The sequence below is a fragment of the Enterobacter sp. WI-ESBL-E8 genome (assembly GCF_053364895.1).
In genome coordinates this window covers 1,085,073-1,140,901 of sequence record NZ_JBRWXJ010000001.1, presented here as the reverse complement: position 1 = coordinate 1,140,901, position 55,829 = coordinate 1,085,073, and the positions used below count along the sequence as shown (strand labels likewise).

Genomic DNA, 55,829 nt, shown 5'->3' with positions numbered 1-55,829 from the left:
CACCCTGACCTGCTGGTCGGCGTGCGTCCAAACGGCCTGGAAGATACGCCGCAGTACAAAATCGACATCGACCAGGAGAAAGCCCAGGCGCTGGGCGTGTCCATCAGTGACATCAATACCACGCTGGGCGCAGCCTGGGGCGGTAGCTACGTTAACGACTTCATCGACCGCGGTCGTGTGAAGAAAGTGTACGTGATGTCAGAGGCGCAGTACCGTATGTTGCCGAACGATATTAACAACTGGTTCGTGCGCGGCAGCAATGGTCAGATGGTTCCGTTCTCGGCGTTCTCAACGTCACGCTGGGAATACGGTTCACCGCGTCTGGAACGCTATAACGGTCTGCCGTCTATGGAGATCCTGGGCCAGGCAGCGCCGGGTCGAAGCACCGGTGAAGCCATGAACCTGATGGAAGAGCTGGCGAGCAAGCTGCCTTCGGGTATCGGCTATGACTGGACCGGTATGTCCTATCAGGAACGTCTGTCCGGTAACCAGGCCCCTGCCCTGTACGCCATTTCACTGATTGTGGTCTTCCTGTGTCTGGCGGCGCTGTACGAGAGCTGGTCGATTCCGTTCTCCGTAATGCTGGTGGTTCCACTCGGGGTTATCGGTGCGCTGCTTGCGGCAACGTTCCGTGGACTGACCAACGACGTTTACTTCCAGGTAGGCCTGCTGACAACCATTGGCCTGTCGGCGAAGAACGCGATACTTATCGTTGAATTCGCCAAAGATCTAATGGAGAAAGAAGGCAAAGGCCTGATTGAGGCGACGCTTGAGGCGGTTCGTATGCGTCTGCGCCCAATCCTGATGACGTCACTGGCGTTTATCCTCGGCGTACTGCCGCTGGTTATCAGCTCTGGTGCGGGTTCCGGTGCGCAGAACGCGGTAGGTACAGGCGTTATGGGCGGTATGATCACCGCGACCGTACTGGCTATCTTCTTCGTACCGGTGTTCTTCGTGGTGGTTCGCCGCCGCTTCAGCCGTAAGAATGAAGATGTTGAACACAGTCATTCGGTAGAACCTCACTGATACCGGTTTCACATGATAAAAAGGCCGCATTAGCGGCCTTTTTCATTTTCAGAAAAAATCATAAATTACGCTTATTGTAGTTCTATTTATTTTCTGCCATCTTAATTAGACATATCATAATTAACTGATAACTTAATCGGTGAATTCAGGATTTTTTTAATTTCATTTCCCCGCTTAAGCTATTAGGAATATTCCTAATAAGAAGTTCAGACAAAGAAAAGTCCGAATCAGAACTTTTCTCATCATTTAAGCTAAGCCAATGAAACGTAAGGAAGCGATAAAAATCCATTGTTAATTTGGATAAAAAAGTTCAGTCCTGGACGAACAATTGCCTGTACGCTCGCAGTCTGCGGTTTTATTTGTAATTTTTCGTAATAGCGCGATGAAATCTTGAAGCGAGTGGCTTATAGTTAGAGTTATCAGGAACACAGCACCCGTGCGGCTAAGTATGTTGTATCCATCCCGACATTGATGTTCGGTGAGTAAGAAATCACTCAGAAGGGGATGCGCTATGGACGAGTACTCGCCAAAAAGGCATGATATCGCGCAGTTGAAATTTCTCTGCGAATCCTTGTACCATGACTGCCTTGCCAATCTTGATGAAAGTAACCATGGCTGGGTAAACGACCCAACGTCTGCCATCAATTTACAGTTGAATGAGCTGATAGAGCATATCGCAACCTTCGCACTTAATTATAAAATTAAGTACAATGAAGATAATAAGCTCATTGAGCAAATTGATGAATACCTGGACGACACCTTTATGTTGTTCAGCAGTTACGGCATTAACGCCCAGGATTTGCAAAAATGGCGTAAATCGGGAAACCGGCTATTCCGCTGTTTCGTCAACGTGAGCAGAGCTAACCCGGTTAGTCTTTCCTGTTAAAATTATTACAATTACTAAGGTGAATTTATGTCTGATAAACCACTCACAAAGATCGATTATTTGATGCGCTTGCGACGTTGTCAGTCAATTGACACGCTCGAGCGCGTCATTGAAAAGAATAAATACGAGCTTTCTGATAATGAACTGGCGGTATTTTATTCAGCCGCTGACCATCGTCTTGCTGAGCTGACAATGAATAAGCTGTACGACAAAATCCCTACTTCTGTGTGGAAATTTGTCCGTTAATGTTTGAAGGGTGTCTGTAGAGTTCTACGCCACGTTCTAAGCTAAATATACCTATCCCGTTATGCTCCCTGTGCCCAGGCCAGGTTTCCGTGTAAAACGTGTTCTTCCGCAACAATGTTGTGACGCTAGTCACATCGGCTTTCCGGGAACGTTCCCCTTCTGGCCTGTTACGATTACCCTGCGGTAATGACATCCAGAGAGGTTTCGCATGAGCGTAGAAAAACAGAAGATGATTGCCGGTGAACATTACCGCCCCGGTGATGAAACATTACGGGCTGACCGACTTCGGGCCCGCCATCTGATTTACCGCTATAACCACACCGCACCTGATGAAAAAACAGAACGCCAGAACATTCTGGCGGAGCTTCTGGGGCAAAGCGAAGGGGCTTATATAGAACCGAGCTTCCGCTGCGACTATGGATATAACATTTATCTGGGTACAAACTTTTACGCTAACTTCGATTGCGTGATGCTGGACGTCTGTCCTGTTCATATTGGCGACAACTGCATGCTCGCGCCAGGTGTGCATATTTACACGGCCACCCATCCTCTGGATGCGGAGGAGCGTAATAGCGGCGTGGAGTTTGGAAAACCCGTCACCATTGGTAATAATGTCTGGATTGGTGGCCGGGCGGTCATTAACCCTGGCGTCACTATCGGTGATAACGTGGTGGTCGCCTCCGGTGCCGTCGTGACGAAGGACGTCCCGGCAAACGTCGTCGTTGGCGGCAATCCGGCAAAAATCATCAAAACGCTGTGAGGTTCCGGGGAGTCAACTGTTATGGTCTTTTAGCGCCAGACTGTTACTTTTTTCAGCCTGATGGCTCCCCTAAAATTGGCAGACACCCTGTATTGTCAACTCTCATGAAGGCAAATAATGACCGAGATACAGCGCCTGCTTACCGCCACCATCGACGATCTTAACCTCCGCGAAAAGCGCGATAATCGCCCGCGCTTTAGCATTAGCTTTATTCGCAAACATCCTGGGCTGTTTGTCGCAATGTATGCCGCCTGGCTGGCGACGCTTATTGTGATGCTGAAGTCCGAAACGCTGGTGGACTCCGTCTGGCTGCTCGTTGTGCTGTTTGTCGTCTTTAACGCCTTTTTCTTTTTCGACGTGAATCCGCGCTACCGTTACGAAGATATCGACGTCCTCGATTTCCGGGTCTGCTATAACGGCGAATGGTACAACACGCGCTACGTGCCTGCGGATCTTATCGAGAGCATCATGCACTCGCCGGCTGTGGAAACCGAACAAAAAGAGAAGCTGCAGAAAATGGTCTCCACCAAAGGTCAACTCTCTTTCTATGACGTCTTTACCCTTTCCCGCCCTGCTGCTGCGTAATTAACGCCTGCAGGCGTCGGATCCCCGGCACAAACTGAGAAGCAGAGGTATTTCCGTAGCCTAAAACCAGACCGGTTTGCCCCTGCTTCGACTCCAGGTAATACCCGCTCAGTGCAGCGGGTGCCAGCTGAAACGCCCTCGCCTTCTCCACCAGCCCCCGGTCGTCAATACCGTCTATCGCCAGCGTCAGATGCATCCCGCCTTCGCCCGCCAAAATGCGGTGCGGCGTATGTAGCTCCGCGCCCAGCACCTCCCGCAGCTGGCGGTAACGCTTACGATAGAGCCGACGCATGGCGGCAAGATGACGGGCATAGTGACCTTCTTCAATGAACAGCGCCAGAGTACGCTGCTCAGCACGATGCCCACCGCGCAGCAGCGAGCCGATGGCCGGGCGCGCCGCTTTGTCCAGCGCTGGCGGCAGCACCATGAACCCCATTCTTAGCGACGGAAACAGCGTTTTACTGAACGTCCCGAGATAGACAACGGGCGCGTTAGCGACCATTCCCAGCATGGCCGGCACCGGCTCACCGGTATAGCGGAACTCGCTGTCGTAGTCGTCCTCAATAATCCACGCGTTATGCTGTCTGGCCAGCTCCAGCAACGCCAGGCGCCGCCGTGCACTGAGCACGCTCCCGTAGGGGAACTGGTGTGAAGGTGAGGTAAAAATCAGCGAGGGTGAAGGCGCATCCCCCCCTTCCCAGCACATCCCCTCCTCATCAACCGGTATTCCCGTCATTTTCAGGCCGGCTTTAACAAACGCGCTCTTTGCCCCGCTATAGCCGGGGTTTTCTACCCAGGCGACATCGCCTGGCTCACTCAACAGCATCGTGCACAGGTTAACGCCCTCAAGCGCCCCTTCCGTGATCACAATCTGGCTGGCGTCGCAGTCAATGCCGCGGGACAGAGCCAGGTGCCGGGCAATCGCAGCCCGCAGCGATGGCTCACCGGCCGGGTCGCCGTACCCTAACAGGGCATATCCCTCCTCCCGCATCACGCGATCGTACAATCGCCGCCACAGCGGCAGAGGAAAATAGTTGATGGCCGGCGTTCCAGGGGTAAACGCCAGAACCGGCGTGTCCCGGATCACCTGCGCTGGCAGCAGGCCGACCCGTCTGGCGAGCGTAATGGTAGGGTCCGGCAATGTCCGGGCGACAGCGCGGTGAGCGAGCTGTGCCACCCGCGTGCCCTGGCGGTTACGCTGCAAATACCCTTCAAGCGTGAGCTGGTCCAGCGCTGCATTAACGGTATTGCGGGAAAGGGAGAGCTGCTGAGCCAGCGTTCGCGAACCGGAAAGCTGGCTGCCGGAGCGAAGCCTTCCGCACAGTATGGCCTCCCGCAGAGCGAGATAGAGCGCGCGCTGGAGCGTCTCTTCCCCACGTTTTTTCAGGGCTGCATTGAGCAAGGTATAAAATTCATCACCCGGTATATTCATCTCACCTCCTCATGGCACCATCAAAACATAGCCTGGTGGTTCTTTTTTAGGAACCAGCAATTCACTAGTCTGAAGCTCTTTTCAACGTCACGGAAATTAAGATGAAGACATTCAATCAGTTCGGACAGCCAGTGGGCGACCCCCTTCACGACTGGCAACCTCGCCAGCATCCGTCCCGAGTGGTACTTCAGGGTCGCTATTGTCGACTTGAGCCGCTGCGCGTGGAGCATGCCGACGCGCTGTTCTCCGCGTATTCCCTGGCCGAAGATACCCGCAGCTGGACGTGGCTACTGCGCGAGCCCGATGCCACCGCTGAGGAATTTGCCGGATGGGTGGCGAGCGTGGGTGAGTTATCCGATCCCATTCACTTTACCGTTATCGATAACCAGACCCAATCTCCGGTCGGGACGCTGTCCCTGATGCGGATCGATCCCAAAAACGGCGTCGTGGAAGTGGGGCACGTTCACTTTTCTCCGCTGTTAAGCCGCACGCCCATGTCGACAGAAGCGCAATATCTGCTGATGCGGTATGCGTTCGATACCCTTGGCTACCGGCGCTATGAATGGAAGTGCAATAGCCTGAACGAGCCTTCCCGCAAAGCGGCACTGCGTCTGGGCTTTCAGTTTGAGGGGCGTTTTCGCCAGGCGCTGGTCATAAAGGGTCATAACCGGGATACCGACTGGTTTTCGATTCTCGACAAAGAGTGGCCGGCGCTGGCAAGCGCCTTTGAAAGCTGGCTTGCCACCGACAATTTTACTGCCGATGGCAAACAGAAAAGATCCCTGGAAAGCTGGCGAGAAACGCGCGTTTAGCGTCTTTTTTTACGTCCCTGAACCGCCTTAAAGCGCGGGTTGGATTTGCAAATCACGTATAAGCGTCCCTTGCGTTTGACTATCTGGCAATCCGGGTGACGCTGTTTTGCACTGCGCAATGAGTTAAGTACCTGCATGGTTAGCCCCGCTTCGCATTGAGAAAGCCGCCAAAACGCTTGCGGAAGCGCGCAGTGCTGCCATCCGTGGAGAACGTTTTCTGCTTACCGGTATAAAACGGGTGCGATTTTGACGAGACGTCGATGGTGATGTACGGATACGTTTCGCCGTCGAGTTCAATTTCGCGCTCGGTCTTAATGGTTGAGCCCACTTTAAAATATTCATTGGCGCTGGTGTCGTGGAAGACCACGGTACGATAAGCGGGATGGATATTTGGTTTCATCATAAACCCCTTATGTTTTGTTATAACATAACAAAATAATATCCAGGCTCGTCTGAAAAAACAACCCCTCTCACCTGCCGATATTTTTGGGTTTGCCTGAGATAAAATGATAGCCAGGCCAACCACGTGCTATAACTATATCATTTCGCGGTAAAATCTTTCTCTTCAGGCAGGGAACTCAGTGCCCAGGAACGGGTATACGAGGAAGGAAACGACAGCATGAAAACTCGACATCTGGTCAGTCTGGTGACTGGCGTACTTATCTTTTCCGTGCTGGTCCCCATTTGCCTTAGCATCTGGCTGGCCCATCGTCAGGCGGAAGATAAATTTGTCGATGCGCTGGATAACTATGCCTCACGCGTGCTGGTACGAACAGACAGGGTCGTGGAGCAGGCAAAAGAAGCGCTCAATCACCTGGAAGCCTTTGAGGGCGTGCCGTGTAGCCCTCTGCAGTTAAGAGAGATGCGCCGCGTCGCTTTCTCGTGGCGATATGTCCAGGAAGTGATTTATATCGATAACCTTAAACCGCTCTGCTCCTCCCTGGAGCAAACCAGCCACGCGGCCCCTTTCCCGCCGCCGATGCGCATTACTGAAGATGGCTACAGCGCATGGCTGACCACGCAAAACGATCTTGGGTTTAACCGCTACATGGCCGTGCTGGGAAAAGGTCATTATCTTGTCATGGTCGATCCAGCCTCACTGGTGGATGTGATCCCTTTCGGTGAGATAGCGATTGACGCCGCACTGGTAGGAAGTACAACCCACCGCATATTCGCCAGCAGCAATAAGCTCGATCCGCATATCCGTGACACGATCGAGGGTCATGAAGTGAGAAGCGTCCAGTACAACGGCTCAATGTACGTGATGAAGCCCGTTCCTGAGCTGGGATTTACCGTCGTTGCATGGGCGACGCTCAAGCCGCTGGCTGAAACCTGGCACCGGCAACTGCTGCTATGGCTGCCCTTTGGCATCCTGATGAGCCTGCTTGCCGCGCTCTTTGTCCTGCGGATCCTGCGCCGTATACAGTCGCCGCGCAATCGCCTGCTTGACGCCATTAACAGCCGCGATTTTGTGGTTCACTATCAGCCCATCGTGGCGCTGTGTAGCGGAAAAATTGTGGGCGCAGAGGCGCTGACGCGCTGGCCCCAGCCAGACGGAAGCAGCCTTTCACCTGACATCTTTGTTCCTCTTGCTGAGCAAACGGGGCTCATCTCGCAGCTAACGCAGTTAGTCATCGAAAAAGTATTTGAAGATATGGGCGGCTGGCTGCACCTTCACGACGATCAGCACATCTCCATCAACCTCGCGCCCGCCGATTTAACCTCCGGCACGCTGCCGGCTCTGCTGAGCCAGTTGCTGAATAAGTGGAAGGTCCATCCCAAACAGATCGCCCTTGAGTTAACCGAACGCGGCTTTGCCGATCCCCAGATTAGCGCACCGGCTATCGCCGCATTCCGTCGCGCGGGCCACCCTGTCTATATTGATGATTTTGGCACGGGCTATTCCAGCCTGAGCTATCTGCAAGATCTGGATGTCGACACGCTCAAAATTGATAAATCGTTCGTGGACGCGCTGGAGTATAAAAACGTGACGCCGCACATTATTGAAATGGCGAAGTCGCTGAAGCTGGCGATGGTAGCGGAGGGTGTCGAGACCGCAGGGCAGCTTGCCTGGCTGCACCGGCACGGCGTGCAGTATGGGCAGGGTTGGTACTACAGCAAAGCGCTGCCCAAAACGGAATTTATTCTTTGGGCCGAAAATAACCTCGAAACGCACTCTACTTAAGATAGGATTTGATCACCTGCAGCACTACGCCAAGATCGGCTTCACGCTGCGCTTCTTCAGGCTCTTTCACCACGTGATCGGTCAAATGCCCTTCGATCACCTGCATCATCATGCCGTTGACCGCCCCGCGGATCGCCGCCAGCTGCTGTAACACCTCGGCACATTCGTGATCGCTATTCAGCATTTTCTCCAGAGCGTTACTCTGCCCCTGAATTTTCTTCAGGCGAGTCAATAACATTTTCTTGTCGCGAACGGTATGTGACATCTCTGCATCCCCTCTCTTTTTGGCTTTGAAAGCATATCACGCTCTACTCCCCCTGAGTATTTTTCTACTGGGGGGTAGTATTAACCTACTGGGGGGGAGTAGTATCGGGGCACGCTTTCCACTCCGGAATTTCCCATGAACGATTTTGCTTCACTCCTGCAGCAGGGCAATGCCTGGCTGTTTGTCCCCAGCGCTATTCTGCTCGGTGCATTACATGGCCTGGAGCCGGGCCACTCAAAAACAATGATGGCCGCCTTTATTGTGGCTATCCGCGGCACGCTGAAACAGGCGGTACTGCTCGGTCTGGCGGCAACGCTTTCCCATACGGCGGTGGTGTGGATTATTGCCATGGCAGGATTGTGGTTTGGTCGGGGCTGGGATGCGCATACCTCAGAACCGTGGTTCCAGCTGATCTCTGGAGTGTTGATCGTCCTGATCGCCCTGTGGATGGCGTGGCGCACCTGGAAAGAGAGCCAGCCGCACAATCATCATCACGATCATGACCATGACCATGACCACCATCACGATCGTCATCACGACCACGACCACCATCACGACCACCTGCTGGATGAAGAGGAGTGGCAGGACGCCCACCAGCGCGCGCACGCGCAGGATATTAACCGGCGTTTCAACGGTCAAAACGTCACCACCGGACAGATCGCGATGTTTGGCCTGACCGGCGGGCTTATTCCCTGCCCGGCGTCCATCACCGTGCTGCTCATCTGCCTGCAGCTTAAGCATTTTGCCCTTGGCGCGACGCTGGTGTTCAGCTTCAGTATTGGTCTGGCGATTACCCTGGTCGCTTCCGGCGCGATTGCTGCCTTAAGCCTCAAACATGCGACAAAACGCTGGCCCGGATTTAGCGAATTTTCCCGCAAAGCGCCGTGGATCTCAGCGGCACTGATTATCATGGTAGGAATTTACATGAGCCTGCATGGCCTGAGCGGAATTCTGGCGTAAGCATGCGGCCACGCCGTGTGGCCGCATCTCAATGGTCAGTTAAGGCGCTGCTGCCAGCTGAAGGTATAACGAAGCTGGCGTTGCTGGAGGATAAATTCTGGCGAGACGCTGGGGCTCCAGGAGTCGTCGCCGCCCACGCCCATATGGAACGCATCGAGGCAGAGCCAACTTCCCGGCTCTTTCTTCAACAGATGATGATGGCTTGTCTCACGCAGCTGCTGCTGGCCGTAGCGGCTCACCGAGAAATGGAACGCGCCATTCAGCTGATGCGCACCCAGCACGAGTTCCCGAGTATCGCAGCGCAAACCATTTTCCGTCGGGAAGATATACGGCGTATGCATGGCCTCCAGAGGTAATGTCCAGCGCCCCTGCTCTGCCGCCAGCTTTCTGTCAGGATAGTTTTCATGCGGCCCCAGCCCCAGCCAGTGAACGTCTTCCGGCGTTTCGGCAAGATGAACGCTCAGGCCTACGCGCGCGGGTTCCGGAATATCAGACGCAACATCAACCTGAATATCACCGTGCAGCCTCCCCTGGTCGTCCACCCGCCAGGTTTTGCGGCTCAGGAACAGCGCTTTACCGTGATACTCCCCGACGTGCAGGGTAGTCACCACCACCTCGCCCGCATGCTGCTCTGCCTCACAGTGCAGAACGCGCGAGGTGTAATCGTACATGCCCGCCGCTTTCCAGCGCTCAACCCACGCGTTCGGATCGATCTTCGTCGCTTCACTCACGCCAATGTCGTTGTCCAGCGGTGCGCGGCTCACGTTATCCGTCACCGGTGCGAGCAGCGTTTCCCCCCCCTCGCGCCACCATTGCGTAAGGTTGCCCGTGGTGAGATCGAACTGCCAGCGCTGTTGACGATGCGCGATCTCCAGCATGCGCTCGTTTTGCGTCAAAACCGGCGGCTCGCCCGCAGGCGCTGGCGGCGCAATAAAGAGCGGAGCCGGAAGCGGCCACTGCTCCCACGCGCAGCGATGGTTAGCCGGTGACCACGGCGTTGCCCGCAGCTGGCGGACTTCAACGTTCAGCCAGACTTCTCCCGGTTCGGCCGTCATCTCTGGCAGGGCAATCTCCAGGCGCTGAGTGCCTTCCGGCGCCATCGCGAGCGTCACCTCGCCTGAGGCCAGCGTTTCCCCGTCGCGGGCAACCGTCCATCTCAGCACTTCGTTATCGGTGCGGCGGAACAGGTAGCCGCTTTGTACCTCTATCACCAGCGGAGACGTGCTCACCCGGGTAAAGGTAAAAAACTGCTGCGCGCGTTGCGCTTCGTACAGCGCCGGGTGCGGCGTGCGATCGGGAAAGACCAGGCCATTGAGGCAGAACTGCCGATCGTTCGGTTTGTCGCCAAAGTCCCCGCCGTAGGCCCAGAACGCGTTGCCGTTTTCGTCTTTCTTCGTCAACGCCTGATCGACCCAGTCCCAGACAAACCCTCCCTGCAGACGAGGATGGCTGCGAAACGCCTGCCAGTATTTCGCGAACCCACCGAAGCTGTTACCCATCGCGTGGGCGTATTCGCAGAGGATCAGCGGACGCGTTTCGTCCGGCATGCCGATCCACTTTTTGATTGACCATTTCGGCACCGCCGGGAAGGGCTGATCCCGATCGACCCGGGCGTACATCGGGCAGACGATGTCGGTCGCCGCCGTATTTGCCCCTCCGCCTTCGTATTGCACCGGGCGCGTCGGATCGGTGGACTTCACCCAGCGGTACAATGCATCGTGGTTAGCGCCGTGGCCAGACTCATTGCCCAGCGACCAGATGATAATTGAGGGATGATTACGATCGCGCTGCACCATGCGGGTCACGCGCTCGCTCATGGCGGGCAGCCAGCGCGGATCGTCAGCAAGGCGGCTCATCGGCACCATGCCGTGGGTTTCGATATTGGCCTCGTCAACGACGTACAGCCCGTAGCGATCGCAAAGCCGGTACCACAGCGGATGGTTCGGGTAGTGCGAGCAGCGCACGGCGTTGAAGTTGTGCTGCTTCATGATTTCGATATCGCGACGCATTGTCGCTTCGTCCATCACCTGGCCGTTTTCCGGATGATGCTCGTGCCGGTTAACCCCGCGGATCAGCAGCGGTTTACCGTTAAGCTTCAGCAGGCCGTTGCTGATTTCAACCCGGCGGAAGCCCACGTCGCACGCCTCAATCTCCAGCACTTCCCCCTGCGGGTTAACCAGCGCAATCGTCAGGCGATACAGCTCCGGCGTTTCCGCACTCCAGAGCGCAGGGGCCTCAACGGGGATCGTTACCGTTAAGCGCTCGGCCCAGCTGCCGCGTTCGTCAACAATGGCCGACCCCGGACGCCGGGATACGCTGGCGCATTTCTCCCCTTTGCGCCACAGGGTAAAGGCCACTTCACACGCTGAAAATTGCGCTCCCTGCAGGGAGACGTCAACCTTCAGCGCCGCGCGGTCCAGCTCCGTATTCAGGTCTGTCACGACGTGATAATCGGCAATCTGCGTCTCGGGTTTATGCAGCAGCGTCACATCGCGGAAAATGCCGCTCATGCGCCACATGTCCTGATCTTCCAGATAACTGCCGTCGCTCCAGCGCAATACCATGACCGCCAGGCGGTTCTGCCCGGGGCGCAATGCCGACGAGAGGTCAAATTCGGCGGGCAGCCGACTGTCCTGGGAATAGCCTATCCACTCTCCATTGCACCACAGGTGAAACGCCGAGTTCACGCCGTCAAAGATAATGCGGGTTTGCCCGCCCTGTAACCAGGCGTCCTCCACCTCAAATGTGAGCGAGTAACAGCCGGTAGGGTTTTCTTGCGGCACAAAAGGCGGGTTAACGGGTATGGGATAGGTCACATTGGTGTAGATGGGCGTATCGAACCCCTGCATCTGCCAGTTAGACGGCACGGGCATTGCAACGGCATCGGCGCAATCTTCGGCTACCCATGCCTGAGGAACCTGCTCGGGTGCCGCAAAAAAACTGAATCGCCACACCCCGTTAAGACTATGCCTGCTGGCGGATCCGGCGTCGTCCCGGGCGGATTGTTCATTACGCCAGCTGTGTAACGGCGCGTGTGCGGCCAGGCGGTTCCATTGGGTAACTCCCGGATTTTCCCAGTCTCGTCGGGCCAGAATGGCGCTGAGGGTCAGCGATCGGGTGTTGGACATATTAACCTCTTTGCGAAGCGCTCACAATTTTGGTTAACATGCCCTGGCGATCGGCGACGGTAAAGCGTTCGATCGCGGGGGAGCGAGTCAGATCACAAAAGTCCTATTTGCGGGCAAGCTGCTCGGCCATCAGCGCCAGGCTTCTGAGCTGCTGCGCCAGCTCCTCTTGTTCGGCCTGCCGGGGTGAATGGCGCGCGCTGGAATGACGGGTAACCAGCGTAACCGGCAGCTGATCCTGCCTGCACGCTTCGCCCCCGGTGGGCGCCAGCAGCCACTCCACGCTGCGTTCGCCCGCGTAGCGAAAGGCCTGACGAATGGTCGTCAGCGGCGGGGAGAACCAGGCGCTGTCAGCCGTATCGTCGAACCCGACCACGGAAATCTGGCCCGGAACCGCTATCCCTTTTTCCGCACAGGCGCGCATCACCCCAAGCGCCATTTGATCGTTCGCCACCAGAATCGCATCCGGTAATACAGCCCCAGACAGCAGCAGATGCCCCTTCTCATATCCGCAGGCTGCGCTCCAGTCACCGAAGGCAACCGCAGCGGCGTCAAGACCTGCGCGTGCCAGGGCGGCTTTCCAACCCGCCAGACGCGCCCGCGCAGAAACCGAGCTTTCCGGCCCGCTCAGCAGGGCAATGCGCTGATGCCCCAGCGAAAGCAGATGCTCAACGCCCAGACGCGCGCCCTGTTCTGCGTTAAACACCAGGCTGTTTACCTGCGCTAAAGGCGATACATCAAGGAACAGCACCGGAACAGGCGACGCCAGCGCCCTGAGCTGTTCGGCATGTTCATCGTCAAGCGGAACATTCACCAGCAGGGCCTCCACGCGCTGCGCCAGCAGCGCCTGAAGCGCGGCCTGACACTGCTGCGGCTGCTCCACCATGGAAATGAGGACGCTCGCCCCCTTTTCGGCGGCACGGGATTTTACCGCTGAGACAATTTGCGAAGGCGCGTGCAGAGCCAGATCGGTGGTGATGAGCCCCAGCGTTCTGGTGCGTTTGCCCGCCAGCTGCTGCGCGCGAAGGTTAGGAACGTAGTGCAGCTCCGCCATCGCCTGCTGCACCTTTTCCCGCGTGCGGGCAGACACATGTTCCGCGTCGTTAATGACGCGGGAGACGGTCTGATAAGAAACCCCCGCAAGGAGGGCGACATCATAGAGAGTGATAGCTTTCATGCATTCTGGCATCGCGTGTTTGGGAGTTCCTATTCTGGCACAGCGACGCCGTTAAAGCATGTGAGCGCTTCGCAAAATTAAACAACCCGCTCTGGCTGAGGAATTTCCGCAATGCGCGGCTTCTGGCGGAACCAGGGCAGACAGAGCTGGATAAGCGGGCCAATGGTCAGGGCATACAATACGGTTCCCACCCCAAACGTGCCGCCAAGTACGCACCCAATCAGCAAGACGGACACCTCAATTGAGGTACGCACGCTGCGAATGGACCATCCCAGTCGGGCATGAATGCCGGTCATCAGGCCGTCGCGCGGACCAGGCCCGAAACCGGCACCGATGTACATGCTGGTTGCAATCGCGTTCATCACGATGCCCCCGACCAACAGCGTGATGCGAAGGGGCAAGGAACTCAGTTCAGGGATAAAGGCCATGCTGGCGTCCGCCGCCAGACCGATACAAATCACATTGCTGATCGTGCCCAGCCCCGGCATCTGACGCAGTGGGATCCACAGCAGCAGTACCGCAGCGCCGACTAAAATGATCACCGTCCCGATGCTCATCCCCAGCTGCATCCCTACCCCAAGATGAAACACATCCCACGGATCGACGCCCAAATCGGAACGAATAAACATCGCGGTGGAAAGGCCATACAGCCCTAAACCGACATAAAGTTGTAGCAGACGACGCACCATTTTTATCTTCTCCTGTGAACCAGGCTTTCATCCTGACCTAAAATGGCACTATGATTAATGTCCAGTTTTCAAATAGTGGACTGCATATGTCATCACGCCGCTTCGGAAGCCAGTCTCTGATACGCCTTTTAGGCCACTGGCAGCAAACCTCGTCCCGCACTCCGCTCTGGCGTCAGCTGGCCGATGCATTGCGTCTGTTAATCCTTGATGGTCGGCTGGCGCTCAATACGCGGCTGCCGGGCGAGCGTGAGCTGGCCTCTGCGCTGGACGTAAGCCGAACCACCGTCAGCAGCGCCCTCGCCCATCTGCGTGAGGAGGGTTACCTGGAAAGCCGTCACGGCAGCGGGTCGCGCGTGATCCTCCCGGACACGCGCGCCGTGCCCACCCTTTCAGCGGCGAGTGCCGCACTGGACCTCTCCACAGCCGCACTGAATGCCGGGCCGGAGATCCACCAGGCGTATACCCATGCGCTCACGGCCATTACGCAGCACCTTTCGCTGACGGGCTACGATCAGCTTGGGCTGCCGGCGCTGCGGGAGGCCATCGCTGCGCGCTATACCGCGCGCGGTCTACCCACCCGCGCGGAGGAAGTGATGGTGGTTAATGGCGCCGTCAGCGGCTTTGCGCTGGTGCTGCGGATGATGACCGGGCCGGGGGATCGCGTCGTGGTTGACCATCCCACCTACCCGCTGGCGATTGCCGCCATTCAGGGGGCGCAGTGTCGGCCCGTGGGTGTGTCGCTGCCGGAGACCGGCTGGGATACGGACGGCTTCGCGGCAATGCTTGCCCAGACCGCGCCGCGGCTGGCGTATCTGATGCCAGATTTTCATAACCCAACCGGGCGATGCATGGATATCGCGACCCGTCAGGCCATCACCGATATTGCTGCGCAAACCCGTACGGCGCTGGTGGTGGATGAGACGATGGTGGATCTCTGGTTTGACTCGCCTCCCCCGCCGCCGCTGGCCTCCTTTAACCCGCAGGCCACCGTCATTACGTTAGGATCTGCGGGAAAAAGTTTCTGGGGTGGGCTGCGTCTCGGCTGGATCCGCGCCTCCTCGCGTACTATCGCCACGCTCGCCCAGACGCGAGACACCCTGGATTTAGGGTCTCCGCTGCTGGAACAGCTGGCGATGCTGTGGCTTATGAACAACAGCGAGACGTTTCTGCCCGCACGCCGGAAGATGCTGGCGGAACGACGCGATCGATGCGGTGAACTGTTGCGCGAACATTTTCCGGAGTGGACGTTCCATGAAGCGGAGGGCGGGCTCTCTTACTGGATAGAACTCCCGGGCATGCTGGCGACTCAGCTTGCCGCGCGGGCTGAAATTCTGGGGATTAATCTGGGGACCGGGACGCGCTTTGGTTTATCTGGCGCGTTTGACCGCTATTTACGGATGCCCTTCTCGCTCGAACCGACAGAGCTTGAGCAGGCGCTGCTGAGGATCAAACCGCTATGGCTTGCTTTGAATAAAAACGTGCCATCGGTAAAACGCAGCGTGATTTAATATTGAAAAGTTTGAAGCCGATCATAAAAAATAAAAACTGCTGACTGTCACGGAGGCAGTCAGCAGTTTTCACCGTTCAGAAGTTAATGCTGAGCAGGAATAGGAAAACCTTTTAGTGAAATAACAAAGTTTTCACCATCTTTCTTTATTTTTGCGCCGGTATCACACCAGTCAGACGCAATACGAAAGAACTCATCACTTCCGACATTCCAGCCAAGACGTACATGCTTCACGTAGCCAGAACGCAACAGATCGCAGGCTTCTTTGTAGTCGCTGGCAGTTGACAGTTGTTGTTTCATTTTCTCTTCTTCAGAAGTTTACGTAGAGCTTTGATTTCTTTAGGAGTAAAAGGAGAAACGCTCTCTTCTTCCGTATGCTGATTATCAATATCCTCTTCCGATACTCCCGCCTCTTCTACTGCTTCAAACGCCAGCAGCAGCAGTTTCTCTGTCGTCACGCTTAAATTCTCGTTATTGTCTTCCGCATAGTGGCGAAGTCTTTCTTTTAGCGCGTCATCGATCTTAACGTTTAATACCGCTGTAGCCATGTTTGTCACTTCCCTTCGGAATAAGTACTTTATTTAATACACGAAGTTAACAATGTTATCCAGATATATATTTTTTTGAATTATGGTAGAAAATAGACATCCGAATATAAAATGCCAGTCTATTATTACAGGTTTATGACAGTAATATTTCAAAGCAATGAAATATATATTACACGATATAAGCTTAATCTTATTGTGGAATAACGCTAAAGGAAGGGTCAAAAACAGGGAAGAAGGTATGAGTCCAGAAATGGGTGGGGGCCCTGCCAGCTACATCCCGGCACACACGTCGTCTGCCCTGGCTGCTTCCTTCCGGACCTGACCTGGTGAACAGAGTAGCGTTGCGGGAGAACCAACAGAGCCCCCATTGAGAGCGTTGATAACCAACGCGCTGGCGCATTATCCCTATGCTAACGCCCAATTGCAAGCTGCCAGGAACCGGATGCTGGTTTCTTGCGCAAACAGGCGCAGCAATCATCACGATCTTCGTTTACCATGGCTCTCCAGAACATCCCCACAGGTGAAGGTATGGACGAGCACGACTCCTTTCCACAGCGCGTATGGCAAATCGTGGCTTCAATCCCTGAAGGCTATGTCACCACCTATGGTGAAGTCGCACGCCTGGCCGGTTCTCCGCGCGCGGCGCGACAGGTCGGCGGCGTTTTGAAACGGCTACCGGAAGGAAGCACGTTACCCTGGCATCGGGTGGTGAATCGACATGGCGCCATCTCGCTCACCGGACCGGATCTCCAGCGTCAGCGACAGGCGTTACTTTCAGAAGGGGTGCAGGTGTCGGGGTCGGGTCAGATCGATTTGCAGAAGTACCGCTGGGTGTATTGATCCCCCTCTCCCGGAGGAGAGGGGAAACACAATCATTACATCTGAGTCGGTGGGGTTGGCAGGGACGGCTGATTGGTCTGCGGCGCGACCGGCACTTCGGTCTGCTGCACAGGCACAAGGTTCAGGTCGACTTTTGTTCCACCGTTGTTGATCGCTTCCTGGACCGTATCGGTGATAAACACCAGCTTACCGTTGATCGTTACCGCTGCACTCAGCAGGATACGGGCATTAGGCTGCACGTCCGATGGGTTATACGGTAATACGAAGCTAAACGGCGCCTGCTTACCTTCAGTACGGACGGCGCGCTGGGCCACAACCTTCGATGGCGCGTCGGCCAGGGAAGCATCAGACAGCGTCACCGTTAATACCGCATCCGGCGGTAACGCGACTTTCTGTTTAATCCAGATGGTACCGGAAACGTTAGGCTGCTGAATGGATTGCTGTGAAAGGGTATTAATCCCGTTCGGATCGGCTGCTGGTACAGGCACCTGGGCGCTCTTACCGGCACAGGCGGACAACGCCACCGCAATAGCTACACCACTTAGCATGGGCACGAGTTTCATTGAAGTCTCCTTATCATCAATGCACCAGCGGGATCGATCCCATCCGATGTCGTTTCAATCACATAACGTATACAAGTGTGGCACAAATCACTGATTAATGCCTGAAATCGTCCCGATATTCAGATTATTCTACCCATCGGACCACTTTCATTTCTGCGTTATACTCTGCCTATCTTTCGCTACGGCGTTTATTGAGGACAACTATGAGTCAGGCACTGAACAATCTGCTGACATTATTGAATCTGGAAAAAATTGAGGAAGGACTCTTTCGCGGACAGAGCGAAGATTTAGGCTTACGCCAGGTCTTCGGCGGGCAAGTCGTTGGACAAGCGCTGTACGCAGCAAAGGAGACTGTCCCGGCAGACCGTCTGGTGCACTCATTCCACAGCTACTTCTTACGCCCCGGCGACAGCGCAAAACCGATAGTCTATGACGTTGAAGTCCTGAGAGATGGCAACAGCTTCAGCGCGCGCCGCGTCGCGGCTATCCAGAACGGTAAGCCGATCTTTTACATGACGGCCTCTTTCCAGGCTCCAGAACCCGGCTACGAGCACCAGAAAGTGATGCCCCCGGCGCCGTCGCCAGACGAGCTCAAATCAGAGACCGATATCGCCCGTGCGCTGGCGCATCTGCTTCCGCCACAGGTCAAAGAGAAGTTTCTCTGCGATAAGCCGCTTGAGATCCGCCCCGTCGAGTTCCACAACCCGATGAAAGGCCACACCGCGGAACCGAAGCGCCAGGTCTGGATCCGGGCTAACGGTACGGTGTCTGAGGACTTCCACGTGCATCAGTATCTGCTGGGCTATGCGTCAGATTTCAACTTCCTGCCGGTGGCGCTGCAGCCGCACGGCGTCGGGTTTCTCGAAAAAGGGATGCAGGTCGCGACGATCGACCACTCCATGTGGTTCCACCGTCCGTTCAACATGAACGAGTGGCTACTCTACAGCGTGGAGAGTACGTCGGCATCAAGCGCTCGCGGCTTTGTGCGTGGAGAGTTTTATACGCAGGATGGCGTGCTGGTCGCCTCGACGGTGCAGGAAGGGGTGATGCGTAATAGAGGTTGATGTTGCCCTCACCCTGGCCCTCTCCCACGGGGAGAGGGTATACACACTAAAAACGGCAACCGAAGTTGCCGTTTTGCTTTTACCTTGTGCGGCCTGATGCCCTCACCCTGACCCTCTCCCACGGGGAGAGGGAACAAACACTAAAAACGGCAACCGAAGTTGCCGTTTTGCTTTTACCTTAGGCGTTATACGCATTCTCGCCGTGGCTGTTGACGTCCAGACCTTCGCGTTCCTGCTCTTCCGGTACGCGCAGCCCAACCGTCATGTCCGCCAGTTTGTAGCCAATGAAAGCGACAACGGCAGACCACACCACGGTGACAGCAATACTTTCCAGCTGCACCAGCACCTGATGGGCCATGGTGACGCCTTCTGCGTAGCCCACGCCACCCAGCGATTTCGCTGCGAAGATACCGGTCATGATACAGCCGACAATGCCGCACACGCCGTGCACGCCAAACACATCGCAAGGGTCATCAACGCGCAGAATACGCTTCAGCGCCGTCACGCCCCACAGCCCCGCCAGACCCGACACCAGGCCGACCAGCAGCGCGCCACCCACACCAACATAACCACACGCTGGAGTGATACCGACCAGACCGGCAATCGCCCCCGAACAGGCACCCAGCAGAGAAGGTTTACCGCGCACCGCCCACTCGCCAAAGACCCAGGAGAGGATTGCACCCGCCGTGGCCACAACGGTGTTCACGAAGGCCAGCGCGGCGATTTCGTTCGCGGCACTTGCTGAGCCGGCGTTGAAGCCAAACCAGCCAAAGTAGAGGATCGCGGTACCGGTAAAGACCATCGGCAGGTTGTGCGGTTTGAATGCTTCTTTACCGAAGCCCACGCGTTTGCCAATCAGGTATGCGCCAACCAGGCCCGCTACCGCGGCGTTGATGTGCACAACGGTACCGCCCGCGAAGTCCAGCGCGCCGTGCGTTGCCAGCAGACCGCCACCCCAGACCATATGCGCAATCGGCACATAGGAGAGCGTCAGCCAGACCACCACGAAAATCAGGACCGCTGAGAAACGAATACGTTCGGCGAGCGCGCCCACAATCAGCCCGACGGTAATACAGGCGAACGAGCCCTGGAAAGCAACGTGAATATACTGGTAGAAACTGCCCATTAGCGCGGTCAGCTCAATATTTTTCAGCATCACCCAGTCGAAGTTACCAAAGAACGCGTTGCCGGTACCGAAAGCCAGCGAGTAACCGTAAACCACCCACAGCACGCAGACCAGCGCGAACGTTACGGCAACCTGCGTCAGCATGGAGAGAACGTTTTTGCCACGGATCAGACCGCCGTAGAACAGCGCAATGCCCGGAATGGACATGAACAGCACCAGCGCGGTGCTGATCATCATAAAGGCGTTATCGGCTTTGTCTGCCACCGCAGGTGCAGCAGCCAGCGCCAGGCCCGGCAGCAGCGCCAGCGAACCCAGACCCGTTTTAAGTGTTGCTATCTTCATTTTCTCGATCCCTATCACTGTGTGCCAGGCGTTAATTACAGTGCCGCTTCGTCAGATTCGCCGGTACGGATGCGAATGACGCGCTGCAGTTCGGCAACGAAAATTTTGCCGTCGCCAATTTTGCCGGTGTAGGCCGCTTTGCTAATGACATCAATGACTTCATCAAGCTGATCGTCAGCAATCGCGACATCAATTTTTACTTTTGGCAGAAAGTTAACGCTGTATTCCGCCCCGCGATAAAGCTCGGCATGACCCTTCTGACGACCAAAGCCTTTCACTTCGGTGACAGTCAGTCCCTGAATACCCATTGAAGAGAGCGCTTCACGCACGTCTTCGAGTTTGAATGGTTTGATTACAACCGTAACCAGCTTCATAGATCCCCTCCAGTCAGAATTCGGTAATGGCCGCAGCTAACGTAGAAGGTATTGCAAGGGGTGTGCCAGAAATGAAAACCAGAGGGAATAGCGGTGCGATGAGCGTTACGCGCGCCTGCTAAACGCACCGGTGAAAAAAAACGCACCATGCCGGTGCAGGGTGCGTTTCAGTTTTGCACCAACAGGAATGACTGTTAGCGCGTCGCCTCATTTTAGTGCATCAGGCGCTAAGCGACTCTTCATCGCGCACGCTGGCCGCCAGCTCTTCGCCCGCCAGCTGCAGCTGATACATCTGCCAGTAGCGCCCTTTTGCTTCCAGCAGTTCGCGGTGCGTACCGCGCTCAACGGCCTGTCCGCGATGCAGCACCAGAATGGTGTCCGCGTCAACGATGGTCGAAAGTCGGTGAGCAATCACCACCAGCGTCGTATGGTCGCGGACGGCGGCCAGCGCCTGCTGGATGGCCTGCTCGGTGCCGGAGTCAATGCTGGCCGTGGCTTCATCCAGAATCAGTATCTGCGGCGTTTCAATGAGCACCCGCGCCAGCGCCAGGAGCTGCTTTTGTCCTACGGAGAGATTGTTCCCCTGCTCGCCGAGTTTCGTATTGATCCCGTCGCTAAACCCGCGCGCCAGGGCTGCCAGCTGCACTTTCTCCAGCACCTCCCAGACCTGCTCCTGAGAGTAGTCTCGCCCCAGGGTCACGTTGGCGTAGAAGGTATCGGCCAGCACGACCGGATCCTGCTGCACCATCGCAACGCCTTTGCGTAACACACCGTGGCTGAGAGCCGCGAGCGGGCGTCCGTCGAGACGGATTTCCCCCCGGCTGACCGGGTAATACCCCATTAACAGGCTGGCGAGCGTGCTCTTACCGCTGCCGGTATGCCCCACCAGCGCCACGAACCCGCGTGAAGGAACATCAAGCGTGATGTCCTGCAGCACCAGCTGGTCGTCGCGATAGGCAAAGGAGACGTTATCAAAGGCAATGGCCCCGCTTTGCAGAGGACGCTCGTCGTCGCCGTAGGTCTGACGCGGCCTGTCCATCAGCTCGAAAACGCGCTCCCCTGCCACCACGGCCTGCTGAAGCATCGACTGCTGTGTCGTCAGCTCAATCAGGGGTTCGTTAAGGCGGCCAAGGTAGCTGATGAAGGCGTATAAAACGCCAACCTCAATGGTTCCTCGTGTGGTCAGGCCAAAGAGCATCAGCAGCCCGCAAAGCACCAGCGCGGAGAAGAGGCTCAGCAGCGGGCGTAACAGGAACCCATCAAGCCGCAGGGTCTGCATGCGCGCCATATAGTGCGAACGGCTGGCTTCGCCCATCCGCTCGCCAAAACGCGCCTGCTGGCGGAACTGCTGGATGACGCTCATGCCGTTGATCACTTCGTTGAAGCCATCATTGATGTCGGCCAGGTAGGTGCGCACACGACGGACAATCGGCGTGCTGTAGCGTTGATAGATAACCATCACGATCAGCACCGCCGGGAAGATAGTGATTGCCACCAGCGCCATGCGCCAGTCGAGGCTGAACATTGCCACCAGCATCGCGCCAATCAGCGCTGCGCTGCGCAACACGGTTGCCACCACGGTGACGTACAGATCGCGGATCACCTCCGTATCGTTGGTCACCCGCGAAATCACCTGCCCGACCGGCTGAGTATCAAACTCGCTGAGCGGCTGGCGAAGCGCGGCGTCCATCACGTCCGTACGCAGCTGCTGTACAACGCCCACGGCTGCACGGTTGAACAGCAGAGACTGGGCATAGTGCAGCCCTGCCGCAGTCAGCTGTAACCCAACGTAGGCCACGCCTAAGCCCGCCACCAGCCCCAGCGGCAGGTAGCTTTTAGCGACCATATTGTCGATGAAGTAGCTGATGAGCAGCGGGCCGCTCACCTCGGCAATCGCCGCAATCCAGAGTAAAAGCACGGCCACGGAGAGCGGTTTACGCCACGGCGAGCCGTAGGCCAGCAGACGCTTAAGCGTCGGCCACATCGTTCCGAGCTTACGCATGGGTGGCCTCCTCTGCGTGTTCCGGCGCATCGTCCAGCGCCGCTTCAAGCTGCTGATAGCGATACATATCGCGATACCAACCCGGCTGCTCCGCAAGCGTTTCATGCTGCCCGCGCTGGGCAACGTGCCCGTGCTGCAATACCAGTATTTCGCTGGCTTCGGTAAGCGCTGACAAACGATGGGCGCTGATAATCACCGTGCGTCCGTCGCCCCACTGGCGCAGGTTATGCAGGATCTGGTGCTCGGTACGGCCATCCACGGCGGAAAGCGCATCGTCCAGGATCAGGATTTCCGCATTGAGCAATAGCGCGCGGGCAATGGAGATACGCTGTTTTTGCCCGCCGGACAGCATGACGCCCCGCTCCCCGACTTCCGTATCGTAGCCCTGCGGCAGACGCAAAATATCATCATGTACGCTGGCTAACCGCGCCACATGCTCTATCTCTTCCTGCGTTGCCGACGGACGTCCGAGGGCAATGTTGTTCGCCACGGTGTCCGAAAAGAGAAACGGCGTCTGGCTCACCACCGCCAGACGGCCTCGCCACTCATCCAGCACCAGCCGGGTCAGGGGAATATCATGGAAGCGAATATCACCCTGCGTGACGTCAAAGTGGCGCTGGAGCAAAGAGAGCACGGTACTTTTGCCGGCGCCCGTCGGGCCGCAGATGCCGAGCATCTGGCCTGGCTGAAGCGTAAAGCTAACGTTCTCCAGTACCGGATGTTCCGTTTGCGGATAGACAAACTGACGGACGTCGACTTTCATGACGCCGCGCCCTTCCGGTACCGCTTCGCTCCCGTCATTGACCACTGGCGCTTCGGCCAGCATGGCGCGAATGCGGCTATAGGCGGCGCTGCCGCGCTCCACGATGTTAAACATCCAGGCCAGCGCCAGCATCGGCCAGATCATGAGCCCCAGATACATCGCAAAGCTGGTCAGTTGCCCTAGGGTCAACGCGCCCTGCACCACCATCCAGCTTCCGCCGCCAATCGCCAGCAGGTTTGCCATGCCAATCGCGATATAAATCGTCGGGTCAAAACGGGCGTCAATACGCGCGACGCGCATGTTCTTCGCTCCCGTGTCCGCGGCATCGGCCGCAAACAGAGCGGATTGTCGGTCTTCCAGGCCAAACGCTTTAATCATACGGATGCTGGTCATGCTCTCCTGCGTGCGGTCGTTCAGGGAAGAAAACGCCGCCTGGGCAAGCTTAAAGCGTTCGTGCAGCTGTTCGCCGTAGCGATTGATCGCCAGCGCCATCAGCGGCATCGGCAGCAGGGCAAGCAGGGTCAACTGCCAGCTGATCTGCGTGGACATGACGATCAGCACCGCGCAGCCCATCACCAGCGAGTCCACCAGCGTCAGCACCCCTTCCCCGGCGGCAAAGACCACGCGATCGACGTCGTTAGTGGCGCGCGCGATAAGATCACCGGTGCGATGGCGCAGATAAAATTCGGGATGCTGCCGGCTCAGCTGGCGGTAAAAATCCTCACGCAGCTCAACGGCCAACTGATAGGACGCGCCAAACAGCAGCACGCGCCAAACGTAGCGCAGCAGATAAACAATGACGGCCGTCAGCACCAGCGTGCCAACCCACATCAACACCCGTGCGGTGGTGTAATGCTGTTCGGTGACGCCATCCACGACGTATCCCACCACTTTCGGCGGGATCAGCTGCAAAATGGCAATGATAATAAGCAGGAATACGGCGCCGAGATAGCGTTGCCACTCCCGACGAAAGTACCAGCTTAATTGGGCAAATAATCGCACGCGGTTTGTTCCTGAAGGTATTTTACGAAGTTATTCAATAGGTAACGCTGTGGTGTATTTAATCTGTTCCATGGCGAAGCTTGAAGTTACGTCCGATAACCCCGGTACGCTGTTCACCAGTCGCTTGTAGAAATCATCATAGCGCTTCATGTCTGCGACCTGAACGCGCATCAGGTAATCGTACTCGCCGGCCATACGCCAGAAGCCGAGCACCTCTGGCATTTCGGACACCTGCGTGACAAAGCGGCTATACCACTCGCTGCTGTGATGCTGAGTTTTTATCAGGACAAACGCCGTTAATCCAAGCCCCAGTTTTTCGGGATCCAATAACGCGACGCGTCCCAGCAGAATACCGTCATCCTCAAGCTTCTTGAGGCGCTTCCAGCACGGCGTGGTGGTCAGATTAACGGCATCTGCCAGCGCCTGCAAAGAGAGGGTACAGTCACTTTGCAATAATGAAAGGAGCTTGCGGTCAATTTTATCTAGCATACCCACCTCACAGAGAAAATTTTTCTCCCTTCATTCTATTTTAAAGGCCAGATAGCAACAATTTTTTCTGTGCTTTTCGCTATCCTAGGCACAAAATGACAAACGGATAACTACGATGAATAGCACTTGGGTTAAACATGCGATCAGCGAAATCAATGCCGACTATCAGCGCTCGGCAGATACGCACCTGATTCGCCTTTCCCTGCCGGGATTTGACGGTATTCAGCTCTATCTGAAAGATGAAAGCACCCATCCTACCGGCAGCCTGAAGCATCGTCTGGCGCGCTCACTGTTTTTATACGGTTTATGTAACGGCTGGATTAAAGAAGGCACCACTATCATTGAATCCTCATCCGGTTCAACGGCGGTGTCCGAAGCCTATTTTGCTCGCCTGCTGGGCCTGCCGTTTATCGCGGTGATGCCTTCCTGCACTGCCAGACGCAAAATCGAACAGATCGAATTTTATGGCGGTCGCTGCCACTTTGTGGAAAGCGCCTGCGAAATCTACGCCGCTTCCGAAATGCTGGCCCGCGAGCTCAACGGCCACTATATGGACCAGTTTACCTTCGCCGAGCGCGCGACGGACTGGCGCGGCAATAACAACATTGCCGACAGTATCTTCCGCCAGATGACCCACGAGCCGCACCCGGTTCCGTCGTACATTGTGATGAGCGCCGGGACGGGCGGCACGTCAGCCACTATTGGACGTTACATTCGCTGCCAGGGCTATGATACCCAGCTGATGGTGGTTGATCCGCAGAACTCCGTGTTCCTCGACTACTGGCAAAACCGCGATGCCGGCCTGCGCAGCCCGGTGGGCAGCAAAATTGAAGGGATTGGCCGCCCGCGCGTGGAACCGTCGTTCATCCCGGACGTAGTGGATGAGATGATGCGCGTGCCGGATGCCGCAAGCGTGGCAACGGCGCACTGGCTGGAAACGCAGCTGGGCCGCAAAGTCGGCGCGTCGACGGGCACAAATATGTGGGGCGCACTGCAGCTTGCCGCACGCATGCGCGAAGAGGGCCGCACCGGCTCTATCGTCACCCTGCTGTGCGACAGCGGCGAGCGCTACCTGGAAACCTACTATAATGCGGAGTGGGTGCAGGCCAACATCGGCGATATCGCCCCGTGGAAAGCCCGGATTGCAGAGCTGCTGAAATAAAAAAAGCCAGACCGAGGTCTGGCTTGCTGGAAGGGTCTCACTATTCGGGGGAATATGGGAGGTTGTTGTTGTCCAGCCAATGCGTCAAAAAATGAGACACCGCTTCGTTACCGCAGTGCCCAATAACCGGCAGATGGGGAAGTTCTGCTTTTAGCTGCGCCATCGCATTCCCCATAATCAGACCGCGGCCGACGCTGCCCAGCATCTCCCGGTCGTTCATGGCATCGCCAAACGCCATACAGTCCTGCAGCGTTAAGCCCAGGTGGTCGCTCAGTACCGCCAGGGCGGAACCTTTGTTACAGCCCACAGGTAACACCTCCAGACAATCCACCGCCGAGAAGGTCAGGTGCGCCCGATTACCCAGCGCCTCATTCAGCTGAATGCGTAAGCGGCAGAGATCGTCATGATCGCCGCAGAAGCAGATCTTGGTCACCGCATGGGCGGGGATCCGACGCAGGTCGATAATCTGGTATTTAAAACCGCTGTAGACATGCGCATGCAGCAGTTCCGGAATTTCACGCCCGGTGAACCAGCCCCGATCGTTAAAGACGTGGATGCTGGCCTGCGTGTCCCAGGTGCTGTGCAGCACGATATCCGCCACTTCCGGGTTGAGATCCTGACGGTGCAGCACATCGCCTTCTACAGAATGAATTCGCGTCCCGTTGCCCGTGATCAGAAAGGCGTCGAGGGAAAACGCGCCCAGCAGATGACGCATTTCCAGCACATGACGCCCGGTAGCAAACGTCAGGGTGACATCACGCTCGCGCAGACGCTTCAGCGTGTTCAGGGTTTTCTCCCCCAAACGGTGATCCGGCATTAACAGCGTACCGTCCATATCAAATGCAGCGAGCCGAGCCATGATTACTCCCGAAATGTGATGCGATTAACTTGTGCATCAGTATCGTGTGAGATATACGGAAGTAATAGTGAATAGATGATAATTATTGTTCCGGGTTTCTCATGCGCCAGCTTAATCGACTTAATCAGTATCACCGCCTCTGGCAGCCGTCCGAGGGTGCGACCCAGCAGGTCACCATCAGCGAGCTGGCCGCCCGCTGTTTCTGTAGCGAGCGGCATGTTCGAACGCTGCTGCGTCAGGCTCAGGAAGCGGGCTGGCTAAGCTGGCGAGCGCAGTCTGGTCGCGGAAAACGAGGTGAACTGACGTTCCATGTCACCCCAGAGTCGCTGCGCAATGCGATGATGGAAGAGGCGTTAAAGCGTGGACAGCAGCACAACGCGCTTGAGCTGGCCCAGCTTGCACCAGACGCGCTGCGGTCATTGCTGCATCCGTTTTTAGGCGGGCAGTGGCAAAACGACACGCCGACGCTGCGCATCCCCTATTACCGCTCTCTGGACCCGCTTCATCCGGGTTTTCTGCCCGGTCGGGCGGAACAGCATCTGGCCGGACAGATTTTTTCCGGGCTGACGCGCTTTCACGGCAGCTCCAGTGAACCCACGGGCGATCTCGCCCATCACTGGGAGGTCTCGGAGGACGGCCTGCGCTGGCATTTTTATATTCGATCCACCCTGCACTGGCATAACGGCGATAAGGTCGAGACCGGACAACTTCAGCAGAGCCTGACCGCGCTTTTTGCCCTGCCCGCCCTGCGCAAGCTGTTCCAGAGCGTCTTACGCGTTGATGTCACTCACCCTCAGTGTCTGACATTTACCTTGCACCACCCGGATTACTGGCTGGCACACCGCCTGGCCACCTACTGCAGCCGGCTTGCCCATCCCGAACAGCCCATGACGGGCAGCGGGCCCTTCAGACTCAGCGTGTATGAACCCGACCTGGTTCGTCTGGAAAGCCATGAACAGTACCATCTCAGCCATCCGCTGCTTAAGGCTATCGAATACTGGATCACGCCGACGCTGTTTGACTCTGGGCTGGGTACCAGCTGTCGTCATCCGGTGCAGATTGCCATTGGCGAGCCGGATGAACTTGAGAGCCTGCGCCTGGTCACCAACAGCACCAGTCTGGGCTTTTGTTATCTCACCCTGAAGCAAAGCCCGCGCCTGAGTGAAATGCAGGCGCGGCGGCTCATCAATATCATTCATCTCTCATCGCTTCTGCATACGCTTGGGCTAAACGAAGGGCTGATTAACCCAACGGAGGAGCTACTGCCCGGCTGGGCGATCCCCCAGTGGCCGGATTTAACGCATGTCCCTCTGCCGAAGAAATTAACCCTGATTTACCATTTGCCGGTTGAGTTACACACGATGGCCCGACAGCTCAAACAGTACCTTGCACAATTGGGCTGCGCGCTTACGGTTATCTTTTACGATGCGAAAACCTGGGATGGATGCCAGCAACTGGCGGACGCGGACATGATGATGGGCGACAGGCTGATTGGCGAAGCCCCGGAATACACGCTTGAGCAGTGGCTGCGCTGTGATCCTCTCTGGCCACACCTGCTGAGCGCGCCTCAATACGCTCATCTGCAGGCCACCCTGGATGCGGTACAGACTCAGGCCGATGAACAGGATCGACATGCTGGCCTGAAAGCCATTTTTAGCCAGCTTATGGAAAACGCGGTCATTACGCCGCTGTTTAACTACCAGTATCAAATCAGCGCCCCGCCGGGGGTCAACGGCATTCGTCTTAATACCCGCGGCTGGTTTGATTTTACCGAAGCCTGGCTGCCTGCCCCCAAATCGTGAAGAAGCTGGTCGCCGTCGTGGTCAGGCGGTAACATAACGTTTTTACGTAACTGTCGAGATGATTTATGAAACGTGCCGTCGTCGTGTTCAGCGGAGGACAAGACTCTACTACCTGCCTGGTCCAGGCCCTTCATCAGTATGATGAAGTTCACTGTGTCACTTTCGATTATGGTCAGCGTCATCGCGCTGAAATCGACGTCGCCCGTGAACTGGCCCTGAAACTGGGCGCACGCGCGCACAAGGTACTGGATGTTACGCTGTTAAATGAGCTGGCCGTGAGCAGCCTCACCCGCGACAGCATTCCCGTCCCGGACTACGAACCCGATGCCAGCGGCATTCCGAATACCTTCGTGCCAGGCCGTAATATTCTCTTCCTGACCCTGACGGCGATTTACGCCTACCAGGTAAAAGCCGAAGCGGTGATAACCGGCGTATGTGAGACAGACTTCTCCGGTTACCCGGACTGTCGCGACGAGTTTGTGAAAGCGTTAAACCACGCCGTCAATCTGGGGATGGCGAAAGAGACGCGCTTTGAAACCCCTCTGATGTGGCTGGATAAAGCAGAAACCTGGGCGCTGGCGGACTACTGGGGCAAGCTGGATTTGGTTCGCAGCGAAACCCTCACCTGCTATAACGGCATCAAAGGCGACGGCTGCGGCCAGTGCGCCGCCTGTAACCTGCGCGCTAACGGGCTGAATCATTATCTTGCCGATAAAGTCGGCGTGATGGCAGCGATGCAGAAAAAAACTGGGCTTAAATAGGGCTATTTAACCGTGCTGTCGAACAGTTTTACGCCGGCAGCACGCGTGACTTTCATCAGCGTGGTCAGCGTTGGGTTGCCGTTGTCAGACAAGGTTCGGTATAGCTGCTGACGGGAAAGACCTGCTTTGGTAGAAATTTCTCCGATACCGCCTCGCGCTTCGATGACCTGACGGAGTGCAATGAGATAGGCAGGGATCCCCTGGTCTTCATAGATCTCTTCCAGGGCTGTTTGCAGATAACGCTGAGCGTAGGAAGGATTCTCTCGCAGCATTTTCACAACAGCATCATGGTGGCTAACAGAGCTCGAATATTTTCGTTCAGCGGCGCTCATTGGAATGTCCTTTTGTTTGATGATCTTTCCAGTAATCTATTGCCAGTTTGATATCTGCTTTTTGGCTCTTTTTGTCACCACCGATCAGTAACAATAAAACCTGCCGATTCTCTACTGAAAAATAGATTCTGTAGCCGGGGCCACTATCGACTCGCATCTCCCAAACACCTTCCCTGAGATACCTGTAATCGCCAAAATTACGTTTTATCGCACGGTTAATCCGCATAAGGATCCGGAAAACCATATCCGGATCCTTTCGATTCATTCTGGCTACCCACTCCTCAAACGGCACTTTTCCGTCACGGGTTCGGTAACGTTCAACAACGTAGTCCCTGTCCATTATTCTATCCCTGAAATGTCTTTTTGTCTTTTATAAAAGACAGAATTCCTAAGCGATCATCAGTTCCAGCTTTTCCCGCAACTCCCCTTCAAGCGGCAGCGCCTTCTGGGTTTTCAGATCGATACAGACAAAGGTGATCAGCGCATCAGCCACCACCTGCCCTTCTGGATCGAGCGTCACCACCTGGCTTAACACCCCACTTTTGCCACTTAGCTGCTGTACCTGACTGGTCACGGTGAGCACATCACCCAGTACGGCCGGACGGCGGTAGTTGATGTTGATATTGACGACCACGAACGCGATGTTGTGCGCGGTCAGCCACTGAAAGCTTTCGCTATTTTCGAGCCCGTCCCAGCGCGCTTCTTCAAGAAACTCAAGATAGCGGGCATTGTTCACATGCTGGTAAACGTCGAGGTGAAAACCGCGTACTTTGATTTTTGTCTGCATAGCGCAATAGCCTTTACTGTTATTGTAGAATTAGAGGTCATAACTGGTATGACCTCTTTATCCTGGCAAATTATCGCTGCAGTGCAAGTAAATGTGAGATTACAACGTCAGGTGTGAGAGGTTGCGCTCAACCAGCGCACTGCCCATACCCGGAACCTGTTTGAGATCGTCGACAGTTTTGAAAGGACCGTACTCTTCGCGGTAGCTGACGATAGCCTGCGCTTTTTTCAGGCCAACGCCATTCATCGCGCGGGCCAGGTCTTCTGCAGAGGCCGAATTGATACTCACCCGCGTACCATCATCATCCACGTTTTTACCGGCGTCAGTCGCTTTGGTTTGTCCCTGCACCGGCGCGGCTGCGTCGGTCTTACTCTGTACCGTCTGTGGTTTAGCGGCAGGTGTTGCCGCCAGCGCGCCAGCGCTCATCCCGGTGGTGGCAATAGCCAGCGTAATTAACAGTGCTTTGATTCCACGTTTCATGCTGTTATCTCCTTGTGTGTTGACAGCCACGTCACGATAGCCGCCGGAGAAAACAGGCACAAACAGCAGATTGCAGAAATGGAAAAGGCCGCGAAAGCGGCCTTTAGTTTTTGCAGAGCGTTACGAAATTCTGCGAGCAGATACGTAATTATTGCTGCTGAGTTATCACATCACCCAGCTTAATTTTGGCTTCTTTACGCAGGTTGCTCATCATGGCTTCGAAAGCAATCTGGGCATTGTTCTGGGTAATCCCCTGAACCATCGCTTTCTTCTGTGCTTCTGGCAGCGTGCCCGCTTTCACTTCATCCAGCGCCAGCAGAATGACGTTACCCTGCATATCGGTGGTGGTGCCGAAGCTTGGTTTATCTTTTGCCGGCAGGTTCAGACCAAACGCCGCCTGACTGACAGGATCCTGACCGGTACGGCTCAGCGTTTTCGCCTCACCGAAGCTCAGGCCCGCCGCTTTCAGCGCGTCCTCTTTGCCTGCTTTTAGATCAACCAGAATCTTCTCAGCATCCAGTTTCGCCTGCTGTTCCGCTTTGTTGTGCTTAACCTGAGCGACGACCAGATCCTTCACTTCCGCCAGCGATTTGACCGCTTCAGGCTTGTGCTCGCTGACGCGCAGAACGAACGCACGATCGCCGTCGACGGTTATGATGTCAGAGTTGCTGCCTGGCGTGCCGTTTTCGCCGACCAGACCACCGTTAAAGATGGCATCAGAAACCGGTTTGAAATTCAGCTCTTCCGGCAGGTTGTCACGACCAAACCAGCCCGTCTCAACCGCTTTCACTCCAGCCGCCTGCTCTGCACCCGCCAGAGATTCGTTGTCGTTGCTGGCGGCATCGCTCACTTTCTGCTGCAGCGCGTAGTAGGCATCCAGCGCTTTTTCCTGCTTCACTTTCGCTGCGATATCATCATGAACCTCAGCCAGCGGCTTGGTTTTTGCAGCGATGATGTCGTCCAGACGGACAACCAGGAAACCCACGGAGGATTTGATGACGCCTGACAGCTGGCCTTTGTCTTTCAGACCGGCATTTTTCAGCTCATCCGGCGTGGTTGCCTCTTCCAGCCAGCCCATATCACCGCCGTTTTTCGCGGAGATAATATCGGTGGATTTTGCTTTCGCGACGGTCGCGAAATCAGCGCCTTTGTTCAGCTCGTCCAGTACCGCTTTGGCATCAGCCTCGGTTTTGGTCTGAATCACGCTGTAGCGGTTACGCTGCGGCTGAGTGAACTGATCCTGATGCTGATCGTAGTAAGACTGGATTTCCGCGTCAGACGCGCTTTCCTGCAGCGCAGCCGCATCCAGCTTGATATAGCTCACGCGGAACTGTTCCGGAGAAACAAAAGTATTCTTGTTCTGCTCATACCAGGCATTAACGTCAGCGTCGCTTACCTGCTGTTTTGCCGCCAGGGCATTCACATCAATCGTCGCTTCACGTACAACGCGTTGCTGTGCCACCAGTGCGGCCAGTTCATCCGTTTCACCTTTGAGCATGAAATCAGTGCCCACAACGGCATTGATGAGCTGCTGGGTGGTCAGTTGATTACGCAGCGCCTGAGCGTATTGATCGGCAGTCATGCCCATCTGATTGACGATGCTGTTGTAGCGCGCGTTGTCGAATTTACCGTTAGACTGGAAGGCTTGCGTGGAGAAGATGGCTTTTTTCACCTGCTCATCGCTGATGCCAAGGCCCAGTGTTTTGGCATACTGATCCAGCAGCGCTTCGTCGATAAGACGGTTCAGTGTCTGTTGGCGCAGGGTCTTCATGTACCCTTCGTTCGCTGCCAGTTCAGAGAATTGGTCGCCCAGCTGTTGCTGCATACGGTTACGTTCACCGGCAAAAGCATTCTCGAACTGACCACGGCTGATTTCCTGGCCATTCACTTTTGCGGCATAGTTCGCCCCACCGCCAATAAGGTAACTGCTCACGCCGGTCAATATGAACGACACGATAATGATACCGAAAATAATCTTGAGCACGAGACTGTTAGCAGCCGTGCGTAAGCTGTCCATCATGGTGTAACAACACTCCGCTGTAGGTGACTGGTTACCTGACGCTGACGGAAAATCCTGCCCGTCGCGCGTAAGGTCGTATTGTGACAAGAAAACGGGGCGATTGTCAGCCCACAACTCGCATAAACTCGCACAAATCAGGTCTGGACAAACAAAAAAGGCACATCAGAAGATGCGCCCTTGTACTATACGGCTTCCCTGAAACGGGAAAGCAATCAGTTTACTGCGTCTTTCAGCGCTTTACCTGCACGGAAACCCGGCACTTTAGCGGCAGCAATGGTGATCTCTTTACCGGTCTGAGGGTTGCGGCCAGTACGGGCAGCACGCTCTTTAACAGCAAAAGTACCGAAGCCTACCAGTGCAACGTCGTCCCCAGCCTGCAGAGATTCAGTAACAGAAGCAATTAATGCATCTAACGCACGTCCAGCTGCAGCTTTAGAAATATCAGCACCAGCAGCAATTTTGTCAATCAGTTGAGATTTATTCACTGTTCTCTTCCTCTCTTTATAATTTATATCGCGCCTGAATCCTTCACAACGCGACCGCGCAGCAGTTATATCAGGCCTGCCATGACCTTACAACACCCGTTGTTGATGGCTGACCTAATCAGCAATCTAAATTAGCTATACAAAAAAAGGCTGGCAAGTGCGAAATGACTTACCAGCCTTGTTTTTATTGACGCTCTTTGCGCGAGGTCACTATTTTGCGGTTACAACCTGCATTCCGGACGGTTCATTCTGCAGTGCGAGACTAAGAACTTCCTCAATTCGCTTTACAGGATGGATCTGCAGATCGGCAATCACATTGTCCGGAATCTCTTCCAGATCGCGTTTGTTTTCGTAAGGGATCAATACGGTTTTGATCCCACCGCGATGTGCCGCCAGCAGTTTTTCTTTTAAGCCGCCAATCGGCAGAACCTGACCACGCAGCGTAATTTCGCCGGTCATCGCCACATCGGCGCGTACCGGGTTACCGGTCAGACAAGAAACCAGAGCGGTACACATGGCAATACCCGCGCTTGGGCCATCTTTCGGCGTCGCCCCTTCAGGTACGTGCACGTGGATGTCGCGTTTTTCGTAGAAATCAGGGTTAATCCCCAGCTTTTCCGCACGCGCGCGCACCACGGTCAGTGCAGCCTGAATGGATTCCTGCATCACTTCACCCAGAGAACCGGTGTAGGTCAGCTTGCCTTTACCCGGTACACAGGCGGTTTCGATGGTCAGCAGATCGCCGCCCACTTCCGTCCATGCCAGGCCGGTCACCTGACCAACGCGGTTTTCGTTGTCCGCACGACCGTAGTCGAAGCGCTGAACGCCGAGGTAGGCATGCAGATTGTCGCCGTTGATCACAATGTGCTTCAGGCTCTTATCCAGCAGCAGCTGTTTCACCGCTTTACGACACAGCTTAGAGATTTCACGCTCAAGGCTACGCACGCCCGCTTCACGGGTGTAGTAGCGGATGATGCCAATAATCGCGCTATCCTCTACGGTCAGCTCGTTGGCTTTCAGCGCGTTACGCTCAATCTGTTTTGGCAGCAGGTGCTGCTTAGCAATGTTCAGCTTCTCATCTTCGGTATAACCGGAGAGACGGATCACTTCCATACGGTCCAGCAGCGGGGCCGGAATGTTCATGGAGTTCGACGTCGCCACAAACATGACGTCACTCAGGTCGTAATCCACTTCCAGGTAGTGATCGCTGAACGCCACGTTCTGTTCTGGATCAAGCACTTCCAGCAGAGCCGAGGCCGGATCGCCACGCATGTCCGAGGACATTTTGTCGATCTCATCGAGCAGGAACAGCGGGTTTTTAACGCCCACTTTCGCCATCTTCTGGATCAGTTTACCCGGCATAGAACCGATGTAGGTACGGCGGTGACCGCGGATTTCCGCCTCATCGCGTACGCCACCCAGCGCCATACGGATATACTTACGTCCGGTCGCTTTGGCGATGGACTGACCCAGAGAGGTTTTACCCACCCCCGGCGGCCCCACCAGGCACAGAATTGGGCCTTTAATTTTGTTCACACGGCTTTGTACCGCGAGGTACTCAAGAATGCGGTCTTTCACGCGTTCCAGGCCGTAGTGGTCGGTATCGAGGATTTCCTGCGCCTGACGCAGGTCTTTTTTGACCTTGCTGCGGGCGTTCCACGGAACCTGCACCATCCATTCAATGTAGCCGCGGACAACGGTCGCTTCAGCCGACATCGGAGACATCATTTTTAGCTTCTGCAGTTCAGCTTCCGCTTTCTCTTTCGCCTCTTTCGGCATCTTCGCCGCGTCGATCTTGCGCTTCAGCGCTTCGTTTTCGTCCGGCGCGTCGTCCATCTCACCGAGTTCTTTCTGAATGGCTTTCATTTGCTCATTCAGATAGTACTCACGCTGAGATTTCTCCATCTGCTTTTTCACGCGGTTGCGAATACGCTTCTCAACCTGCAGCAGATCGATTTCAGACTCCATCATCGCCATCAGGTATTCCAGACGTTCGTTAACGTCGGACATTTCCAGCACGGACTGTTTGTCAGCCAGTTTCAGCGGCATATGGGCAGCGATGGTGTCCGCCAGACGCGCAGGATCGTCGATGCTGTTCAGTGACGTCAGCACTTCTGGTGGGATTTTCTTGTTCAGCTTGATATAGCCTTCAAACTGGCTAATCGCGGTGCGAACCAGCACTTCCTGTTCGCGCTCATCAAGCTCAGGCGAATCAAGGTACTCTGCCTTCGCAGAGAAGTGTTCGCCGTCGTCTGACAAAGTGGTAATACGCGCACGCTGCAGGCCTTCTACCAGCACCTTAACGGTGCCGTCAGGCAGCTTCAGCATCTGCAAAATAGAGGCCACGGTCCCGACGGTGAAAAGATCATTTACACCCGGCTCATCCGTTGATGCTTCTTTCTGCGCCACCAGCATGATTTTTTTATCATGATCCATAGCGGCTTCGAGGCAACGGATAGATTTTTCCCGCCCTACAAATAAGGGTATGACCATGTGCGGATAAACCACCACATCGCGCAACGGCAATACGGGGATTTCAATGCGTTCAGAACGCTCAGGATTCATAGAGCTCTCTCTTAGTTAGTGTCCGCCAGGTAAGCTGGTCATGTCACTGTGCTTCACATAACCATTAACATGTATCCAGTATATGGGGATGTTTCCCACACATTCAACGCTATGAATAAGGAAAAAGTAAAGGGGAGATAAAATCCCCCCTTTTTGATTAACTGCTTGTATGATTTGGTGAATTATTCGCCAGATGCCTGCTGCGCTTCCGGTTTACCGTAAATCAGCAGCGGCTTGGTTTGACCGCTAATGACGGACTCGTCAATCACCACTTTCTCAACGTCTTCCATCGACGGCAGATCGTACATGGTGTCGAGCAGCGCCGCTTCAACGATAGAACGCAGGCCGCGCGCGCCGGTTTTGCGAATCATTGCTTTTTTGGCAATGGCATCCAGCGCTTCGTCACGGAATTCCAGGTCAACGCCTTCCAGATTGAACAGCGCCTGATACTGCTTGGTCAGCGCATTTTTCGGCTCTTTCAGGATCTGGATCAGCGCGTCTTCACTCAGTTCATTCAGCGTTGCCACAACCGGCAGACGGCCGATGAATTCAGGGATCAGGCCAAATTTGATTAAATCTTCTGGTTCAACCTGCGACAGGAGCTCGCCTTCGTTCGGTTTTTCGGACGTTGATTTCACCGTTGCGCCAAAACCAATGCCGGAGCCGGTTTCAACACGGTGGGAGATGACTTTATCCAGACCGGCAAACGCACCACCACAGATGAACAGGATCTTGGAGGTATCAACCTGCAGGAACTCCTGCTGCGGATGCTTACGGCCACCCTGCGGCGGAACGGCAGCAACCGTACCTTCGATCAGCTTCAGCAGTGCCTGCTGTACGCCTTCACCCGATACGTCGCGGGTGATGGACGGGTTGTCTGATTTACGCGAGATCTTGTCGATCTCATCGATGTAAACAATCCCACGCTGGGCTTTCTGCACGTCGTAATCGCATTTCTGCAGCAGTTTCTGGATGATGTTTTCGACGTCCTCACCCACATAACCGGCTTCGGTCAGGGTGGTGGCATCCGCCATGGTGAACGGAACATCCAGCAGGCGTGCCAGGGTTTCAGCCAGCAGCGTTTTACCGGAACCGGTTGGGCCGATAAGCAGAATGTTACTTTTACCCAGTTCTACGCCATTGCTGGTATCGCCGTTACGCAGACGTTTGTAGTGGTTATATACCGCTACTGCCAGCACTTTCTTGGCCTGTTCCTGACCGATGACATAGTCGTCAAGGTGATGACGAATCTCATGCGGCGTTGGCAGCGCACTACGTTCGCGGTGTGGCGCGACTTCTTTAATCTCTTCGCGAATGATGTCGTTACATAAATCGACACATTCGTCGCAGATATACACGGACGGCCCGGCAATCAGTTTACGCACTTCATGCTGGCTTTTGCCGCAAAAAGAGCAGTACAGCAGTTTGCCCGAACCATCTTTGCGTTTATCTGTCATGAGTCCAAACCTCTTTTTAAGTTCTTTGTGCCGCACATGACGACGCAAATGCCATTCTAAGACGCAAGCTGCTCTCAGGCAGAGTGCCGCCCTACCTTAGTATAGCGGCACACTCGCGTCGCGGGCATCAATTACGATGGGTCAACACGGAGTCGACTAAGCCGTACTCAACTGCCTCTGGAGCAGAGAGGAAGCGATCGCGCTCGGTATCGCGCTCGATCTGCTCGAGTGGTTGACCCGTATGCTGCGCCATAAGTTCATTCATGCGCGCTTTTACTTTCAGAATTTCGCGGGCGTGGATTTCAATATCCGTCGCCTGCCCCTGGTAACCGCCCAGCGGCTGGTGAATCATCACGCGGGAATTAGGCAAGCAGAAACGCTTACCTTTAGCCCCTGCTGTTAACAGGAACGCGCCCATAGATGCAGCCTGACCCATACAGATAGTGCTTACATCTGGCTTGATGAATTGCATGGTGTCATAAATGGACATACCTGCTGTAATCACGCCACCCGGGGAGTTAATGTACAGGTAAATGTCTTTTTCCGGGTTTTCCGCTTCCAGAAACAGCATCTGCGCCACGATCAGGTTAGCCATGTGGTCTTCCACCTGGCCTGTCAGAAAGATAACGCGTTCCTTGAGCAGACGGGAATAGATATCAAAAGACCGCTCACCACGTGAGGTCTGTTCAATAACCATTGGCACCAGAGCCATATGGGGTGCAAAGTTATCTCGTTCGCCACTGTATGACATTTCCGTCTCCTGGATCAAAATTGAAAACACCTGCTGTACTGATTGTAACCTTACGGACGGATTATCAGCCAGTCTCATTCATCGTGATTACGTACTTATGGGGTTCACAGTGCCCTATTTCAAGCATAACAACCTTTTGTTGTTACGCTAACACCGAAAGGGCGTTTTAGCACTCTTCCTGGGCTAAAGCTGCGATAAAAAAAACCCGCTGCCGCAAGGCAACGGGTTTTCTGTTCAAACTTTAAACCGTTGGGGCGAAATTACGCCTGCTGGTTCATCAGTTCGTTGAAAGAGGTCGCTTTTTCGGTCACTTTCGCTTTCGCCAGTACCGCTTCAACAGCCTGCTCTTCCAGAGCAACATTGCGCATGTTGTCCATCAGCTCTTTGTTCTTACCGTAGAACTCGATCACTTCTGATGGATCTTCGTATGCAGAAGCCATCTCTTCGATCAGGCCTTTCACACGTTCTTCGTCAGCTTTCAGCTCGTGGGTACGAATGACTTCGCCCAGCAGCAGGCCAACAACAACGCGGCGTTTAGCTTGCTCTTCGAACAGCTCGCGCGGCAGTTCCATCGCTTGCTGCTGGTTGCCACCGAAACGCTGTGCAGCCTGACGGCGCAGCACGTCGATTTCGCTGTCGATCAGGGCAGCTGGAACGTCGATTTCGTTGGCTTTTACCAGACCGTCGATCGCCTGAGATTTAACACGGTTACGCACAGCGCCGTTCAGCTCGCGCTCCATGTTTTTACGCACTTCGGTACGCAGGCCCGCAACAGAACCATCTTCCACGCCGAAACGCTTGATGAATTCTTCAGTCAGTTCTGGCAGTTCGCGCTCTTCAACTTTCTTCAGGTTGATGACGAACTTGGCTGCTTTCCCTTTCAGGTTTTCAGCGTGGTACTCTTCAGGGAAGGTCACGTCGATGGTGAACTCTTCGCCCGCTTTGTGGCCTTTGATACCGTCTTCGAAGCCTGGGATCATACGACCCTGGCCCATTGCCAGTACGAAGTCAGACGCTTTGCCGCCTTCGAACTCTTCGCCGTCTACAGAACCGGTGAAGTCGATGGTCACACGGTCTTCCGCGTCAACAGCGCCTTCTTTCTCTTTCCAGTTCGCCTGCTGCTTACGCAGGGTGTCCAGCATGCCGTCAACGTCTTCGTCAGTCACGGAAACAACTGGTTTTTCAACTTCGATAGATTCCAGACCTTTCAGCTCAACTTCCGGGTACACTTCGAACTCTACGGAGTAGGTGAAGTCTTCACCCTGCTTGTATTCGCCTGGAACATAGTTCGGCGCGCCGGCCGGATTGATTTTTTCTTTGATGATCGCATCGATAAAGTTGCGGCTCATCAGTTCACCCAGCACATCCTGACGCACGGAAGCGCCATAACGCTGAGCGACAACATTCATTGGTACTTTGCCCTTACGGAAGCCGTCAATACGTACTTTTTTTGCTACGTTGACCAGCTCGCTTTTCACAGCAGTTTCGATGCTGTCAGCAGCGATAGTAATCGTTACACGGCGGCCAAGGCCTTGAGTGGTTTCAACTGAAACTTGCATCTTGTTACCTCAAAAAAATCACAGTGCTCGGTCAACTCTGAATCTGTCTGTTATACCGGGATGCTCTCTTAGTGCAGATTCACATTCCCTGTCGCCAGAATCATCCCGAAGACATTCAATAAGACGCGGCATTATAGCGGCATCACTTAGGTGAGTCGAGAACGGTTGGGGCATGTTGCTGCGGCTTTTTTCACACTTTAAGGCTATTTTTAGCCTTAAAATCGCTCCATCCGCTCAAAACTCAGACAAAACAAAACGGCCCGGAGGCCGTTTTGAGGAAATCTGTTAGCAACATACTGGAAAAGCTCCAGCCGTTGCAAATCCGATTTATCAGGCGATGGTGCCTGCACCGCGACAAGGCGGTGACGCAAAAACCGTATCCTGCAAACCTTCCCATTCCTTAATGGTGTAAGTATGCAATGCCAGAGCATGTACGGTTGTGGAGAGTTCTTCCGTCAAGGTGCTGTAGATCAAGCGGTGTCGGTTCAGGAAACGTTCTCCCGTGAAGCGATCGCTAACCAGAACCACTTTGAAGTGGCTTTCAGAACCTGCCGGCACGTTATGACGATAGCTTTCGTCGACGACTTCGAGGAACACAGGGTTGAACGCTGCCCTTAATTTATCTTCTATCTGCTCACGTATCATCATGAAATTACTCCTCCGACAACGCCAGGATGTCACCCATCCCTTTAAATGTTAGCCGCTTTTACCGTTTCCATTACATCAAGACAACAAATATTTAGCTTTCATCTGATTTTCTCATCCAAAGGAATGAAGTTCACTGTGAGACTCATACCTTTTGTCATTCACGGGAGAAGAAAAAGGGTGAGCTGGTCAGTTTTCAGACAAGACGATGAATTTACATGCGTTGACTACTTCCCCTGACCGTTGGCAATGTTATGATGGCGGCAATTTTTCTCTCTATGCTTACGATTCGTGAGAACCTTAAAATGTTAAAAAAACTCTTCTTTCCATTGGTAGCCCTTTTTATGCTGGCAGGCTGTGCTACCCCGCCTACCACCATTGATGTCTCACCAAAAATTACCCTGCCTCAGCAGGACCCAAGCCTGATGGGCGTCACCGTGAGCATTAACGGTGCCGATCAGCGTCAGGATCAGGCGCTGGCAAAAGTGACCCGCGATAACCAGCAGGTTACGCTCACCGCGTCCCGCGACCTGCGCTTCCTGCTTCAGGAAGTGCTGGAGAAACAGATGACGGCTCGCGGCTATATGATTGGCCCAAGCGGCGCGGTCGATCTGCAGATCATCGTGAACAACCTGTACGCTGACGTTTCCCAGGGTAACGTGCGCTACAACATCGCGACCAAAGCCGATATCGCCATTATTGCTACCGCGAAGAATGGCAACAAGATGACTAAAAACTACCGCGCGAGCTACTCCGTTGAGGGTGCTTTCCAGGCCTCTAACCAGAACATTGCTAACGCCGTGAACAGCGTGCTGACAGATACCATCGCCGATATGGCGCAGGACACCAGCATTCACGACTTCATCAAGCAAAACGCGCGTTAATCCTGCTAACTGACCCGGTATATCGCCGGGTCAGTTTTATAAAAACATGTCCAGTCACTACTTACGCATTTTCCAGCAACCGAAATCAGCCATTCTGCTGATCCTCGGCTTTGCCTCGGGTTTACCCCTCGCGCTCACTTCCGGCACGCTACAGGCGTGGATGACGGTTGAGAACATCGATCTTAAAACCATCGGTTTCTTCTCGCTTGTTGGTCAGGCCTATGTCTTTAAGTTCCTGTGGTCGCCGGTCATGGATCGCTACACCCCGCCTTTCCTGGGGCGGCGTCGCGGTTGGTTAGTGATGACCCAGATCCTGCTGCTGCTGGCCATTGCGGCGATGGGTTTTCTTGAGCCCACCACGCAGCTACGCTGGATGGCCGCGCTCGCGGTGGTGATTGCCTTCTGTTCCGCTTCGCAGGATATCGTGTTTGACGCCTGGAAGACGGACGTGTTACCTGCGGAAGAGCGCGGTGCCGGTGCGGCAATCAGCGTGCTGGGCTATCGCCTCGGGATGCTGGTCTCAGGCGGACTGGCGCTGTGGCTGGCCGACCGCTACCTCGGCTGGCAGGGCATGTACTGGCTGATGGCGGCCCTGCTTATCCCCTGCATTATCGCTACGTTATTTGCACCCGAACCGAGTGATATCATCCCGGTCCCCCGCTCGCTGGAGCAAGCTGTCGCCGAACCGCTGCGCGACTTCTTTGGTCGCAACAACGCCTGGCTGATCCTGTTGCTTATCGTCCTTTATAAGCTGGGCGATGCCTTTGCAATGAGCCTGACCACCACCTTCCTGATCCGGGGCGTCGGTTTTGATGCCGGTGAAGTGGGCATGGTGAATAAAACGCTGGGGCTGTTTGCGACCATCGTCGGCGCGCTCTATGGCGGCGTATTGATGCAGCGCCTGACGCTGTTCCGCGCGCTGCTGATCTTCGGCATTCTGCAAGGCGCCTCAAATGCAGGCTACTGGCTACTGTCGGTTACCGATAAACATACGATCAGCATGGCCGCCGCGGTGTTCTTTGAAAATCTCTGTGGCGGTATGGGTACAGCGGCATTTGTCGCCCTGCTGATGACCCTGTGCAACAAGTCGTTTTCCGCCACGCAGTTCGCTCTGCTCTCGGCGCTCTCCGCCGTTGGCCGCGTCTACGTGGGTCCGATTGCCGGCTGGTTTGTTGAAGCTCACGGGTGGCCTACGTTTTATCTCTTCTCGGTCGTGGCTGCCGTGCCGGGGATTTTATTGTTGCTGGTCTGCCGTCAGACGCTGGAATATACCCAGCGGACAGAACACTTTATGCCGCGAACTGAATATCATCGCGCCTACCGTTTTGCCTTACGTCTGTTAATGGTGGGCTGCGCTGCGCTGGCGCTCTGGCTTGTGGTGCTCATTATTAATGCCAGCACGTCACTGGCGCTTCCTCTCGAAGCCCCTCTGCTGGACGCTGGCGCCCTGCTGGCCGTCGCTGGGATCCTGCTCGGGGGTCTGCTCGATTTCATGGCGTTGCGTAAAACGCAGATGACCTGAAGAGAAATGCGAAAGGTTATTTCCCGTTGTAATCACTAACCGAAATTATAACGGCGAAATAGCCGACAACTGGTAAAAAAAATATTTGTTGTTTTGTGCGGGATAGGATTTGGAAATTATTAGCTCCTTTTCCAAAACGCTATTTTTCATTAAACGATTCAGCAGAGGAGAGTTTGATTTTTCGTTTTTTAGATGTCTTTTTATTGATAATTAATTGTTAATTTTTTGTTTATTTTCAACAATGGTTATACCAATTGCCCCTTTTAAGGTATGCTTGGGGGTCCTTTCGTTATAAAGCCCACGCCATGCGGCTTCGGTCATAAAGACCGACATAATTTGCAACACTTGTGACACGTGCGGCAGAACCCGGTAACACCTTCCTGACACAGGCCTAATGATGTTTACAGTAATGTAACCTTCCCGTAAAATGCCCGCACACTTTAAACGCCACCAGACTCCGTGGAATTGAGGTCGTTAAATGAGACTCGGGAAATACAATAAAAGTTTGGGATGGTTGTCATTATTCGCGGGCACTGTATTACTCAGTGGCTGCGATTCTGCACTACTAGACCCCAAAGGACAGATTGGACTGGAACAACGTTCACTGATATTGACGGCTTTTGGCCTGATGTTGATTGTGGTTATTCCTGCCATTTTGATGGCTGTTGGTTTCGCCTGGAAGTATCGTGCGAGCAATAAAGATGCGAAGTATAGCCCTAACTGGTCACACTCCAATAAAGTGGAAGCTGTGGTCTGGACGGTACCTATTCTGATCATCCTGTTCCTTGCCGTACTGACCTGGAAAACCACTCACGCACTTGAGCCAAGCAAACCGCTGGTTCACGATGAGAAACCTATTACCATTGAAGTGGTCTCCATGGACTGGAAATGGTTCTTCATCTATCCAGAGCAGGGTATTGCTACCGTGAATGAAATCGCCTTCCCGGCGAACACTCCGGTTCAGTTCAAAGTGACCTCCAACTCCGTAATGAACTCCTTCTTCATCCCACGTCTGGGTAGCCAGATTTACGCGATGGCCGGTATGCAGACTAACCTGCACCTGATCGCGAATGAAGCAGGCACCTATGATGGTATCTCCGCCAGCTATAGCGGCCCGGGCTTCTCAGGTATGAAGTTCAAAGCTATTGCAACGCCAGACCGTGCCGCTTTCGACCAGTGGGTTGAAAAAGCGAAGCAGTCTCCAAACACCATGTCTGACATGGCGGCGTTCGAAAAAGTGGCTGCACCAAGCGAATATAACAAGGTGGAGTACTTCTCTAACGTGAAACCTGATTTGTTCAAAGATGTTATTGGCAAATTTATGGATCACGGCAAGAGCATGGACATGACCCAGCCTGAAGGCGAGCACAGCGCGCACGAAGGTATGGAAGGCATGGACATGAGCCACGCGGAAACCGCTCACTAAGGGGCCGAGGAAGAAAATGTTCGGAAAATTGACACTGGATGCAGTGCCCTACCATGAACCGATTATCGTGGTTACGGTGGCTGCAATTATCATTGGTGGCGCGGCCTTACTGGCCTTAATCACTTACTTCGGTAAGTGGAGCTACCTGTGGAACGAGTGGCTGACTTCGGTTGACCACAAAAAACTCGGTATCATGTACTGCATCGTCGGTATCGTCATGTTAATTCGTGGCTTTGCGGATGCGATCATGATGCGTAGCCAGCAGGCACTCGCTTCTGCGGGTGAAGCCGGCTTCCTGCCGCCGCACCACTACGATCAGATCTTTACCGCCCACGGCGTTATCATGATCTTCTTCGTGGCGATGCCGCTGGTTATCGGTCTGATGAACGTTGTCGTTCCGCTGCAAATCGGCGCGCGCGACGTTGCGTTCCCGTTCCTGAACAACCTGAGCTTCTGGTTCACGGTTGTCGGCGTAATCCTGGTTAACCTGTCACTGGGCGTGGGCGAATTCGCACAGACCGGCTGGCTGGCTTACCCACCGCTGTCAGGAATTGAGTACAGCCCGGGCGTTGGCGTCGACTACTGGATTTGGGCGCTTCAGCTCTCCGGTGTCGGTACTACCCTGACCGGTATCAACTTCTTTGTGACCATTATCAAGATGCGTGCCCCTGGCATGACCATGTTCAAGATGCCGGTATTTACCTGGGCATCTCTGTGCGCCAACATCCTGATTATTGCCTCCTTCCCAATTCTGACTGTCACCATCGCGCTGCTGACCCTGGACCGCTACCTGGGCACCCATTTCTTCACGAATGATATGGGCGGCAACATGATGATGTACATCAACCTGATTTGGGCCTGGGGTCACCCGGAAGTGTACATTCTGGTTCTGCCTGTTTTCGGCGTGTTCTCCGAAATCGCGGCAACCTTCTCGCGTAAACGTCTGTTTGGTTACACCTCTCTGGTGTGGGCAACCGTGTGTATTACCGTTCTGTCGTTCATCGTTTGGCTGCACCACTTCTTCACCATGGGTGCTGGCGCGAACGTAAACGCCTTCTTCGGTATTACCACCATGATTATCGCAATCCCTACCGGGGTTAAGATCTTCAACTGGCTGTTCACCATGTACCAGGGCCGTATCGTGTTCCACTCAGCAATGCTGTGGACCATCGGCTTCATCGTCACCTTCTCCGTAGGTGGGATGACCGGCGTACTGCTGGCTGTACCGGGTGCTGACTTCGTTCTGCACAACAGTCTGTTCCTGATTGCGCACTTCCATAACGTTATCATCGGTGGCGTGGTCTTCGGCTGCTTCGCTGGCGTAACCTACTGGTGGCCAAAAGCGTTCGGCTTCACGCTGAACGAAAAATGGGGTAAACGCGCGTTCTGGTTCTGGATCATCGGCTTCTTCGTGGCATTTATGCCGCTGTACGTGCTGGGCTTCATGGGTATGACCCGTCGTCTGAGCCAGCAGATCGATCCGCAGTTCCACCCAATGCTGATGGTTGCAGCGGGCGGCGCCGTGCTGATTGCCTGTGGTATCGCGTCTCAGCTGATTCAGTTCTACGTGTCTATTCGCGACCGCGACCAGAACCGTGACCTGACCGGTGACCCGTGGGGTGGCCGTACGCTGGAGTGGGCGACCTCTTCTCCACCTCCTTTCTATAACTTTGCCATTGTGCCGCAGGTTCATGAGCGCGACGCATTCTGGGAAATGAAAGAAAAAGGTGAAGCATACAAGCAACCTGCTCATTACGAAGAGATCCACATGCCGAAAAACAGCGGTGCGGGCATTGTCATTGCCGCCTTCGCAACGGTATTTGGTTTCGCAATGATCTGGCACATCTGGTGGATGGCGATTGTTGGCTTCGCCGGCATCGTAATCAGCTGGATTGTGAAGAGCTTTGACGAGGACGTGGACTACTACGTACCAGTCCGTGAAGTTGAGAAGCTGGAAAATCAGCATTTCGACGAGATTTCTAAAGCGGGGCTGAAAAATGGCAACTGATACTCTGGCGCACTCGACTGCCCACGCGCATGAACATGCGCACCACGATACAGGACCGACCAAAGTCTTCGGTTTCTGGATCTACCTGATGAGCGACTGCATTCTGTTCTGCTGTCTGTTCGCGACCTATGCCGTTCTGGTGAACGGCACGGCGGGCGGCCCGGCTGGCAAGGATATCTTTGAACTGCCGTTCGTTCTGGTTGAAACCGCACTGCTGTTATTCAGCTCCATCACCTACGGCATGGCGGCTATCGCCATGTACAAAAACAACAAGAGCCAGGTAGTTTCCTGGCTGGCGTTGACCTGGTTGTTTGGTGCTGGATTTATCGGGATGGAAATCTATGAATTCCATCACCTGATCATGGAAGGCTTCGGTCCGGATCGCAGTGGCTTCCTGTCCGCGTTCTTCGCGCTGGTAGGCACCCACGGTCTGCACGTAACCTCTGGTCTGATCTGGATGGCGGTACTGATGTTCCAGGTATCCCGTCGCGGCCTGACCAGCACTAACCGTACCCGTATCATGTGCCTGAGTCTGTTCTGGCACTTCCTGGACGTGGTGTGGATCTGTGTGTTCTCTGTTGTATATCTGATGGGGGCGATGTAATGAGTCATTCAAACGATCATGGCGCTTCCCACGGTAGCGTAAAAACCTACATGACAGGTTTCATCCTGTCGATCATCCTGACGGTGATCCCGTTCTGGATGGTGATGAGCGGCTCTGCGTCTAAACCGGTTATTCTGGGTGCAATCCTGGTGACCGCGGTGATTCAGATTCTGGTGCATCTGGTTTGCTTCCTGCACATGAACACCAAGTCCGATGAAGGCTGGAACATGACGGCCTTCATCTTTACCGTGATTATCATCGCTATCCTGGTAGTCGGTTCCATCTGGATTATGTGGAACCTCAACTACAACATGATGGTTCACTAAGAGCGGCGAGTATGTTTAAGCAATACCTGCAAGTAACGAAACCAGGCATCATCTTTGGCAACCTGATCTCCGTGATCGGAGGGTTCCTGCTGGCCTCCAAAGGCAGCATTGATTACACCCTCTTTATTTACACGCTGGTCGGTGTGTCACTGGTTGTTGCGTCCGGTTGTGTATTTAACAACTACATCGACATGGATATCGACAAGAAGATGGAAAGGACCAAAAATCGGGTGCTGGTGAAAGGCCTGATCGCCCCTTCCGTCTCGCTGGTGTACGCCACCTTGCTGGGTATTGCTGGCTTTATGCTGCTGTGGTTTGGTGCTAATCCGCTGGCCTGCTGGCTGGGGGTGATGGGGTTCGTGGTTTATGTGGGCGTTTACAGCCTGTATATGAAGCGTCACTCCGTCTACGGCACGCTGATTGGTTCTCTCTCCGGCGCTGCGCCGCCGGTGATTGGCTACTGCGCGGTCACGAACGAGTTCGACAGCGGTGCGCTGATTCTGCTGGCTATCTTTAGCCTGTGGCAGATGCCGCACTCTTATGCCATCGCGATTTTCCGCTTCAAGGATTATCAGGCAGCGAACATCCCGGTTCTGCCGGTCGTGAAAGGCATTTCCGTTGCTAAAAACCACATAACGCTCTACATCATCGCCTTTGCTGTTGCAACGCTGATGCTCTCTCTGGGCGGTTACGCTGGATACAAATATCTGGCGGTAGCGGCTGCGGTGAGCGTCTGGTGGCTCGGTATGGCGCTGCGCGGTTACAAAGTGGAAGATGACAAAGTCTGGGCGCGCAAACTGTTTGTGTTCTCGATTGTCGCCATCACCTCTCTGTCCGTTATGATGTCCGTGGACTTCATGGTGCCGGATTCACACAACCTGCTGACTTACGTCTGGTAAGCCACAACAGGTGAATAAAGGGTGCTTCGGCACCCTTTTTTATTCACCGAATCTATTAATAACGCATGTAATATTTGTTAAATAACCCTTTATTTACCCCGCCCCTTCCCCGCACTACACTATGGCCTGCTTTTGAACTGAGGTGGTAATGAACGATTATAAAATGACGCCAGGCGAGCTTCGCGCGACCTGGGGCTTAGGGACTGTCTTCTCGCTACGGATGCTTGGCATGTTTATGGTCCTGCCTGTTCTGACCACGTACGGTATGGCGCTGCAGGGAGCCAGCGAGGCGCTGATTGGCCTGGCCATTGGCATTTACGGTCTGGCGCAGGCGGTATTCCAGATCCCATTTGGCCTGCTCTCTGACCGGGTGGGTCGAAAGCCGCTGATCGTCGGCGGGCTGCTGGTCTTTGTCCTCGGTAGCGTCATTGCCGCCCTCTCCCACTCCATCTGGGGCATTATTCTCGGCCGTGCCCTGCAGGGCTCTGGCGCGATTGCCGCCGCGGTGATGGCGCTGCTCTCAGACTTAACCCGCGAGCAGAACCGTACTAAAGCGATGGCCTTCATCGGCGTGAGCTTTGGCGTCACCTTTGCGATTGCGATGGTGTTGGGCCCCATTATTACCCATGCGCTTGGCCTGCACGCCCTGTTCTGGATGATTGCCGTGCTGGCGACCCTCGGGATTGCCTTAACCCTGTGGGTGGTGCCGGACAGCAAAAACCACGTCCTCAATCGTGAATCGGGGATGGTAAAAGGCTGCTTCAGCAAAGTGATTGTTGAACCACGCCTGCTGAAGCTCAATTTTGGCATTATGTGTCTGCACATCCTGCTGATGTCGACTTTTGTCGCCCTGCCTGGCCAGCTTGCCGCTGCGGGCTTCCCGGCGGCAGAGCACTGGAAAATTTATCTGGTCACGATGCTGATTTCGTTTGTCTCCGTCGTCCCGTTTATCATCTACGCCGAAGTGAAGCGCAAAATGAAGCGCGTCTTCGTGGGCTGCGTGGCAGTCCTGCTGATTGCCGAGATCGTGCTCTGGGGTTCCGGCCCGCACTTCTGGGAACTGATTGCCGGCGTCCAGCTCTTCTTCCTGGCCTTTAACCTGATGGAAGCCCTGCTCCCGTCGCTGATTAGCAAAGAATCCCCCGCCGGTTACAAAGGCACGGCAATGGGCATTTACTCCACCAGCCAGTTTCTCGGCGTGGCGATCGGCGGCTCACTTGGCGGCTGGGTGGACGGGCTGTTTGATTCGCAAACCGTGTTTCTTGCAGGCGCGCTGCTGGCGACAGTCTGGCTGCTGGTTGCCAGCACCATGAAAGAGCCGCGCTACGTGAGCAGCCTGCGGGTAGAAATTCCGGATGATGTGGAAATTAGCGATGCGCTGAAGCAGCGTCTGGAAGCCAAAGAGGGCGTGACAGAGGTGCTTATTGTGCCGGAAGAACGCAGCGCTTACGTCAAAATAGACAGCAAAATGACCAACCGCTTTGAGGTCGAACAGACGCTCAAAGCCTGAAAAAAAGCCCGGTTAAACCGGGCTTTTTTATGTTAATCGCGGAAGTTTTTAAACTGGAACGGCTGTCCCAGATCGCCGCCGCGCACCAGCGCCATCACCGACTGCAGGTCATCGCGAGACTTGCCGGTGACGCGAATTTCTTCACCCTGGATCTGCGCCTGCACCTTCAGCTTGCTGTCTTTGATGAGCTTAACGATCTTCTTCTGCACCGCGCTCTCAATGCCCTGCTTCAGCTTGGCTTCAACAAACCAGTTTTTACCGCTGTGCACAAACTCTTCCGGAACATCCAGAGACGTCCCTTCAATGCCGCGTTTTAACAGCTTGGCGCGCAGAATGTCGAGCAGCTGATTCACCTGGAAATCAGACTCGCTCAGCACCTTAATAGTCTTATTTGCATCGTTCAGCTCAAACGACGCCTCAACGCCACGAAAATCGAAACGTGACTCAACTTCGCGGGTTGCGTTCTCTACGCCGTTGCGAACTTCCTGGATATCAACTTCGGAAACAATATCGAAAGATGGCATCTTTTCTTCTCCCTTCACTTTTGTTGCGTTGCATAATACCCGCTACGAGGCATAACTCAACAGAAGCTTAGCTGTATAATTAAGCTGTAACACCTGGCGCAGTTGCAGGTGAGGAGGAACAATGAAAATTACAGTGCTCGGATGCGGAGCGCTTGGCCAGTTGTGGCTGACCGCGCTGTGCAAGCACGGACATGAGGTTCAGGGCTGGCTGCGCGTGCCCCAGCCCTATTGCAGCGTGAATCTGATTGGTGAAGACGGAAGCATCTTTAACGAATCGCTTACCGCCAACGATCCAGATTTCCTGGCGCAAAGCGACCTTTTGCTGGTGACGCTCAAGGCGTGGCAGGTCTCAGACGCGGTGAAAACACTGGCCGCGCAGCTCCCCCCCACTTCCCCCATACTGCTGCTGCACAATGGCATGGGGACGCTCGATGAGCTGAAAAGCGTCCCGCAGCCCCTGCTGATGGCGACGACCACACACGCCGCCCGCCGCGACGGAAATATCATCGTGCATGTCGCCAGCGGCGTAACGCACATCGGCCCCGCCAGAACGCAGGATGGGGACTACAGTTATCTTGCCGATGTTCTGCAGAAGGTGTTGCCGGACGTGGCCTGGCATAACCATATTCGTCCTCAGCTCTGGCGCAAGCTGGCCGTAAACTGCGTGATTAATCCGCTGACGGCGCTGTGGGACTGTCCGAACGGGGAGCTAAAAAATCATCCGCAGGACGTTGCGACGCTGTGTGCGGAAGTCGCGGCGGTCGTTGAGCGGGAAGGCCTGCATACCTCAGCGGACGATTTACGCTGTTATGTTGAGCAGGTTATTGAGAGTACTGCAGAAAACATCTCCTCGATGTTGCAGGACGTTCGGGCATTACGCCACACGGAGATCGACTACATTACCGGCTATCTGCTAAAACGCGCCCGCGCGCACGGTATCGCCGTGCCGGAAAACGCCCGTCTGTATGACCTGATTAAACGTAAGGAGAGTGAATATGAGCGCGTCGGCACTGATCTGCCTCGCCCCTGGTAGCGAAGAGACAGAAGCGGTCACCACCATTGATTTAATGGTGCGCGGCGGCATCACCGTGACAACCGCCAGCGTCGCCAGCGACGGTAATCTGGCCGTCACCTGCTCGCGCGGGGTGAAGCTCCTCGCGGATGCCCCGCTTGTGCAAGTGGCGGACGGGGATTACGACATCATCGTCCTGCCGGGTGGCCTGAAGGGCGCGGAGTATTTTCGCGACAGCCCGCTGCTGGTCGAGACCGTGCGTCAGTTCCACTTATCAGGTCGGATCGTCGCAGCCATCTGCGCCGCCGCAGGCACGGTACTGGTTCCGCATGACATCTTTCCCATCGGCAACATGACCGGCTTCCCGGGGCTGAAAGAGACCATTCCGGAAGACCAGTGGGTGGATAAACGCGTGGTCTGGGATCCTCGCGTCAACCTGCTGACCAGCCAGGGGCCAGGTACCGCGATTGATTTTGGCTTGAAGATTATTGACCTGCTGGTCGGGCGTGAAAAAGCGTACGAAGTGGCATCGTCGCTGGTGATGCCGGCGGGAATTTATAATTACTATGAAGAGTAGTGCATAAAAAAGCCGGGTGGCGGTAGGTAAAAGCAAAACGGCAACCCCAGGTTGCCGTTTTTAATGTTTGCGCCCTCTCCCCGTGGGAGAGGGTCGGGGTGAGGGCATCACGCCACACTCCCCCGCAAGAAACTACGGGCGATACACCTTCACATTCGCAAAGCCCTGCTCGCGCAGATACAGCGCCTGCAGGCGGCTCATCACCCCGCGCTCGCACCACAGCAGATATGTTTTGCTCTTGTCGAGATCGCCAAATTTCGTGCTCAGCTTGTAGAACGGCAGAGAAACCACCTCAACGCCTTCGACGTTCAGCGGGCTGGCGTCCTGTTCATCGATAGAACGAATATCCACAATCACATCGCTGGCACCAAAACCGCTCACGGTTTCAACTTCAACGACTTCCTGCTCGGTCTGCTGGGCAATCTCACGGATATCAATGTTGGAGGCTTCCTCCACCACTTTGTCCAGGATGGCAAAATCGAAGTTCTCTTCTTCCGCTTCGATCTTCGCCTTCACCGCTTTGACGGTCGGGCTTTTTGAGATCACGCCGCAGTATTCCGGCATGGTGCGGGCAAAATCTTCGGTGCCGATTTCGCGCGCCAGATCGATGATGTGCTCTTTGTCGTGGGAGATCAGCGGACGCAGGATCAGCGTATCAGACACGTTGTCGATCAGACGCAGGTTGGTCAGCGTCTGGCTGGAGACCTGGCCGAGCGCTTCGCCGGTGACCAGCGCCTGCACGCCGTAGCGCTCGGCCACTTTGGACGCCGCGCGCACCATCATGCGCTTCAGGATAACGCCCATCTGGCCGTCGTCCACTTTCTCAAGGATTTCGCCAACCACAGGTTCGAAGTTGATCGCCACAAAACGCACGCGGTGGGAGCTGCCGAAGCGGTTCCACAGGTAATGCGCCACCTGACGAACGCCGATTTCGTGCGCCGCGCCGCCCAGGTTGAAGAAGCAGTAATGCACGCGGCAGCCGCGACGCATCAGCATATAGCTGGAGACGCCGGAGTCGAAGCCGCCGGAGATCAGAGACAGAACATCTTCCTGAGTCCCGATCGGGAAGCCGCCGATACCTTCATAGCGCCCTTTCACCAGCAGCAGGCGATCGTTTTCGATCTCCAGATTGACGGTCACGTCCGGGTTGGTCAGACGTACGCGCGCAGACTCGACGTGCTGGTTCAGACCGCCGCCAACATAACGTTCCACTTCAATGGAGCTAAACTCGTGCTTACCGCGACGCTTCACGCGTACGCAAAAGGTTTTGCCTTCGATCTGGTCGCGGTACTGGACCAGCGCTTTCTCGAAGATGTCGTGCATATCGCTGAACGGGACGTCTTCCACTTCCAGAATATGGTGGATCCCCGGAATACGGGTCAGGGCGTCGCGAATATCCTGACGTTTGTTTTCGTCTTTCGCACGGACCTCAACGTGGTCCCAGTGGCGCACCACGGCGAGGGTCTCGTCGTAGTGCTTTAATACGTTACGAATGTTCCCGGTGAGAATTTTAATAAAGCGCAAACGCACAGATTGGCTTTTGATGGTGATTTCAGGGAACAATTTAATGATAAACTTCATGGCGGCAATGTTTCTTAGGCAAGCGTATTAAGGCTTGTAATGGAAAAGAGTACAGCAGCCCACACCCGTGGCTGCATCCAGGCGCGCAAGTATACCACCATCGCGCCGCTCCTGTGCACATTGCGCGTTATTTGATAATTGCCCTGAGTCCGTTACCATGTCGGGGCGAAGAATATAAGAGTCAATTCACTATGCCGAAGAAGAACGACGCACCGGCCAGTTTCGAAACTGCGCTGAGTGAACTGGAGCAAATTGTCACCCGCCTTGAGAACGGCGATCTCCCGCTGGAAGAGGCGCTCAATGAATTCGAGCGCGGCGTGCAGCTGGCGCGTCAGGGGCAGGTCAAACTGCAGCAGGCCGAACAGCGCGTGCAGATCCTGCTTTCCGACAGCGAAGACGCGAAAACCACGCCATTCACACCGGACGCCGAGTAAATGGATTTTGCCAACGAGCTTCAGGCGCGCGTCGTGCGCGCCAACGACGCCCTGCGCCGTTTTATTGCGCCACAGCCTTTTCAGAACACTCCACTGGTTGAAGCCATGCACTATGGCGCACTCTTGGGTGGAAAGCGTCTGCGCCCGTTTCTGGTCTACGCCACAGGCAGTATGTTTGGCATTAGCGATAACACGCTAGACGCCCCAGCAGCCGCCGTTGAGTGTATCCACGCCTACTCGCTGATCCACGATGATTTACCGGCTATGGACGACGACGATTTGCGTCGGGGTCAACCGACCTGCCATATCAAGTTTGGCGAGGCGAACGCCATTCTGGCGGGTGATGCCCTGCAAACGCTGGCATTCTCGATTCTGAGCGACGCGCCGATGGCTGAAGTGGCTGACCGCGACCGCCTGGCGATGATCTCCGAACTGGCAATGGCCAGCGGCGTGGCCGGCATGTGCGGCGGCCAGGCCCTGGATCTGGACGCGGAAGGACGTCAGGTTAATCTGGAACAGCTGGAGCGTATTCATCGCCATAAAACCGGGGCGCTGATTCGTTCAGCCGTACGCCTGGGCGCGCTGAGCGCGGGTGAGCAAGGGCGCAAAGCCCTGCCGATTCTGGACAGATACGCAGAAAGTATCGGTCTGGCGTTCCAGGTTCAGGATGACATTCTGGATGTGGTGGGCGATACTGCAACATTGGGAAAACGTCAGGGTGCGGACCAGCAGCTTGGCAAAAGTACCTACCCCGCCCTGCTGGGCCTTGAGCAAGCCCAACGTAAAGCCCGGGATCTGATAGAGGATGCCCGCCAGTCTCTGAATCAGCTGGCCGCGCAATCGCTGGATACCTCGGCACTGGAAGCGCTAGCGGACTATATAATCCAGCGTGATAAATAAACACACTATCTCGATGAGCCTTTGATGAGTTTTGATATTGCCAAATACCCGACACTGGCGTTAGTTGACTCCACCCAGGAGTTACGTCTGTTGCCGAAAGAGAGCCTGCCGAAGCTGTGCGACGAACTGCGTCGCTACCTGCTCGACAGCGTTAGCCGCTCCAGCGGCCATTTCGCCTCCGGGCTTGGCACGGTTGAGCTGACCGTGGCGCTGCATTACGTCTATAACACGCCGTTCGATCAGCTGATTTGGGACGTAGGGCACCAGGCATATCCGCACAAAATTCTGACCGGACGTCGCGATAAAATTGGCACCATTCGACAGAAAGGCGGCCTGCACCCATTCCCGTGGCGCGGTGAGAGCGAGTATGACGTATTGAGCGTCGGCCACTCCTCCACCTCTATTTCAGCGGGCATCGGTATTGCCGTTGCCGCCGAAAAAGAGAACAAACAGCGCCGTACCGTCTGCGTGATTGGCGACGGGGCGATCACTGCGGGTATGGCCTTCGAGGCAATGAACCACGCGGGTGATATCAAGCCAGACATGCTGGTTATTCTTAACGATAACGAAATGTCGATTTCCGAAAATGTCGGCGCGCTGAACAACCATCTGGCTCAGCTGCTCTCCGGCAAGCTTTACTCCTCGCTGCGCGAAGGCGGCAAGAAAGTTTTCTCCGGCGTACCGCCGATCAAAGAGCTGCTCAAGCGCACCGAAGAGCACATAAAAGGCATGGTCGTGCCGGGCACCCTGTTTGAAGAGCTGGGCTTCAACTATATCGGCCCGGTTGACGGCCATGACGTGCTGGGTCTGGTGACCACGCTCAAGAACATGCGCGACCTGAAAGGCCCGCAGTTCCTGCACATCATGACCAAAAAAGGGCGTGGCTACGAGCCGGCGGAAAAAGATCCGATTACCTTCCACGCGGTACCGAAATTTGACCCGTCCAGCGGCTGTCTGCCAAAAAGCAGCGGCGGCATGCCGAGCTATTCAAAAATCTTTGGCGACTGGCTGTGCGAAACCGCAGCGAAAGACAACAAGCTGATGGCGGTCACCCCGGCCATGCGCGAAGGCTCCGGCATGGTGGAGTTCTCTAAAAAATACCCGGACCAGTATTTTGACGTGGCCATTGCCGAGCAGCACGCGGTGACGTTTGCAGCGGGTCTGGCCATTGGCGGCTATAAGCCGGTTG

56 protein-coding genes and 1 other RNA gene (2 of these 57 cut by a window edge) are annotated in these 55,829 nt (G+C 55.1%); 27 read left to right on the top strand and 30 right to left on the bottom strand.

The features are described 5' to 3' along the window. The 5 genes from acrB to ACWHWP_RS05405 all read left to right on the top strand — a co-directional run. Nucleotides 1-1,026, top strand: partial view of a multidrug efflux RND transporter permease subunit AcrB gene (gene acrB, locus ACWHWP_RS05425; RefSeq protein ID WP_063429276.1) — the end only. It extends 2,121 nt beyond the left edge of the window; the window shows 1,026 of its 3,147 coding nt (coding positions 2,122-3,147); the start codon falls outside the window, past its left edge; it ends in the stop codon at nt 1,024-1,026. A gap of 511 nt (nt 1,027-1,537) precedes the next feature. Next, nucleotides 1,538-1,912, top strand: a complete 375-nt coding sequence (gene tomB, locus ACWHWP_RS05420) for an Hha toxicity modulator TomB (protein ID WP_008499288.1) — start codon at nt 1,538-1,540, stop codon at nt 1,910-1,912. Nucleotides 1,913-1,939: 27 nt separating this feature from the next. After that, nucleotides 1,940-2,158: an HHA domain-containing protein gene (locus tag ACWHWP_RS05415; protein ID WP_008499287.1), complete on the top strand. Its 219-nt coding sequence runs from the start codon at nt 1,940-1,942 to the stop codon at nt 2,156-2,158. A gap of 208 nt (nt 2,159-2,366) precedes the next feature. Further along, nucleotides 2,367-2,918, top strand: coding sequence for a maltose O-acetyltransferase (gene maa / locus ACWHWP_RS05410; RefSeq protein WP_047347254.1), 552 nt, complete (start codon nt 2,367-2,369; stop codon nt 2,916-2,918). Between the two features lie 117 nt (nt 2,919-3,035). Then, entirely contained in the window at nt 3,036-3,503 is a 468-nt protein-coding gene (locus ACWHWP_RS05405) for a YlaC family protein (protein WP_047347255.1), read from the top strand. On the opposite strand, the gene pdxR is transcribed toward ACWHWP_RS05405, so the two are convergent. Next, nucleotides 3,475-4,935 (bottom strand): MocR-like pyridoxine biosynthesis transcription factor PdxR, encoded by a 1,461-nt coding sequence (gene pdxR / locus ACWHWP_RS05400; RefSeq protein ID WP_447855187.1) that lies wholly within the window; start codon nt 4,933-4,935, stop codon nt 3,475-3,477. The genes ACWHWP_RS05405 and pdxR overlap by 29 nt on opposite strands. Before the next feature lie 101 nt (nt 4,936-5,036). Here pdxR and ACWHWP_RS05395 point away from each other — a divergent pair, with 101 nt between their 5' ends. Beyond that, on the top strand, nt 5,037-5,747 hold the full coding sequence (locus tag ACWHWP_RS05395; RefSeq protein WP_447855186.1) for a GNAT family N-acetyltransferase: 711 nt from the start codon (nt 5,037-5,039) through the stop codon (nt 5,745-5,747). Here ACWHWP_RS05395 and ykgO read toward each other — a convergent pair. Next, on the bottom strand, nt 5,744-5,884 hold the full coding sequence (gene ykgO / locus ACWHWP_RS05390) for a type B 50S ribosomal protein L36 (RefSeq protein WP_003859006.1): 141 nt from the start codon (nt 5,882-5,884) through the stop codon (nt 5,744-5,746). The genes ACWHWP_RS05395 and ykgO overlap by 4 nt on opposite strands. Nucleotides 5,885-5,886: 2 nt before the next feature. Beyond that, nucleotides 5,887-6,147 carry a type B 50S ribosomal protein L31 gene (locus tag ACWHWP_RS05385; protein ID WP_047347258.1) on the bottom strand — a complete coding sequence of 87 codons (261 nt, stop codon included), beginning with the start codon at nt 6,145-6,147 and terminating at the stop codon, nt 5,887-5,889. A 219-nt stretch (nt 6,148-6,366) separates the two neighbouring features. Here ACWHWP_RS05385 and ACWHWP_RS05380 point away from each other — a divergent pair, with 219 nt between their 5' ends. Continuing rightward, nucleotides 6,367-7,932, top strand: a complete 1,566-nt coding sequence (locus ACWHWP_RS05380) for an EAL domain-containing protein (protein WP_059311197.1) — start codon at nt 6,367-6,369, stop codon at nt 7,930-7,932. Here ACWHWP_RS05380 and ACWHWP_RS05375 read toward each other — a convergent pair. Beyond that, the gene (locus ACWHWP_RS05375) at nt 7,925-8,197 is read right to left on the bottom strand and encodes a metal/formaldehyde-sensitive transcriptional repressor (RefSeq protein WP_024906840.1); all 273 of its coding nucleotides are present in this window, start codon (nt 8,195-8,197) and stop codon (nt 7,925-7,927) included. The two genes, ACWHWP_RS05380 and ACWHWP_RS05375, sit on opposite strands and share 8 nt — an antisense overlap. Nucleotides 8,198-8,332: 135 nt before the next feature. Between ACWHWP_RS05375 and ACWHWP_RS05370 the strand changes: the two genes are divergently transcribed. Continuing rightward, the gene (locus ACWHWP_RS05370) at nt 8,333-9,157 is read left to right on the top strand and encodes a nickel/cobalt efflux protein RcnA (protein WP_447855185.1); all 825 of its coding nucleotides are present in this window, start codon (nt 8,333-8,335) and stop codon (nt 9,155-9,157) included. Nucleotides 9,158-9,192: 35 nt separating this feature from the next. Here ACWHWP_RS05370 and ACWHWP_RS05365 read toward each other — a convergent pair whose 3' ends face one another. The 3 genes from ACWHWP_RS05365 to yczE all read right to left on the bottom strand — a co-directional run bounded on the left by ACWHWP_RS05365 (nt 9,193) and on the right by yczE (nt 14,148). Further along, nucleotides 9,193-12,285 (bottom strand): beta-galactosidase, encoded by a 3,093-nt coding sequence (locus ACWHWP_RS05365; RefSeq protein WP_447855184.1) that lies wholly within the window; start codon nt 12,283-12,285, stop codon nt 9,193-9,195. Nucleotides 12,286-12,388: 103 nt separating this feature from the next. Further along, the gene (locus tag ACWHWP_RS05360) at nt 12,389-13,459 is read right to left on the bottom strand and encodes a LacI family DNA-binding transcriptional regulator (RefSeq protein WP_447855183.1); all 1,071 of its coding nucleotides are present in this window, start codon (nt 13,457-13,459) and stop codon (nt 12,389-12,391) included. Nucleotides 13,460-13,536: 77 nt separating this feature from the next. After that, the gene (yczE, locus tag ACWHWP_RS05355; RefSeq protein ID WP_059311201.1) at nt 13,537-14,148 is read right to left on the bottom strand and encodes a membrane protein YczE; all 612 of its coding nucleotides are present in this window, start codon (nt 14,146-14,148) and stop codon (nt 13,537-13,539) included. 86 nt (nt 14,149-14,234) lie between these two features. On the opposite strand from yczE, the gene yczR reads away from it, so the two are divergent. Next, a complete protein-coding gene (gene yczR, locus ACWHWP_RS05350; RefSeq protein ID WP_429053656.1) occupies nt 14,235-15,656 on the top strand; it encodes a MocR-like transcription factor YczR in 1,422 nt (473 codons plus the stop codon). An 83-nt stretch (nt 15,657-15,739) separates the two neighbouring features. Here yczR and ACWHWP_RS05345 read toward each other — a convergent pair whose 3' ends face one another. The 3 genes from ACWHWP_RS05345 to ffs all read right to left on the bottom strand — a co-directional run bounded on the left by ACWHWP_RS05345 (nt 15,740) and on the right by ffs (nt 16,561). Next, the gene (locus ACWHWP_RS05345) at nt 15,740-15,955 is read right to left on the bottom strand and encodes a hypothetical protein (protein ID WP_008503298.1); all 216 of its coding nucleotides are present in this window, start codon (nt 15,953-15,955) and stop codon (nt 15,740-15,742) included. Further along, complete coding sequence (locus ACWHWP_RS05340) at nt 15,952-16,203, bottom strand: hypothetical protein (protein ID WP_063144756.1); 252 nt, start codon at nt 16,201-16,203, stop codon at nt 15,952-15,954. The genes ACWHWP_RS05345 and ACWHWP_RS05340 overlap by 4 nt, the downstream gene beginning before the upstream one ends. Nucleotides 16,204-16,464: 261 nt before the next feature. Then, an RNA gene (gene ffs / locus ACWHWP_RS05335) (signal recognition particle sRNA small type) lies at nt 16,465-16,561 on the bottom strand. 170 nt (nt 16,562-16,731) lie between these two features. Here ffs and ACWHWP_RS05330 point away from each other — a divergent pair. Further along, nucleotides 16,732-17,043 (top strand): MGMT family protein, encoded by a 312-nt coding sequence (locus ACWHWP_RS05330; protein WP_059311204.1) that lies wholly within the window; start codon nt 16,732-16,734, stop codon nt 17,041-17,043. 35 nt (nt 17,044-17,078) lie between these two features. On the opposite strand, the gene ACWHWP_RS05325 is transcribed toward ACWHWP_RS05330, so the two are convergent. Then, the gene (locus ACWHWP_RS05325) at nt 17,079-17,606 is read right to left on the bottom strand and encodes a YbaY family lipoprotein (protein ID WP_029741632.1); all 528 of its coding nucleotides are present in this window, start codon (nt 17,604-17,606) and stop codon (nt 17,079-17,081) included. Nucleotides 17,607-17,809: 203 nt separating this feature from the next. On the opposite strand from ACWHWP_RS05325, the gene tesB reads away from it, so the two are divergent. Beyond that, the gene (gene tesB, locus ACWHWP_RS05320) at nt 17,810-18,670 is read left to right on the top strand and encodes an acyl-CoA thioesterase II (RefSeq protein ID WP_047347265.1); all 861 of its coding nucleotides are present in this window, start codon (nt 17,810-17,812) and stop codon (nt 18,668-18,670) included. Between the two features lie 178 nt (nt 18,671-18,848). Here the strand turns inward: tesB and amtB are convergent, their stop codons facing one another. From amtB to ACWHWP_RS05295, 5 genes are all read right to left on the bottom strand, one after another. Beyond that, nucleotides 18,849-20,138 (bottom strand): ammonium transporter AmtB, encoded by a 1,290-nt coding sequence (gene amtB, locus ACWHWP_RS05315; RefSeq protein WP_047347266.1) that lies wholly within the window; start codon nt 20,136-20,138, stop codon nt 18,849-18,851. 35 nt (nt 20,139-20,173) lie between these two features. Further along, complete coding sequence (glnK, locus tag ACWHWP_RS05310) at nt 20,174-20,512, bottom strand: P-II family nitrogen regulator (RefSeq protein WP_008503304.1); 339 nt, start codon at nt 20,510-20,512, stop codon at nt 20,174-20,176. A 220-nt stretch (nt 20,513-20,732) separates the two neighbouring features. After that, complete coding sequence (locus ACWHWP_RS05305; RefSeq protein WP_447855182.1) at nt 20,733-22,514, bottom strand: SmdB family multidrug efflux ABC transporter permease/ATP-binding protein; 1,782 nt, start codon at nt 22,512-22,514, stop codon at nt 20,733-20,735. Beyond that, complete coding sequence (locus ACWHWP_RS05300; RefSeq protein WP_047347268.1) at nt 22,507-24,279, bottom strand: SmdA family multidrug ABC transporter permease/ATP-binding protein; 1,773 nt, start codon at nt 24,277-24,279, stop codon at nt 22,507-22,509. Before ACWHWP_RS05300 ends, ACWHWP_RS05305 begins: the two co-directional genes overlap by 8 nt. A 30-nt stretch (nt 24,280-24,309) precedes the next feature. Beyond that, nucleotides 24,310-24,768, bottom strand: coding sequence for an Lrp/AsnC family transcriptional regulator (locus tag ACWHWP_RS05295; RefSeq protein WP_047347269.1), 459 nt, complete (start codon nt 24,766-24,768; stop codon nt 24,310-24,312). A gap of 115 nt (nt 24,769-24,883) precedes the next feature. Here ACWHWP_RS05295 and ACWHWP_RS05290 point away from each other — a divergent pair, with 115 nt between their 5' ends. Further along, nucleotides 24,884-25,930: a PLP-dependent cysteine synthase family protein gene (locus ACWHWP_RS05290; RefSeq protein WP_047347270.1), complete on the top strand. Its 1,047-nt coding sequence runs from the start codon at nt 24,884-24,886 to the stop codon at nt 25,928-25,930. Nucleotides 25,931-25,970: 40 nt separating this feature from the next. On the opposite strand, the gene cof is transcribed toward ACWHWP_RS05290, so the two are convergent. Further along, nucleotides 25,971-26,789 (bottom strand): HMP-PP phosphatase, encoded by an 819-nt coding sequence (gene cof / locus ACWHWP_RS05285; RefSeq protein ID WP_447855181.1) that lies wholly within the window; start codon nt 26,787-26,789, stop codon nt 25,971-25,973. A 101-nt stretch (nt 26,790-26,890) separates the two neighbouring features. On the opposite strand from cof, the gene ACWHWP_RS05280 reads away from it, so the two are divergent. Together ACWHWP_RS05280 and queC are read left to right on the top strand one after the other, a co-directional pair. Further along, nucleotides 26,891-28,591 carry an SgrR family transcriptional regulator gene (locus ACWHWP_RS05280; RefSeq protein ID WP_059311208.1) on the top strand — a complete coding sequence of 567 codons (1,701 nt, stop codon included), beginning with the start codon at nt 26,891-26,893 and terminating at the stop codon, nt 28,589-28,591. Between the two features lie 65 nt (nt 28,592-28,656). Further along, nucleotides 28,657-29,352 carry a 7-cyano-7-deazaguanine synthase QueC gene (queC, locus tag ACWHWP_RS05275; RefSeq protein ID WP_032646166.1) on the top strand — a complete coding sequence of 232 codons (696 nt, stop codon included), beginning with the start codon at nt 28,657-28,659 and terminating at the stop codon, nt 29,350-29,352. A gap of 2 nt (nt 29,353-29,354) precedes the next feature. Here queC and ACWHWP_RS05270 read toward each other — a convergent pair whose 3' ends face one another. The 11 genes from ACWHWP_RS05270 to bolA form a co-directional block, all read right to left on the bottom strand. Then, nucleotides 29,355-29,684 (bottom strand): addiction module antidote protein, encoded by a 330-nt coding sequence (locus tag ACWHWP_RS05270; protein WP_050511259.1) that lies wholly within the window; start codon nt 29,682-29,684, stop codon nt 29,355-29,357. Next, a complete protein-coding gene (locus tag ACWHWP_RS05265) occupies nt 29,671-30,024 on the bottom strand; it encodes a type II toxin-antitoxin system RelE/ParE family toxin (RefSeq protein ID WP_063429258.1) in 354 nt (117 codons plus the stop codon). The genes ACWHWP_RS05270 and ACWHWP_RS05265 overlap by 14 nt, the downstream gene beginning before the upstream one ends. Nucleotides 30,025-30,072: 48 nt before the next feature. Continuing rightward, nucleotides 30,073-30,471, bottom strand: coding sequence for a YbgC/FadM family acyl-CoA thioesterase (locus ACWHWP_RS05260; protein WP_047347276.1), 399 nt, complete (start codon nt 30,469-30,471; stop codon nt 30,073-30,075). A gap of 99 nt (nt 30,472-30,570) precedes the next feature. Further along, nucleotides 30,571-30,951, bottom strand: coding sequence for a helix-hairpin-helix domain-containing protein (locus tag ACWHWP_RS05255; protein ID WP_047347277.1), 381 nt, complete (start codon nt 30,949-30,951; stop codon nt 30,571-30,573). A gap of 148 nt (nt 30,952-31,099) precedes the next feature. Then, entirely contained in the window at nt 31,100-32,971 is a 1,872-nt protein-coding gene (gene ppiD, locus ACWHWP_RS05250; RefSeq protein WP_447855179.1) for a peptidylprolyl isomerase, read from the bottom strand. A gap of 212 nt (nt 32,972-33,183) precedes the next feature. Continuing rightward, the gene (gene hupB, locus ACWHWP_RS05245) at nt 33,184-33,456 is read right to left on the bottom strand and encodes a nucleoid-associated protein HU-beta (RefSeq protein ID WP_002444653.1); all 273 of its coding nucleotides are present in this window, start codon (nt 33,454-33,456) and stop codon (nt 33,184-33,186) included. A gap of 210 nt (nt 33,457-33,666) precedes the next feature. Then, nucleotides 33,667-36,021, bottom strand: a complete 2,355-nt coding sequence (gene lon, locus ACWHWP_RS05240) for an endopeptidase La (RefSeq protein ID WP_023334706.1) — start codon at nt 36,019-36,021, stop codon at nt 33,667-33,669. Nucleotides 36,022-36,203: 182 nt separating this feature from the next. After that, a complete protein-coding gene (clpX, locus tag ACWHWP_RS05235; protein WP_024906819.1) occupies nt 36,204-37,478 on the bottom strand; it encodes an ATP-dependent protease ATP-binding subunit ClpX in 1,275 nt (424 codons plus the stop codon). Between the two features lie 127 nt (nt 37,479-37,605). Beyond that, nucleotides 37,606-38,229 carry an ATP-dependent Clp endopeptidase proteolytic subunit ClpP gene (gene clpP / locus ACWHWP_RS05230; RefSeq protein ID WP_010428105.1) on the bottom strand — a complete coding sequence of 208 codons (624 nt, stop codon included), beginning with the start codon at nt 38,227-38,229 and terminating at the stop codon, nt 37,606-37,608. 260 nt (nt 38,230-38,489) lie between these two features. Continuing rightward, on the bottom strand, nt 38,490-39,788 hold the full coding sequence (tig, locus tag ACWHWP_RS05225) for a trigger factor (protein WP_014168868.1): 1,299 nt from the start codon (nt 39,786-39,788) through the stop codon (nt 38,490-38,492). 330 nt (nt 39,789-40,118) lie between these two features. Continuing rightward, nucleotides 40,119-40,436 carry a transcriptional regulator BolA gene (gene bolA, locus ACWHWP_RS05220; protein WP_013095855.1) on the bottom strand — a complete coding sequence of 106 codons (318 nt, stop codon included), beginning with the start codon at nt 40,434-40,436 and terminating at the stop codon, nt 40,119-40,121. Nucleotides 40,437-40,738: 302 nt separating this feature from the next. Here bolA and ACWHWP_RS05215 point away from each other — a divergent pair, with 302 nt between their 5' ends. The 8 genes from ACWHWP_RS05215 to ACWHWP_RS05180 all read left to right on the top strand — a co-directional run bounded on the left by ACWHWP_RS05215 (nt 40,739) and on the right by ACWHWP_RS05180 (nt 49,612). After that, nucleotides 40,739-41,317 (top strand): lipoprotein, encoded by a 579-nt coding sequence (locus ACWHWP_RS05215; RefSeq protein WP_023310568.1) that lies wholly within the window; start codon nt 40,739-40,741, stop codon nt 41,315-41,317. A 46-nt stretch (nt 41,318-41,363) separates the two neighbouring features. Continuing rightward, the gene (gene ampG / locus ACWHWP_RS05210) at nt 41,364-42,839 is read left to right on the top strand and encodes a muropeptide MFS transporter AmpG (protein ID WP_447855177.1); all 1,476 of its coding nucleotides are present in this window, start codon (nt 41,364-41,366) and stop codon (nt 42,837-42,839) included. A gap of 478 nt (nt 42,840-43,317) precedes the next feature. Then, entirely contained in the window at nt 43,318-44,265 is a 948-nt protein-coding gene (gene cyoA, locus ACWHWP_RS05205) for a cytochrome o ubiquinol oxidase subunit II (protein WP_014882770.1), read from the top strand. Nucleotides 44,266-44,281: 16 nt separating this feature from the next. Further along, nucleotides 44,282-46,273, top strand: a complete 1,992-nt coding sequence (cyoB, locus tag ACWHWP_RS05200) for a cytochrome o ubiquinol oxidase subunit I (protein ID WP_014168864.1) — start codon at nt 44,282-44,284, stop codon at nt 46,271-46,273. After that, nucleotides 46,263-46,877, top strand: a complete 615-nt coding sequence (locus tag ACWHWP_RS05195) for a cytochrome o ubiquinol oxidase subunit III (RefSeq protein ID WP_047347281.1) — start codon at nt 46,263-46,265, stop codon at nt 46,875-46,877. Before cyoB ends, ACWHWP_RS05195 begins: the two co-directional genes overlap by 11 nt. Beyond that, nucleotides 46,877-47,203: a cytochrome o ubiquinol oxidase subunit IV gene (locus ACWHWP_RS05190; protein WP_006176899.1), complete on the top strand. Its 327-nt coding sequence runs from the start codon at nt 46,877-46,879 to the stop codon at nt 47,201-47,203. Before ACWHWP_RS05195 ends, ACWHWP_RS05190 begins: the two co-directional genes overlap by 1 nt. 11 nt (nt 47,204-47,214) lie before the next feature. Next, nucleotides 47,215-48,102, top strand: coding sequence for a heme o synthase (cyoE, locus tag ACWHWP_RS05185; RefSeq protein WP_013095848.1), 888 nt, complete (start codon nt 47,215-47,217; stop codon nt 48,100-48,102). 148 nt (nt 48,103-48,250) lie between these two features. Continuing rightward, nucleotides 48,251-49,612 carry an MFS transporter gene (locus ACWHWP_RS05180; RefSeq protein ID WP_447855176.1) on the top strand — a complete coding sequence of 454 codons (1,362 nt, stop codon included), beginning with the start codon at nt 48,251-48,253 and terminating at the stop codon, nt 49,610-49,612. A gap of 32 nt (nt 49,613-49,644) precedes the next feature. On the opposite strand, the gene ACWHWP_RS05175 is transcribed toward ACWHWP_RS05180, so the two are convergent. Next, nucleotides 49,645-50,136: a YajQ family cyclic di-GMP-binding protein gene (locus ACWHWP_RS05175; protein ID WP_023334701.1), complete on the bottom strand. Its 492-nt coding sequence runs from the start codon at nt 50,134-50,136 to the stop codon at nt 49,645-49,647. Nucleotides 50,137-50,257: 121 nt separating this feature from the next. Between ACWHWP_RS05175 and panE the strand changes: the two genes are divergently transcribed. Next, nucleotides 50,258-51,169 (top strand): 2-dehydropantoate 2-reductase, encoded by a 912-nt coding sequence (panE, locus tag ACWHWP_RS05170; protein ID WP_447855175.1) that lies wholly within the window; start codon nt 50,258-50,260, stop codon nt 51,167-51,169. After that, on the top strand, nt 51,132-51,725 hold the full coding sequence (yajL, locus tag ACWHWP_RS05165; RefSeq protein WP_264438226.1) for a protein deglycase YajL: 594 nt from the start codon (nt 51,132-51,134) through the stop codon (nt 51,723-51,725). The genes panE and yajL overlap by 38 nt, the downstream gene beginning before the upstream one ends. A gap of 132 nt (nt 51,726-51,857) precedes the next feature. On the opposite strand, the gene thiI is transcribed toward yajL, so the two are convergent. Next, nucleotides 51,858-53,306, bottom strand: coding sequence for a tRNA uracil 4-sulfurtransferase ThiI (gene thiI / locus ACWHWP_RS05160; RefSeq protein ID WP_047347285.1), 1,449 nt, complete (start codon nt 53,304-53,306; stop codon nt 51,858-51,860). Between the two features lie 191 nt (nt 53,307-53,497). Between thiI and xseB the strand changes: the two genes are divergently transcribed. The 3 genes in view from xseB to dxs are tightly spaced (at most 24 nt apart) and all read left to right on the top strand, a layout consistent with a single transcriptional unit that may run on beyond the window. Further along, nucleotides 53,498-53,740, top strand: coding sequence for an exodeoxyribonuclease VII small subunit (gene xseB / locus ACWHWP_RS05155; protein WP_063429247.1), 243 nt, complete (start codon nt 53,498-53,500; stop codon nt 53,738-53,740). Further along, entirely contained in the window at nt 53,741-54,640 is a 900-nt protein-coding gene (ispA, locus tag ACWHWP_RS05150) for a (2E,6E)-farnesyl diphosphate synthase (RefSeq protein ID WP_047347286.1), read from the top strand. 24 nt (nt 54,641-54,664) lie between these two features. Further along, a protein-coding gene (gene dxs, locus ACWHWP_RS05145; protein ID WP_059310518.1) for a 1-deoxy-D-xylulose-5-phosphate synthase crosses the window boundary here: on the top strand, nt 54,665-55,829 show its 5' portion. 698 nt of this gene lie beyond the right edge of the window; the window shows 1,165 of its 1,863 coding nt (coding positions 1-1,165); the start codon lies at nt 54,665-54,667; its stop codon lies off the right edge, out of view.

What these genes read in the sequence shown, in the direction of transcription:
- tig (WP_014168868.1), bottom strand. Translation starts at nt 39,788, where the DNA reads ATGCAAGTTTCAGTTGAAACCACTCAAGGCCTTGGCCGCCGTGTAACG.
- lon (WP_023334706.1), bottom strand. Translation starts at nt 36,021, where the DNA reads ATGAATCCTGAGCGTTCTGAACGCATTGAAATCCCCGTATTGCCGTTG.
- ACWHWP_RS05195 (WP_047347281.1), top strand. Translation starts at nt 46,263, where the DNA reads ATGGCAACTGATACTCTGGCGCACTCGACTGCCCACGCGCATGAACAT.
- ACWHWP_RS05175 (WP_023334701.1), bottom strand. Translation starts at nt 50,136, where the DNA reads ATGCCATCTTTCGATATTGTTTCCGAAGTTGATATCCAGGAAGTTCGC.
- ampG (WP_447855177.1), top strand. Translation starts at nt 41,364, where the DNA reads ATGTCCAGTCACTACTTACGCATTTTCCAGCAACCGAAATCAGCCATT.
- ACWHWP_RS05415 (WP_008499287.1), top strand. Translation starts at nt 1,940, where the DNA reads ATGTCTGATAAACCACTCACAAAGATCGATTATTTGATGCGCTTGCGA.
- ACWHWP_RS05405 (WP_047347255.1), top strand. Translation starts at nt 3,036, where the DNA reads ATGACCGAGATACAGCGCCTGCTTACCGCCACCATCGACGATCTTAAC.
- ykgO (WP_003859006.1), bottom strand. Translation starts at nt 5,884, where the DNA reads ATGCAGGTACTTAACTCATTGCGCAGTGCAAAACAGCGTCACCCGGAT.
- ispA (WP_047347286.1), top strand. Translation starts at nt 53,741, where the DNA reads ATGGATTTTGCCAACGAGCTTCAGGCGCGCGTCGTGCGCGCCAACGAC.
- ACWHWP_RS05395 (WP_447855186.1), top strand. Translation starts at nt 5,037, where the DNA reads ATGAAGACATTCAATCAGTTCGGACAGCCAGTGGGCGACCCCCTTCAC.
- ACWHWP_RS05180 (WP_447855176.1), top strand. Translation starts at nt 48,251, where the DNA reads ATGAACGATTATAAAATGACGCCAGGCGAGCTTCGCGCGACCTGGGGC.
- cyoB (WP_014168864.1), top strand. Translation starts at nt 44,282, where the DNA reads ATGTTCGGAAAATTGACACTGGATGCAGTGCCCTACCATGAACCGATT.
- ACWHWP_RS05325 (WP_029741632.1), bottom strand. Translation starts at nt 17,606, where the DNA reads ATGAAACTCGTGCCCATGCTAAGTGGTGTAGCTATTGCGGTGGCGTTG.
- xseB (WP_063429247.1), top strand. Translation starts at nt 53,498, where the DNA reads ATGCCGAAGAAGAACGACGCACCGGCCAGTTTCGAAACTGCGCTGAGT.
- ACWHWP_RS05190 (WP_006176899.1), top strand. Translation starts at nt 46,877, where the DNA reads ATGAGTCATTCAAACGATCATGGCGCTTCCCACGGTAGCGTAAAAACC.
- ACWHWP_RS05365 (WP_447855184.1), bottom strand. Translation starts at nt 12,285, where the DNA reads ATGTCCAACACCCGATCGCTGACCCTCAGCGCCATTCTGGCCCGACGA.
- amtB (WP_047347266.1), bottom strand. Translation starts at nt 20,138, where the DNA reads ATGAAGATAGCAACACTTAAAACGGGTCTGGGTTCGCTGGCGCTGCTG.
- ACWHWP_RS05330 (WP_059311204.1), top strand. Translation starts at nt 16,732, where the DNA reads ATGGACGAGCACGACTCCTTTCCACAGCGCGTATGGCAAATCGTGGCT.
- ACWHWP_RS05385 (WP_047347258.1), bottom strand. Translation starts at nt 6,147, where the DNA reads ATGAAACCAAATATCCATCCCGCTTATCGTACCGTGGTCTTCCACGAC.
- clpP (WP_010428105.1), bottom strand. Translation starts at nt 38,229, where the DNA reads ATGTCATACAGTGGCGAACGAGATAACTTTGCACCCCATATGGCTCTG.
- tomB (WP_008499288.1), top strand. Translation starts at nt 1,538, where the DNA reads ATGGACGAGTACTCGCCAAAAAGGCATGATATCGCGCAGTTGAAATTT.
- yczR (WP_429053656.1), top strand. Translation starts at nt 14,235, where the DNA reads ATGTCATCACGCCGCTTCGGAAGCCAGTCTCTGATACGCCTTTTAGGC.
- cyoE (WP_013095848.1), top strand. Translation starts at nt 47,215, where the DNA reads ATGTTTAAGCAATACCTGCAAGTAACGAAACCAGGCATCATCTTTGGC.
- bolA (WP_013095855.1), bottom strand. Translation starts at nt 40,436, where the DNA reads ATGATGATACGTGAGCAGATAGAAGATAAATTAAGGGCAGCGTTCAAC.
- pdxR (WP_447855187.1), bottom strand. Translation starts at nt 4,935, where the DNA reads ATGAATATACCGGGTGATGAATTTTATACCTTGCTCAATGCAGCCCTG.
- ACWHWP_RS05265 (WP_063429258.1), bottom strand. Translation starts at nt 30,024, where the DNA reads ATGGACAGGGACTACGTTGTTGAACGTTACCGAACCCGTGACGGAAAA.
- glnK (WP_008503304.1), bottom strand. Translation starts at nt 20,512, where the DNA reads ATGAAGCTGGTTACGGTTGTAATCAAACCATTCAAACTCGAAGACGTG.
- ACWHWP_RS05270 (WP_050511259.1), bottom strand. Translation starts at nt 29,684, where the DNA reads ATGAGCGCCGCTGAACGAAAATATTCGAGCTCTGTTAGCCACCATGAT.
- ppiD (WP_447855179.1), bottom strand. Translation starts at nt 32,971, where the DNA reads ATGATGGACAGCTTACGCACGGCTGCTAACAGTCTCGTGCTCAAGATT.
- ACWHWP_RS05375 (WP_024906840.1), bottom strand. Translation starts at nt 8,197, where the DNA reads ATGTCACATACCGTTCGCGACAAGAAAATGTTATTGACTCGCCTGAAG.
- thiI (WP_047347285.1), bottom strand. Translation starts at nt 53,306, where the DNA reads ATGAAGTTTATCATTAAATTGTTCCCTGAAATCACCATCAAAAGCCAA.
- yczE (WP_059311201.1), bottom strand. Translation starts at nt 14,148, where the DNA reads ATGGTGCGTCGTCTGCTACAACTTTATGTCGGTTTAGGGCTGTATGGC.
- ACWHWP_RS05215 (WP_023310568.1), top strand. Translation starts at nt 40,739, where the DNA reads ATGTTAAAAAAACTCTTCTTTCCATTGGTAGCCCTTTTTATGCTGGCA.
- tesB (WP_047347265.1), top strand. Translation starts at nt 17,810, where the DNA reads ATGAGTCAGGCACTGAACAATCTGCTGACATTATTGAATCTGGAAAAA.
- ACWHWP_RS05345 (WP_008503298.1), bottom strand. Translation starts at nt 15,955, where the DNA reads ATGAAACAACAACTGTCAACTGCCAGCGACTACAAAGAAGCCTGCGAT.
- ACWHWP_RS05370 (WP_447855185.1), top strand. Translation starts at nt 8,333, where the DNA reads ATGAACGATTTTGCTTCACTCCTGCAGCAGGGCAATGCCTGGCTGTTT.
- panE (WP_447855175.1), top strand. Translation starts at nt 50,258, where the DNA reads ATGAAAATTACAGTGCTCGGATGCGGAGCGCTTGGCCAGTTGTGGCTG.
- cyoA (WP_014882770.1), top strand. Translation starts at nt 43,318, where the DNA reads ATGAGACTCGGGAAATACAATAAAAGTTTGGGATGGTTGTCATTATTC.
- ACWHWP_RS05260 (WP_047347276.1), bottom strand. Translation starts at nt 30,471, where the DNA reads ATGCAGACAAAAATCAAAGTACGCGGTTTTCACCTCGACGTTTACCAG.
- maa (WP_047347254.1), top strand. Translation starts at nt 2,367, where the DNA reads ATGAGCGTAGAAAAACAGAAGATGATTGCCGGTGAACATTACCGCCCC.
- ACWHWP_RS05295 (WP_047347269.1), bottom strand. Translation starts at nt 24,768, where the DNA reads ATGCTAGATAAAATTGACCGCAAGCTCCTTTCATTATTGCAAAGTGAC.
- ACWHWP_RS05280 (WP_059311208.1), top strand. Translation starts at nt 26,891, where the DNA reads ATGCGCCAGCTTAATCGACTTAATCAGTATCACCGCCTCTGGCAGCCG.
- queC (WP_032646166.1), top strand. Translation starts at nt 28,657, where the DNA reads ATGAAACGTGCCGTCGTCGTGTTCAGCGGAGGACAAGACTCTACTACC.
- ACWHWP_RS05290 (WP_047347270.1), top strand. Translation starts at nt 24,884, where the DNA reads ATGAATAGCACTTGGGTTAAACATGCGATCAGCGAAATCAATGCCGAC.
- ACWHWP_RS05380 (WP_059311197.1), top strand. Translation starts at nt 6,367, where the DNA reads ATGAAAACTCGACATCTGGTCAGTCTGGTGACTGGCGTACTTATCTTT.
- ACWHWP_RS05360 (WP_447855183.1), bottom strand. Translation starts at nt 13,459, where the DNA reads ATGAAAGCTATCACTCTCTATGATGTCGCCCTCCTTGCGGGGGTTTCT.
- ACWHWP_RS05255 (WP_047347277.1), bottom strand. Translation starts at nt 30,951, where the DNA reads ATGAAACGTGGAATCAAAGCACTGTTAATTACGCTGGCTATTGCCACC.
- ACWHWP_RS05305 (WP_447855182.1), bottom strand. Translation starts at nt 22,514, where the DNA reads ATGCGTAAGCTCGGAACGATGTGGCCGACGCTTAAGCGTCTGCTGGCC.
- cof (WP_447855181.1), bottom strand. Translation starts at nt 26,789, where the DNA reads ATGGCTCGGCTCGCTGCATTTGATATGGACGGTACGCTGTTAATGCCG.
- yajL (WP_264438226.1), top strand. Translation starts at nt 51,132, where the DNA reads ATGAGCGCGTCGGCACTGATCTGCCTCGCCCCTGGTAGCGAAGAGACA.
- clpX (WP_024906819.1), bottom strand. Translation starts at nt 37,478, where the DNA reads ATGACAGATAAACGCAAAGATGGTTCGGGCAAACTGCTGTACTGCTCT.
- ACWHWP_RS05340 (WP_063144756.1), bottom strand. Translation starts at nt 16,203, where the DNA reads ATGGCTACAGCGGTATTAAACGTTAAGATCGATGACGCGCTAAAAGAA.